This window comes from Cedecea sp. P7760 (genome assembly GCF_013386425.1).
In the GTDB taxonomy this organism is placed as follows: domain Bacteria; phylum Pseudomonadota; class Gammaproteobacteria; order Enterobacterales; family Enterobacteriaceae; genus Cedecea; species Cedecea selenatireducens.
In genome coordinates this window covers 1-56202 of record NZ_JACARU010000052.1, presented here as the reverse complement: position 1 = coordinate 56202, position 56202 = coordinate 1, and the positions used below count along the sequence as shown (strand labels likewise).

At 56.3% G+C, this 56202-nt stretch carries 55 protein-coding genes and 1 pseudogene; 33 read left to right on the top strand and 23 right to left on the bottom strand.

All coding sequences use genetic code 11. The annotated features are described in order from the left end of the window. Positions 1-174 precede the first annotated feature (174 nt). From HX778_RS18020 to cybB, 15 genes and pseudogenes are all read left to right on the top strand, one after another. Complete coding sequence (locus HX778_RS18020) at positions 175-438, top strand: PAAR domain-containing protein (protein WP_038472796.1); 264 nt, start codon at positions 175-177, stop codon at positions 436-438. Then, positions 438-1877, top strand: coding sequence for a hypothetical protein (locus HX778_RS18015; protein WP_038472793.1), 1440 nt, complete (start codon positions 438-440; stop codon positions 1875-1877). The genes HX778_RS18020 and HX778_RS18015 overlap by 1 nt, the downstream gene beginning before the upstream one ends. Beyond that, on the top strand, positions 1874-5275 hold the full coding sequence (locus HX778_RS18010) for an ImcF-related family protein (protein WP_176982696.1): 3402 nt from the start codon (positions 1874-1876) through the stop codon (positions 5273-5275). Before HX778_RS18015 ends, HX778_RS18010 begins: the two co-directional genes overlap by 4 nt. Beyond that, entirely contained in the window at positions 5275-6876 is a 1602-nt protein-coding gene (gene tssA / locus HX778_RS18005; RefSeq protein ID WP_038472787.1) for a type VI secretion system protein TssA, read from the top strand. The genes HX778_RS18010 and tssA overlap by 1 nt, the downstream gene beginning before the upstream one ends. 45 nt (positions 6877-6921) lie before the next feature. Then, positions 6922-8676, top strand: coding sequence for a type VI secretion system baseplate subunit TssF (gene tssF / locus HX778_RS18000; RefSeq protein WP_038472785.1), 1755 nt, complete (start codon positions 6922-6924; stop codon positions 8674-8676). Further along, a complete protein-coding gene (tssG, locus tag HX778_RS17995) occupies positions 8640-9725 on the top strand; it encodes a type VI secretion system baseplate subunit TssG (RefSeq protein WP_038472783.1) in 1086 nt (361 codons plus the stop codon). The genes tssF and tssG overlap by 37 nt, the downstream gene beginning before the upstream one ends. Further along, positions 9703-10245 (top strand): type VI secretion system lipoprotein TssJ, encoded by a 543-nt coding sequence (gene tssJ / locus HX778_RS17990; protein WP_038472779.1) that lies wholly within the window; start codon positions 9703-9705, stop codon positions 10243-10245. Before tssG ends, tssJ begins: the two co-directional genes overlap by 23 nt. A gap of 2 nt (positions 10246-10247) precedes the next feature. Continuing rightward, positions 10248-10703 carry a type VI secretion system baseplate subunit TssE gene (gene tssE / locus HX778_RS17985; RefSeq protein ID WP_038472776.1) on the top strand — a complete coding sequence of 152 codons (456 nt, stop codon included), beginning with the start codon at positions 10248-10250 and terminating at the stop codon, positions 10701-10703. A gap of 53 nt (positions 10704-10756) precedes the next feature. Then, a complete protein-coding gene (locus tag HX778_RS17980; protein WP_038472773.1) occupies positions 10757-11989 on the top strand; it encodes a VasL domain-containing protein in 1233 nt (410 codons plus the stop codon). Between the two features lie 139 nt (positions 11990-12128). Next, entirely contained in the window at positions 12129-13823 is a 1695-nt protein-coding gene (locus tag HX778_RS17975; protein ID WP_176982695.1) for a methyl-accepting chemotaxis protein, read from the top strand. 135 nt (positions 13824-13958) lie between these two features. After that, positions 13959-14249 carry a VF530 family DNA-binding protein gene (locus HX778_RS17970; RefSeq protein ID WP_144244083.1) on the top strand — a complete coding sequence of 97 codons (291 nt, stop codon included), beginning with the start codon at positions 13959-13961 and terminating at the stop codon, positions 14247-14249. Between the two features lie 2 nt (positions 14250-14251). Then, a pseudogene (gene fos / locus HX778_RS25040) lies at positions 14252-14650 on the top strand (fosfomycin resistance glutathione transferase); the annotation flags it as partial. Further along, on the top strand, positions 14642-15097 hold the full coding sequence (locus HX778_RS25035) for a GNAT family N-acetyltransferase (protein WP_218167190.1): 456 nt from the start codon (positions 14642-14644) through the stop codon (positions 15095-15097). The pseudogene fos and the gene HX778_RS25035, both read left to right, overlap by 9 nt. A gap of 86 nt (positions 15098-15183) precedes the next feature. Further along, complete coding sequence (locus HX778_RS17960) at positions 15184-15978, top strand: YdcF family protein (protein ID WP_176982693.1); 795 nt, start codon at positions 15184-15186, stop codon at positions 15976-15978. Positions 15979-16122: 144 nt separating this feature from the next. Further along, positions 16123-16659, top strand: coding sequence for a cytochrome b561 (gene cybB / locus HX778_RS17955; protein WP_038472763.1), 537 nt, complete (start codon positions 16123-16125; stop codon positions 16657-16659). A gap of 36 nt (positions 16660-16695) precedes the next feature. Here cybB and HX778_RS17950 read toward each other — a convergent pair whose 3' ends face one another. Next, positions 16696-17592, bottom strand: coding sequence for an AraC family transcriptional regulator (locus tag HX778_RS17950; RefSeq protein ID WP_176982692.1), 897 nt, complete (start codon positions 17590-17592; stop codon positions 16696-16698). A 124-nt stretch (positions 17593-17716) separates the two neighbouring features. Here HX778_RS17950 and HX778_RS17945 point away from each other — a divergent pair, with 124 nt between their 5' ends. Then, positions 17717-18604 (top strand): SDR family oxidoreductase, encoded by an 888-nt coding sequence (locus HX778_RS17945; RefSeq protein WP_176982706.1) that lies wholly within the window; start codon positions 17717-17719, stop codon positions 18602-18604. A 40-nt stretch (positions 18605-18644) separates the two neighbouring features. On the opposite strand, the gene HX778_RS17940 is transcribed toward HX778_RS17945, so the two are convergent. From HX778_RS17940 to HX778_RS17920, 5 genes are all read right to left on the bottom strand, one after another. Continuing rightward, positions 18645-20912: a TonB-dependent receptor domain-containing protein gene (locus HX778_RS17940; RefSeq protein ID WP_176982691.1), complete on the bottom strand. Its 2268-nt coding sequence runs from the start codon at positions 20910-20912 to the stop codon at positions 18645-18647. Positions 20913-21003: 91 nt separating this feature from the next. Continuing rightward, positions 21004-23112, bottom strand: coding sequence for a S9 family peptidase (locus HX778_RS17935; protein WP_176982690.1), 2109 nt, complete (start codon positions 23110-23112; stop codon positions 21004-21006). A gap of 84 nt (positions 23113-23196) precedes the next feature. Further along, a complete protein-coding gene (locus tag HX778_RS17930) occupies positions 23197-23985 on the bottom strand; it encodes a TonB family protein (RefSeq protein WP_176982689.1) in 789 nt (262 codons plus the stop codon). 7 nt (positions 23986-23992) lie between these two features. After that, the gene (locus HX778_RS17925; RefSeq protein ID WP_176982688.1) at positions 23993-24865 is read right to left on the bottom strand and encodes a ChaN family lipoprotein; all 873 of its coding nucleotides are present in this window, start codon (positions 24863-24865) and stop codon (positions 23993-23995) included. Between the two features lie 210 nt (positions 24866-25075). Further along, positions 25076-25873 carry an SDR family oxidoreductase gene (locus HX778_RS17920; protein ID WP_176982687.1) on the bottom strand — a complete coding sequence of 266 codons (798 nt, stop codon included), beginning with the start codon at positions 25871-25873 and terminating at the stop codon, positions 25076-25078. A 117-nt stretch (positions 25874-25990) separates the two neighbouring features. Here HX778_RS17920 and HX778_RS17915 point away from each other — a divergent pair, with 117 nt between their 5' ends. The 5 genes from HX778_RS17915 to HX778_RS17895 all read left to right on the top strand — a co-directional run bounded on the left by HX778_RS17915 (position 25991) and on the right by HX778_RS17895 (position 29632). Beyond that, the gene (locus HX778_RS17915; protein ID WP_176982686.1) at positions 25991-26935 is read left to right on the top strand and encodes a GlxA family transcriptional regulator; all 945 of its coding nucleotides are present in this window, start codon (positions 25991-25993) and stop codon (positions 26933-26935) included. 71 nt (positions 26936-27006) lie between these two features. Continuing rightward, positions 27007-27546, top strand: coding sequence for a dihydrofolate reductase family protein (locus HX778_RS17910; RefSeq protein WP_176982685.1), 540 nt, complete (start codon positions 27007-27009; stop codon positions 27544-27546). A gap of 112 nt (positions 27547-27658) precedes the next feature. After that, a complete protein-coding gene (locus tag HX778_RS17905; RefSeq protein WP_176982684.1) occupies positions 27659-28051 on the top strand; it encodes a tautomerase family protein in 393 nt (130 codons plus the stop codon). Positions 28052-28209: 158 nt separating this feature from the next. After that, entirely contained in the window at positions 28210-28485 is a 276-nt protein-coding gene (locus HX778_RS17900; RefSeq protein WP_038472613.1) for a metal/formaldehyde-sensitive transcriptional repressor, read from the top strand. A 28-nt stretch (positions 28486-28513) separates the two neighbouring features. Next, the gene (locus HX778_RS17895) at positions 28514-29632 is read left to right on the top strand and encodes an S-(hydroxymethyl)glutathione dehydrogenase/class III alcohol dehydrogenase (RefSeq protein ID WP_176982683.1); all 1119 of its coding nucleotides are present in this window, start codon (positions 28514-28516) and stop codon (positions 29630-29632) included. An 83-nt stretch (positions 29633-29715) separates the two neighbouring features. Here HX778_RS17895 and katG read toward each other — a convergent pair whose 3' ends face one another. The 3 genes from katG to HX778_RS17880 form a co-directional block, all read right to left on the bottom strand. Further along, the gene (gene katG / locus HX778_RS17890) at positions 29716-31890 is read right to left on the bottom strand and encodes a catalase/peroxidase HPI (RefSeq protein WP_176982682.1); all 2175 of its coding nucleotides are present in this window, start codon (positions 31888-31890) and stop codon (positions 29716-29718) included. A gap of 262 nt (positions 31891-32152) precedes the next feature. Continuing rightward, positions 32153-32710, bottom strand: coding sequence for a spermidine N1-acetyltransferase (gene speG / locus HX778_RS17885; RefSeq protein ID WP_038472605.1), 558 nt, complete (start codon positions 32708-32710; stop codon positions 32153-32155). A gap of 64 nt (positions 32711-32774) precedes the next feature. Next, entirely contained in the window at positions 32775-33173 is a 399-nt protein-coding gene (locus HX778_RS17880; RefSeq protein WP_038472602.1) for a DUF1283 domain-containing protein, read from the bottom strand. Between the two features lie 103 nt (positions 33174-33276). Here HX778_RS17880 and HX778_RS17875 point away from each other — a divergent pair, with 103 nt between their 5' ends. Continuing rightward, complete coding sequence (locus tag HX778_RS17875) at positions 33277-33603, top strand: YnfA family protein (protein WP_038472600.1); 327 nt, start codon at positions 33277-33279, stop codon at positions 33601-33603. Positions 33604-33682: 79 nt separating this feature from the next. Here HX778_RS17875 and ydfG read toward each other — a convergent pair whose 3' ends face one another. Then, positions 33683-34432 carry a bifunctional NADP-dependent 3-hydroxy acid dehydrogenase/3-hydroxypropionate dehydrogenase YdfG gene (gene ydfG, locus HX778_RS17870; RefSeq protein ID WP_038472597.1) on the bottom strand — a complete coding sequence of 250 codons (750 nt, stop codon included), beginning with the start codon at positions 34430-34432 and terminating at the stop codon, positions 33683-33685. Between the two features lie 134 nt (positions 34433-34566). On the opposite strand from ydfG, the gene dcp reads away from it, so the two are divergent. Continuing rightward, a complete protein-coding gene (dcp, locus tag HX778_RS17865) occupies positions 34567-36615 on the top strand; it encodes a peptidyl-dipeptidase Dcp (protein WP_176982681.1) in 2049 nt (682 codons plus the stop codon). Positions 36616-36854: 239 nt separating this feature from the next. On the opposite strand, the gene HX778_RS17860 is transcribed toward dcp, so the two are convergent. Both HX778_RS17860 and HX778_RS17855 read right to left on the bottom strand, forming a co-directional pair. Then, the gene (locus HX778_RS17860; protein WP_176982680.1) at positions 36855-37523 is read right to left on the bottom strand and encodes an epoxyqueuosine reductase QueH; all 669 of its coding nucleotides are present in this window, start codon (positions 37521-37523) and stop codon (positions 36855-36857) included. 156 nt (positions 37524-37679) lie between these two features. Further along, positions 37680-38069, bottom strand: coding sequence for a thioesterase family protein (locus HX778_RS17855; protein WP_038472589.1), 390 nt, complete (start codon positions 38067-38069; stop codon positions 37680-37682). Positions 38070-38193: 124 nt separating this feature from the next. Here HX778_RS17855 and HX778_RS17850 point away from each other — a divergent pair, with 124 nt between their 5' ends. Then, complete coding sequence (locus HX778_RS17850; RefSeq protein WP_038472586.1) at positions 38194-38382, top strand: YdiH family protein; 189 nt, start codon at positions 38194-38196, stop codon at positions 38380-38382. A gap of 56 nt (positions 38383-38438) precedes the next feature. On the opposite strand, the gene HX778_RS17845 is transcribed toward HX778_RS17850, so the two are convergent. Next, entirely contained in the window at positions 38439-39062 is a 624-nt protein-coding gene (locus tag HX778_RS17845; RefSeq protein ID WP_038472583.1) for a LysE family translocator, read from the bottom strand. Positions 39063-39142: 80 nt separating this feature from the next. Beyond that, positions 39143-40006, bottom strand: coding sequence for a LysR family transcriptional regulator (locus HX778_RS17840; protein WP_176982679.1), 864 nt, complete (start codon positions 40004-40006; stop codon positions 39143-39145). Between the two features lie 88 nt (positions 40007-40094). On the opposite strand from HX778_RS17840, the gene HX778_RS17835 reads away from it, so the two are divergent. The 3 genes from HX778_RS17835 (at position 40095) to HX778_RS17825 (ending at position 43001) form a co-directional block, all read left to right on the top strand. Beyond that, positions 40095-40550, top strand: a complete 456-nt coding sequence (locus HX778_RS17835) for a multidrug/biocide efflux PACE transporter (RefSeq protein WP_176982678.1) — start codon at positions 40095-40097, stop codon at positions 40548-40550. 101 nt (positions 40551-40651) lie between these two features. Beyond that, complete coding sequence (locus HX778_RS17830) at positions 40652-42070, top strand: aldehyde dehydrogenase family protein (protein WP_176982677.1); 1419 nt, start codon at positions 40652-40654, stop codon at positions 42068-42070. A gap of 1 nt (position 42071) precedes the next feature. Beyond that, positions 42072-43001, top strand: coding sequence for an AraC family transcriptional regulator (locus tag HX778_RS17825; protein ID WP_176982676.1), 930 nt, complete (start codon positions 42072-42074; stop codon positions 42999-43001). Here HX778_RS17825 and tam read toward each other — a convergent pair. Beyond that, positions 42998-43756, bottom strand: a complete 759-nt coding sequence (gene tam / locus HX778_RS17820; RefSeq protein ID WP_176982675.1) for a trans-aconitate 2-methyltransferase — start codon at positions 43754-43756, stop codon at positions 42998-43000. The genes HX778_RS17825 and tam overlap by 4 nt on opposite strands. A 66-nt stretch (positions 43757-43822) precedes the next feature. Here tam and HX778_RS17815 point away from each other — a divergent pair, with 66 nt between their 5' ends. From HX778_RS17815 to HX778_RS17805, 3 genes are all read left to right on the top strand, one after another. Beyond that, positions 43823-44113, top strand: a complete 291-nt coding sequence (locus HX778_RS17815) for a hypothetical protein (RefSeq protein ID WP_176982674.1) — start codon at positions 43823-43825, stop codon at positions 44111-44113. 183 nt (positions 44114-44296) lie between these two features. Continuing rightward, positions 44297-45199: an alpha/beta hydrolase gene (locus HX778_RS17810; RefSeq protein ID WP_176982673.1), complete on the top strand. Its 903-nt coding sequence runs from the start codon at positions 44297-44299 to the stop codon at positions 45197-45199. A gap of 147 nt (positions 45200-45346) precedes the next feature. Beyond that, the gene (locus HX778_RS17805; RefSeq protein WP_038472561.1) at positions 45347-45604 is read left to right on the top strand and encodes a MafI family immunity protein; all 258 of its coding nucleotides are present in this window, start codon (positions 45347-45349) and stop codon (positions 45602-45604) included. A gap of 45 nt (positions 45605-45649) precedes the next feature. Here HX778_RS17805 and HX778_RS17800 read toward each other — a convergent pair whose 3' ends face one another. The 3 genes from HX778_RS17800 to ftrA form a co-directional block, all read right to left on the bottom strand. Next, complete coding sequence (locus tag HX778_RS17800; RefSeq protein ID WP_038472558.1) at positions 45650-46009, bottom strand: RcnB family protein; 360 nt, start codon at positions 46007-46009, stop codon at positions 45650-45652. A gap of 194 nt (positions 46010-46203) precedes the next feature. Beyond that, positions 46204-46299 carry a protein MgtS gene (gene mgtS, locus HX778_RS17795; protein ID WP_008459108.1) on the bottom strand — a complete coding sequence of 32 codons (96 nt, stop codon included), beginning with the start codon at positions 46297-46299 and terminating at the stop codon, positions 46204-46206. A 121-nt stretch (positions 46300-46420) separates the two neighbouring features. Beyond that, positions 46421-47425, bottom strand: coding sequence for a transcriptional regulator FtrA (gene ftrA / locus HX778_RS17790; protein WP_052048938.1), 1005 nt, complete (start codon positions 47423-47425; stop codon positions 46421-46423). A 65-nt stretch (positions 47426-47490) separates the two neighbouring features. Between ftrA and HX778_RS17785 the strand changes: the two genes are divergently transcribed. Next, entirely contained in the window at positions 47491-47880 is a 390-nt protein-coding gene (locus HX778_RS17785) for a rhodanese-like domain-containing protein (protein ID WP_176982672.1), read from the top strand. Here HX778_RS17785 and HX778_RS17780 read toward each other — a convergent pair. Both HX778_RS17780 and HX778_RS17775 read right to left on the bottom strand, forming a co-directional pair. Continuing rightward, complete coding sequence (locus HX778_RS17780) at positions 47877-48620, bottom strand: sulfite exporter TauE/SafE family protein (protein WP_176982671.1); 744 nt, start codon at positions 48618-48620, stop codon at positions 47877-47879. The two genes, HX778_RS17785 and HX778_RS17780, sit on opposite strands and share 4 nt — an antisense overlap. Continuing rightward, positions 48613-48972 carry an antibiotic biosynthesis monooxygenase gene (locus HX778_RS17775; protein ID WP_176982670.1) on the bottom strand — a complete coding sequence of 120 codons (360 nt, stop codon included), beginning with the start codon at positions 48970-48972 and terminating at the stop codon, positions 48613-48615. Before HX778_RS17775 ends, HX778_RS17780 begins: the two co-directional genes overlap by 8 nt. 75 nt (positions 48973-49047) lie before the next feature. Here HX778_RS17775 and HX778_RS17770 point away from each other — a divergent pair, with 75 nt between their 5' ends. Beyond that, positions 49048-49728, top strand: a complete 681-nt coding sequence (locus HX778_RS17770) for a helix-turn-helix transcriptional regulator (RefSeq protein ID WP_176982669.1) — start codon at positions 49048-49050, stop codon at positions 49726-49728. Between the two features lie 64 nt (positions 49729-49792). On the opposite strand, the gene HX778_RS17765 is transcribed toward HX778_RS17770, so the two are convergent. Both HX778_RS17765 and HX778_RS17760 read right to left on the bottom strand, forming a co-directional pair. Next, complete coding sequence (locus tag HX778_RS17765) at positions 49793-50710, bottom strand: bestrophin family protein (protein ID WP_176982668.1); 918 nt, start codon at positions 50708-50710, stop codon at positions 49793-49795. Between the two features lie 127 nt (positions 50711-50837). Further along, positions 50838-52376, bottom strand: a complete 1539-nt coding sequence (locus tag HX778_RS17760; RefSeq protein ID WP_176982667.1) for a methyl-accepting chemotaxis protein — start codon at positions 52374-52376, stop codon at positions 50838-50840. A gap of 194 nt (positions 52377-52570) precedes the next feature. On the opposite strand from HX778_RS17760, the gene HX778_RS17755 reads away from it, so the two are divergent. Then, a complete protein-coding gene (locus HX778_RS17755) occupies positions 52571-53908 on the top strand; it encodes an esterase-like activity of phytase family protein (protein WP_176982666.1) in 1338 nt (445 codons plus the stop codon). 39 nt (positions 53909-53947) lie between these two features. Here HX778_RS17755 and HX778_RS17750 read toward each other — a convergent pair whose 3' ends face one another. Next, the gene (locus HX778_RS17750) at positions 53948-55678 is read right to left on the bottom strand and encodes an ABC-F family ATP-binding cassette domain-containing protein (protein WP_176982665.1); all 1731 of its coding nucleotides are present in this window, start codon (positions 55676-55678) and stop codon (positions 53948-53950) included. Between the last annotated feature and the right edge of the window lie 524 nt (positions 55679-56202).

The window sequence follows — 56202 nt, the reverse complement described above, 5'->3', positions numbered from 1 at the left end:
CTGAATATAAACCTGTTGTCTTATCAGCCGATTTATTAGCGGGAAATAATTTTTTAAGAATCATGTGAATCAATAGAGTGCACCGTGTTCGCTTTTCTTTTGGCGTCGTTAGTGTTCGTCTGTTGAAAGACAAAATAGCTTCCTGTACCAGTCGCGTTATCCAAGGAGTTAACAATGGGAAAATTCGTGGTGGTGTTGGGTGATGCCACCTCACACGGTGGAAAAGTCTCCTCCGCCTCATCCAGTTTCGACATTTCAGGGAAGAATGTAGCCTTATTAAATGACTCGGTCACCTGCCCAGAACATGGAATAAATAAAATTATTGAGTGTGATATTTCAGCCTATGAAGAAAATGGCCGTGGAATTGTCGTCCATGGCTGTAAAACATTGTGCGGATCAATTGTTATTGCAGGTTTTCAGGATATGGAAATTGATTGATGGGATGGTTACTACCGAATGTCGCGGCTAAAGAACCGGCTCGTTGCTGGTCTCCCTGGGTGTGTCTGTTCATCATATTCACCGGTGTGTTCTTTGCTCTATTTTATGTCGTCTTAAACCCACCTTCAGGTGAACTGCCATCACTGTCCAGTGGATATTGGCTGCCGCTGACGGTGACAACATTTACAGGAATTGCAGTAACAATTACATTTTATAGCCTGTGGTGGGAGATTCAGTCTGTCGTCGTCTGGAACTGGAATACATGGCGTCGAAATATGAATATTCTGTGGCGAAAAAGAGCGCATCAGCATCTATTTATTGCCCACCATCTTTTCCAGTCTGCCGACCCTCAGCAACTGACCCGCATCGCGGGAGTTGGACAAGATAATGATAATGAAAAAATGTTTTTAAATCTTCTGCCAGATAAGCCAATTACGCCTGGAATTATACGTTTTGAACAATTATGCCAGGTGATGCTGAATGAATTAAAACAGCCTTTATTGAGACAATATTCTTCAGGGAATTTAAGGGTGCTGGTTCAGTCGTCTGGGGCCGATAAGTCTGAGGAGTTACAATCCTTTAATCAGCTCTGGGCTGCCGCGAGTTTGCCCTGGAATGCAGATATTCACGTTTTATCCGCAGGGTTACCGTTTGACGACTGGAATAAAAATGTCGTAACCAGCCGTATCCCTGTTCTGGTTCTGGCCCTGCATTATCGCCAGCCTGAGGAATTACTGCCTGAGTTTGTAAGTGCATTACTGTTGATGCCTCAGGCTTTATTGCATTCTGCAAAATCTCACAAAGAAATACGTTTGTTCCGGGCTATGTCGCTGAATACAGCATCCCTGAAGTCTGAGCTGGCAGATTTAAAGACAATGGGGCAACAGCCAGTAAAAAATAAGTATGTCGTTTGGCATAGCGGCCTTGCTAATGTGCCCCGACAGATAGCCGGGAAAGTATTAAACGAGCTTTCATTTCCACTTGAAGACGATATTGGAACCGGTGGGATTATTGATTATGACCAAAAGTTTGCTGCTTATAGGGGGTTGACTGGTTGGGCCATGACTGCTGCCGCAGCGGAAATGGCGAGTTACCACTCTGAAAGCCAATTGCTACTTTGTGAAGATGAAGATGCAGCATGGGCAATCGTTTTGGGGAAAAGCTCACCGGTAGCAAGTGCTGATATTAACCCGCTTTCATCCCCTTTCCCGCTTGGATCACTGATGCTGGCATTGCTCTTTAACGCTGGCCTTTATTCTCTGATGCTTAAATTTTCACCTGTTGTTGCGCATTCATGGAGCGGGGTGATGGTTCTGATATTGTCCCTCGCAGTGACTCTGCCCGGTGTCGCTTTTTTACTGCGATATGTCATTGCACACCTGCAGCGCTCACAATTCAGAAAGGCTGCAAGTCAGTCCGGAAAGGAATCACCGGTATGAAAAAGATATTGCACAGCCTGGGTGTTGTGCTGCTTGTTGTTGCTATTGCAATCATTCTTCTTTTTGTATTTTCTCAGACAGAATCGCCACCGGCTGAAAATAGATCCTGGAACTCCGTTGTTGGCGTGGTTTTTTTAACAGGATTACTGGTCACGATACTTTTCTTTCTGCTCTCAGGGAAAAATCATAACACTCCTGTTGCCCCGGCCGATGGTCACCTGGATAATGCCGATAAAGAAACAATTACCTGTAACTATCATGAATTGCGTAACCATCTCCGCGCGCGATACACCTTCCTCTGGCGCCATAAAGTCCGCCTGCTGCTCATCACCGGCGACGAAGCCGCGATTGAACAGCTGGTTCCCGGCCTGCAGAAAAATCAATGGCTCGAAGGTAACCGTACCGTACTGATTTACGGCGGTAGTCTGACTGCTGAGCCCGGCAAGGAAAAATATACCGCGCTGCGCAAACTGCGCCGTGGCCGCCCGCTGGACGGCATTATTCGCGTGCTACCGCACTCGTCAGAACTCACGCCGCAGATAAGTGATACAGACCTGCGCGGCCTGGAAAAAATCAGTGAACTGCTGCGTTATTCCGCACCAGTCTGGCTATGGCAGCTGTGCGACAGCGCCTGGTCGCAGGCAAAGCGCACGGAGCAGGCAGTCGGGGCAAGTTTCCCGCTCCGCGCAAATCCGGATGATGTCGTTCGTCAGATGGAAAACCTGTTGCCACGCCTCACGACGCAGGGCGTTAGCCAGGTCATCGAAAATAACAGCCACGATTTTCTGTTGCGGCTGAGCCAGCACCTGAAAGAGGGCGGCATCCGCCGCTGGGTTGAGCTACTGACGCCGTGGCTGTATGCCTCGCAATCACGTATCCCCCTGCGGGGCGTGATGTTCAGCCTCCCGCCAGGCAAATCAGCACAAAACGCCGTAGCGGCGACGCATACTGGTGCGGAGAAGTTCATCCCGGAATCACAGCGCCATGCCCTGACGCTGCCTGCCATCTGGCAGGGCATTACGGCGGACTGTACCCGCGTCCGGGGCCGCCGGGTGGGTATGGCCTGGGAGCAAACGCTGGCTATAGGCATCATGGTCGTGGTGGGATTTTGGGCCGCCGGGCTGCTGCTTTCCTTTGCGCTGAACTACGGGCAGATTTCTTCTGTCGCCGGCAAATCACACGATCTTGTTAAAAATCGCGCCGTCTCTGACCGGCAGCTCACCGCCCTGCACGATCTGCGTAACGACGCCGGTCGCCTGCAGCATCATGTCCAGGACGGTTCGCCGTGGTACCAACGCTTTGGGCTTGACCACGGGCAGCAGCTGCTGAATGCGATGCTGCCCTGGTACGGTGTGGCGAACAACCGCCTGATTCGTGACCCGGCCAACGAGGCCCTGATGCAAAAACTCGCCGCGCTGGCTAACTCGGCGCCCAACAGCGACAGGCGTGCACAGCTGGCGAAACCCGGTTATGACCAGCTGAAAGCCTGGCTGATGATGTCGCGCCCGGATAAAACCGATGGCGCGTTCTACTCGCAGACCATGCAGAGCGTACAGCCCACGCGCGCAGGGATATCCCCGGGGCTGTGGCAAAGTTTATCCCCGGACCTGTGGGCGTTCTATATCACCGGGCTACCAAACCAGCCTCAGTGGAAAATTACGCCAGACGCACAGCTCGTCAGCCAGAGCCGGCAGGTGCTGCTGCAGCAGATTGGCCGCCGCAACGCGGAAAGCACGCTGTATGAAAACATGCTCAAATCCGTGCGGCGTAACTTTGCGGATGTCTCCCTGGAAGACATGACCAGCGGCACCGATGCCCGCCGCCTGTTTACCACGGATGAAGTGGTGCCGGGGATGTTCACCCGCCAGGCGTGGGAGGGCGGTATTCAACAGGCGATTGCGAAGGCGGCTAACTCTCGCCGGGAAGAGATTGACTGGGTGCTGAGCGACAGCCAACAAAGCGTGTCTGGCGAGATTTCGCCAGAGGCGCTTAAGGCGCGTCTGACCGAGCGTTACTTCACCGATTTTGCCGGCAGCTGGCTGAACTTTCTCAACAGTTTACGGCTTAATCCGGCCAGTAACATTGCCGATGTGACCGACCAGCTGACGCTCATGAGCGATGTGCGCCAGTCTCCGCTGATTGCCCTGATGAACACGCTGGCCTGGCAGGGTGAGACCGGCCAGAAAGCCGAAAAGTTTTCTGAGTCGATCATCAAATCTGCAAAAGAGCTGGTCAGCAACAAGGACAAACCGGTGATTGACCAGACGGCGGCAGGCCCTCAGGGGCCTCTCGATGACACCTTTGGGCCGTTATTGACGATGATGGGGAAAAACAAGGCCAGCAACGTGATGTCTGCAGACAGTTCGCTGAGCCTGCAAACGTACCTGACCCGCATCACTCGCGTGCGGCTGCGTTTGCAGCAGGTAGCCAGCGCGTCTGACCCGCAGGAGATGATGCAAACCCTGGCGCAGACCGTCTTCCAGGGCAAAAGCATCGATCTGACGGACACTCAGCAGTACGGTGGCCTTGTGGCGGCCAGCCTTGGGGAAGAGTGGAGCAGCTTTGGTCATACGATGTTTGTGCAGCCGCTGACGCAGGCCTGGGAAACCGTGCTCCAGCCGTCGGCCGCGAGCCTCAATGACAAGTGGCGTCGCTCGGTGGCCGCCAACTGGCACACGGCGTTCAACGGTCGCTATCCGTTTACCATCAGCAAAAGTGAAGCTTCGTTGCCGATGCTGGCTGAATTTGTGCGTAAGGACAGCGGGCGTATAGAACGCTTCCTCACCACGGAGCTGAACGGCGTGCTGCATAAAGAAGGCAGCCAGTGGGTACCAGACAAGATGCACGGCCAGGGGCTGACCTTTAATCCGGCCTTTCTCCAGGCGGTTAACCAGCTGAGCCAGCTGTCGGACATTCTGTTTACCGACGGCGGCCAGGGCATCAGCTTTGAACTGCAGGCCCGGCCTGCGCCGCAGGTGGTGGAAACGCAACTCACTATTGACGGGCAAAAACTGCATTATTTCAACCAGATGGCCGACTGGCAGGCCTTCCGCTGGCCGGGGGTAACGTATAAACCAGGCACCCAGCTGACCTGGACCTCAACCAGCGCCGGGGCACGGCTGTTTGGCGATTACAGCGGGACCTGGGGGTTCATCCGCTGGCTGGAAGAGGGCAAACGGCAACAGCTGGATAGCAGCGAGTGGATGATGAGTTTTACCGCCCCGGACGGGCGAACGCTGCAATGGGTGCTGCGCTCGCAGCTGGGTAAGGGGCCGCTGACGCTGCTGGCGCTGCGAGGTTTCACGCTGCCGGATCGGATCTTTAGCGTCGACAGCGTGGCCACGGCTCAGGCCCTGACTCCCGGAGCAGGAGATGATGACATGGATGGAACGGAATAATGAGCTCACTACAGAATCTCGTCTCTGCCTGCCTGGCGGATGAAACTTTACTGCGTCAGCAGGCGCAAGCCCGCACGGAAAACTGGGGGCAGTGGCTTATCCCAATAAGTGATGCATGCCCCACGGGGGAGGATCCCGGCTATGACGATGATTTTCAGCGTGTCCGGGAAGAAGTTAACCAGCTTTCCGGCATCGATACCGGCCTGATTTGCCAGCTCGCGGAAAAACTACTGACCACCACCGCCAAAGATATCCGGGTTGCCACCTACTATTGCTGGGCACGTTTGCATCAGGACGGAGAAGCAGGCTTTGCCGAAGGGCTTGAACTGCTGGCAGGCATGCTGCAACGCTTCGGCACTCAGCTTCACCCGCAGCGAGATCGTAGCCGAAAGGCTTCGCTGGAATGGCTGGCTGGTTCTCGGGTGCTTGCCAGCCTGTCGCTTTATCCGGAAGTGACGCGCGACGATGCACAACGCACCGTTGGAGCGTTGCTCCTCATTCGTGACGGTCTGGAAGCAGAGCCGGAGGCGTCATGGCCGGATCTGAACGCCCTTTATAGCGCGCTGGAGTCTCGTCTGGTGAAGGCCGGCGGCGTGGATGCCGTGGTACCACAAAATGCCAGTGACGCAACGCAACCTTCTCATCTCTCAGGATCGCCTGACAGCCAGGCACCGACGCTGACCCGCATCACCTCGGGGCAGGATTTGCTGGCCCAGGCCCGAACGCTGACGAGCTACCTTCGCGAACAGCCTGATGGCTGGCTGGCGGCGCATCGGCTGATGAAGAGTTTGCGCCATGACACCCTGCGAGAGATCCCGGCCCCGGACGCAGAGGGGAAAACGCGTATCGAACCCCCGCGTGCCGACCAGCGGGCCATGCTAAAACGCCTGTATCTGCAGCAGAGCTGGTCAGAAATCCTTGAGCAGGCGGACAGCGCCTTTTCACGCGGTGCCAACCACCTGTGGTTTGACCTGCAATGGTACATCCACGAAGCGTTGATGAAGCTGGGGCAGGACGTGACCGCCGACGTCATCATTGCGGATTTGAAAGGGTTTCTCCGGCGTCTCACCGGGCTTGAAACGCTGGCGTTTAATGACGGCACGCCGTTTGCCGATGAGGTGACGCTCAACTGGATTAATACGCGGGTGCTGGACGACCTGTCCGGCTGGCACGACGAGTCAAAAAGTCCCGTTGGCATGGCTGAGAACGACATTCTGGCCCTTGAACCGGAAGCGCTGGAGAAGGCGGACCGCGAAGGCCTTGATGCAACGTTCCAGTGGCTCCAGGGACGCCCGGGCGTGGGCTCAGCTAAAGATAAATGGCTGCTGCGCCTGCTGATGGCACGGGTGGCGGAGCAGAAGGGCAAGAATGAGCTGGCCCTGCACCTGCTGGGGGAGCTGGACAGCCTCGCGCGGACCATCACCCTCACGCAGTGGACGCCGTCGTTGCTGTTTGAAGTCAAATCACGGCGTCTCAGGCTGCTACGCATGAAAGCCTCACGAAGCGAAACCGACAAATCACGGCTCCAGTCGGAGATGGACCAGCTGCTGGCCGGTCTGATTGCCATCGACCCGGCCAGCAGCGCGGTACTGTGCGGGTAATTGCCTGTTACAGCCGCCACTAAAACAAAAAATAATCAGGTATTTATGGACGATTTAACCCTGCGTTATTACGACGCTGAAATGCGCTACCTGCTGGAAGCCGGTGAAGAATTTGCCCGCGCTCATCCTGACCAGGCGGCGATGCTTAATCTCGATAAAGCGGGCGCGCGCGACCCGTATGTGGAACGCCTGTTTGAAGGCTTTGCCTTCATGATGGGGCGGCTGCGTGAAAAGCTTGATGACGACCTGCCGGAGCTGACCGAAGGGCTGGTTAGCCTGCTGTGGCCGCATTATCTGCGTACCATTCCGTCGATGTCGGTGGTGGAATTCACCCCGGACTGGCTCGAAATGAAAGAGCCGATGCGCATCGTCAAAGGTTTCGAGGTTAACTCCCGGCCGATCGGCGACAAAGGCACGCGCTGCCGGTACACCACCACCCGGGAGATCCACCTTCAGCCGCTGGCGCTGGAGCATGTCCGGCTGGCAACCAACGCTGAGGGGCGCTCGGTGGTCACCCTGCGCTTTAGCTGTGGCAAACTGGCGGACTGGAGCCAGCTCGACCTCAGCGCTCTTGCGCTGTACTTCAACGCCGATGCGCCTCTGGCCTGCGCTATGCACGAAGCTTTTACCCAGAACGTGGCCCGCATGTGGCTGCGCATGCCCGGCGATGTGGACAGCAGGCCGTTCGACGGGCATTTCACTGCCCAGGGCTTTGGCGATGACGACGCCCTGTGGCCGAAGAGCAACAGCAGTTTCAGTGGTTACCAACTGCTGCTGGAGTACTTTACCTTCCGCGAGAAATTCATGTTTACCGGCCTGCGAGGGCTGGAAACCGTCGATTTTCCGGCGGCGCTGCCGTGGTTTGAAATCGACGTGGTACTGGCCGAGCGCTGGGAGCATGACTTCAGCTTTAACGAAAAACATCTGCGTCTGAACTGCGTGCCGGTGATTAACCTGTTCCCGCTGGAGTCCGACCCGCTGACCCTGGACTCCCTGCAAACGGAGTATATGCTGCGCCCGATGCGCGTCCAGGATGGTCACACCGAGATTTATGCCGTGGATTCGGTGATGTCATCGAATCAGCATGTTTATGTCCCGTTCTCCAGCTTCCGGCATAAAGGCGGCATGATGCGCCACGAAGCCCCGGAATATTACTACCATACCCGCGTGCGGCGTGGCCCGTCCGGGCTGCATAACACCTGGCTGATCCTGGGCGGTGAAGCCTTTGATAGCCACACCGTGCCGGAAGACGAAAGCCTTTCGTTGACGCTGACCGGCACTAACGGGCAGCTGCCGCGGCGGGCGCTGCAAAGCACCGTGCTGGATACGGCGGTGAAAACCCCCACGACCAGCATGACGGTACGTAATCTCTGCGCCCCGACGTTGCCTTGTTACCCCCCGGCGCAGGACCGTTTCCACTGGCGCGTGCTGAGCCACCTCGGCAGCGGGTTCCTGTCGATGATGGACAACGCCGATGTATTGCGCGGTACCCTGGCGCTGTATGAATGGACCGACAGCGAAATGAACCGCCGTCGCCTGGAAGCCATCATTGACGTGAAGCACGGCGAAACCGAGCGCTTTGAGCAGGGGTTCCTGGTGCGCGGCGTGCAGATTGAAGTCACCCTCGACGGTCACGGCTTTGCCGGACGAGGCGATGTTTGCCTGTTTGGCGAGATGCTGAGCCGCTTTTTCGCGCTTTACACCGATATCTACCTGTTTAACCGCCTGATTATCATCCTGCAACCAACCGGAGAACGCCTGGAATGGGAAGAGAAGCACAGCCGCCGTATTCCCGGCTGACACCCCGGCTGGAGGCCAGTCTCCAGCGGATTAACTTTTATCGTTTCTGCCAGTTGCTGGAAAAGCGTCACAACGATAAACCGCCGCTGGGATCGACCAGTCATCCGGCGGACGATCCCGTGCGTTTTGCGCCTCATCCGGGAATGGGGTTTCCGGCCAGCGAGCTGAAATCCGTTGAATACGACGCAGACGATGACGCTCAGCCCCCGCGTATCCGGACCACTTTTATGGGGATGTACGGGGTGGATTCCCCGCTGCCGACCGCGTATCTCGACGACATCACCCAGCGCCGGGAAGGGCACGAGGCGCTGCAGGGCTTTCTGGATATTTTTAGCCATCGCATCCTGACCCAGTTTTACCGCATCTGGCGAAAGTATTCTTACCCGGCCACCTTTGAACCTGGCGGAACAGACGGTATCTCTCAGTCCTTGCTGGGCCTGGTCGGGCTGGGGATACCCGGCACGGCAAACCATATCGCCACGCCGGTATCGCGCTTTCTGGCTTTGCTCGGCGTATTACGTCAGCCGGGAAAAACGCAGGAAGGGATACAGGCGCTGGTGAGCCTGCTGGCCCCGGAGACCACGGTGCAGGTCAGCCCGTACTGCCTGCGGCCGGTGGAAATCAGCCAGCCGCTGGGTTTTCACGGCGATCGGGATTTTTTACTGGATGGCAATATGCCGCTCGGGGATGAGGCGATGGAAGCCAACAGCCAACTGCTGATCGCCCTGTTCACGGACAACGCGCAGGAGTCGCTGGGCTGGAAGCCGGACGGTCTGCTGTATCAGGACTTTCTGGTGATGCTGCGGGTTTATCTTGGCTGGCGGTTTAAGGCCAAAATTACCCTCACCACCGATACCCGGCTGCTGGCGGCTCCCCCGCTGGGCGAGGGACCTTTCTGGCTAGGTATGAACGGTGTGCTGGGCGCCGAAGAGGAAAGGCTCCCCGACGATCTGCCCGAGCGTTTTACCACGGAATTGGGTTATTACAGCGGCCTTCAGCCCGCGAGAATACAACAAGGAAACCGACGTGTTACGTACAAGTTTAATTAAGCCCCAACGCTGGCTGCTGCCCCTGTTAGCGTTAAGCCTGGCGGGCTGTGGCCTGACGCAAAGCGTCAGCGATGGCACGAAATCGGCCTTCACCTCAGTGTTCTATAAGAAGATTAAGGTGTTGCATCTGGATTTCACCGCGCGTGAAGAGCTGAACACCGACGCACGCGAAAACCACTCATTTTCGGCGCCGGTGCTGCTGCGTATTTACCAGCTCAAAGACAATAAAACCTTCGACAAAATGGTCTATCAGCAGCTGCTAAAGGACGGAGAAAGCCTGCTTGGCGCCGATCTGCTGGCCAGCCGTGATGTGGTACTCAAGCCGGGCGGGGACGTCAGCCTTGATATGCCGATGGAGGCAGATACCCGTTTTGTCGCCGTTGTTGGGCTGTTCCGCGCCCCGGATAGCGAGAAGGAAACGTGGAAGCTAACCCTCGATCGTGAGGCGCTGGACCCGGATAAGCCCCGCGTGATTGAAGCCGGGAAAAACCGCCTGACGCTGATCCCCGTGAAGGAGTAACCATGCCACAGTCGCATCACACCCCGTCGCTGTATGACATGCTGCTCGGTAATTTCTCCGGGGAGCTCGCGCTGCATCAGGTCAGTGAAGAAAATCAGGTCATTCTTTCCGTGCTGGATAACATGCAGCGTATTCTCAACTGCCGCGCCGGGACGCTGGCGCACCTGCCGGATTACGGCCTGCCGGACATGACCAAAATCCTGCAGGGAATGCCGGGCACGGCCCATCAGTTGAAAGGCGCCCTGAGCAGCGTATTGCTGAAATATGAACCACGCCTGAAGAGCATTAACGTGCTGTTGCTCGAACAAACGCAGCCCGGCGAGCTGCGTTACGCGATTGACGCCGAGCTTAAAGGCCTTGGCCTGGTCCGATACGGCACCGAATTTATGCCCGAAGGCAGAGTCTTGCTGCGCCATCTAAAACAGCAGCAATATCTCGATACCCAAACCAGAATTTAAAACGCTAACCGTCTTCATTCTTACTCCCACACTCTAACTGACGGAAAATCTCCGTGAATAACGCTAATCAAATTAAAACCGGCAGCGACCCGCGCGCGTTGCCGGAATATGCTTCCCTGCGTGATGAGCTCGCTAAGTTGAACCATCCGGCGCGCCCGGATGTGAACTGGGCGCTTGTAGAGCAGCTAAGCCTGTCGCTGTTTCGCCAGAATGGCGTGGAGCTTCAAACGCTTTGCTGGTATACGCTGGCCCGAACGCGACTTGCCGGCATGGCTGGCCTTAATGAAGGGCTGGCGATAATGGAAGTTCTGCTGAGCCGGCAGTGGGGCATTATGTGGCCGCAGCCGGTGCATGCCCGCATGGAAATTATGGCCGGGTTTAGCCATCGTCTACAGTCAACGCTGCGCACGCTCACCCTTAATTACGCTGATTTACCGCTGGTCTATCAGGCAGAACAGCACCTGAATACGCTGCGCGATGTGCTGCAGCAGCTGGAGCTAAAAAATGCCAGCCAGATGGGCGAGCTCTGCACCTTTATGCACAATGCTGCAATCAGGTTGGAGAATATGGACGCAGGCTCTGGCGCTGCCGTTGTCGTGCCTTTTTCTTCTCCGATCCTGGAAAATCAAATACCTTCCGGCAGCGAGCAGCTGATCTATGTCGCACGTGAAGACCCGGCCACGCCCGGCGTTGTGAACTTTGTGCCTAAGCCTTCATCGGCGCCGCTCTGGCGAAGCTTTGCGGCAGGGATGTTGGTTATGCTGGCCGTGGGGAGTGCAGGCTTTTGGGGCTGGCAAAAAATTTACCCGCAGCCGACAAGTCCGCTGCCGGTGGCGGCAAGTGAGGCATCTCTCGTTGAGCTTGGCCGACTGCCGCCGTTGCTGCTGCAGGATTATGGCTATGAGCTGGCCGGGCGCGCCAGGCCGGAGCAGGTTGAAGGCCTGAAGGCGCAATGGGCACGTTACCTGACCGGCAACGCTTTGCCGCCTGAGCAGCTTTCAGGCTGGCATCAGGGCATGGCGGGCCTGAGCGACCTGACCCGTCGGCTCAACGCGCTGGACGAACGTAAAGGCAAATACCTGACCGGCTCTGAGCTTAAATCTATGGTCTTTACCATCACCCAACATTTCTCACGCAGCACGCCTCTGGAAGAGCGCCTGTATTCACTGAGCCTGTCCCCGGCAGGCACGCCGCTACCCGACGCGCAGCTGACGCAAACCAACATGCAAATCAGGCAGTTGCTGAACCGCTATGCGCTGATAAAGCAGCAGGCGGAGCAGCGCTAAGCCAAACCTGTGATCCACTTAACTTTTTGTCATATCTTTAGCGTCGTTAACGCAAATTTGTGACATGGCGCGTAATGTTTTTACGCGCCGGGGCCGATGACTTCTGAAGGGAATTCCCCATACAAAGAGAGTCACGGACATGTCGATAAAAACTCTGACCCCACAAAACGGCGTGCGCTTCTGGCATCACATCAGGCTGGTGCCGCTGTTTTCCTCCATTCTCGGCGGCATTCTGCTGCTGTTTGCGCTCTGCATCGGTTTTGCCAGCTACTTTCTTATCCAGAGCGACCGCGCGCTTCAGGACGTCACGGAAGAAATTCAGGTGCGTATGGGGCTGGCGGACAGCGCCAACCATTTGCGTACCGCACGTATCAACCTGATCAACGCCGGGGCGGCAAGCCGCGTGGCGGATATGGATCAGGTTAAACAGAACGTCGCCAATGCCGAAGGACTCATCAAGCAGGCGCAGGCTGGTTTCAACGCCTATATGGCCCGTAAGGTAAAAACGCCCGAAGACCAGGCCCTGGACAAAGGGCTGCAGGATGAGTTTGCGGCCTATCTCGAAAAAGGCATGAAGCCGATGCTGAAGTTCGCCAAAAACGGCATGTTTGAGGCGATCATCACCCATGAAAGCGAGGTCGGGCGCAAGCTGGACAGCGACTACGGCGCCAACCTGCAAAAAGCAGTCAGCATTCGAACCGAACGGGCGAATGCGCTGAGGGAGCAGGCTGATAACCGCACCAGAACCAGCGTGGCGCTGATGGCCGGGGCCTTTGCGCTGGCGCTTTTCATGACGGTATTTACCTTCATCATGCTGCGCCGCGTGGTGATTGGCCCGCTGCAGCGAGCGGCGAAGCGCATCGAACATATCTCCGAAGGGGATTTAACCCTGTCGGCGGAAGCAACCGGCAACAGCGAAATTGGCAAGCTCAGCCAGCACCTGCAGCATATGCAGCAGCAGTTGGTCAGCACCGTGAGCACCGTGCGCGAAGGGGCCGAGGCTATCTACCAGGGCTCGAGCGAAATTTCTGCCGGTAATACCGACCTCTCATCCCGAACCGAGCAGCAGGCGGCGGCCATCGAGCAAACCGCCGCCAGCATGGAGCAGCTTACCGCCACGGTGAAACAAAACGCCGACAACGCGCATCACGCGACAAAGCTTGCAGAAGATGCTTCGCAGAAGGCCAGCGACGGCGGGCGTATTGTCTCTGGCGTGGTCAGCACGATGGACAATATTTCCGCCAGCTCGAAGAAAATCTCTGAGATAACGGCGGTAATCAACAGCATTGCTTTCCAGACCAACATTCTGGCACTGAACGCTGCCGTTGAGGCCGCCAGGGCCGGGGAGCAAGGTCGAGGATTTGCGGTTGTGGCAAGCGAGGTGCGCACGCTGGCGCAGCGCAGCGCCCAGGCGGCAAAAGAGATTGAAGGGCTTATCAGCGAGTCCGTGTCGCTGATTGATTCCGGCTCCCGCCAGGTTGCTCAGGCGGGCACCACGGTGACGGGGATTGTGGACGCCGTTCGCCGCGTGACCGATATTATGCTGGAAATCGCCGCCGCGTCTGACGAGCAAAGCCGGGGCATTCAGCAAGTCGGGCAGGCTATTCACGAGATGGATAACGTTACCCAGCAGAATGCTTCGCTGGTGGAAGAGGCTTCAGCCGCCGCCGTTTCCCTGGAAGAACAGGCCGCACGGCTGACGGAGGCTGTAGGCACGTTCCGCCTGAAAGCCGGCTCTTCCGCAGCACCGAAAAGTCGTTATGTCGTTCCTTCTCCTGCGTCCACATCGGCGCGGCCGGTTGCGGTTTCTGCCGATAACTGGGAAACCTTCTGATTTAACCCCTTCTGCGGCTCAGCGATGGGCCGCCTCTCACTTCTTTTCACTTCTTCGGGATCGCCGCCCGCACCTTGTTGCGCCTCGCTGGCAGAATCAGTAAGGTGTGCGCAAATTATCAAAATATCCGGAATAATCATGAGTTCAAAAGATCCGCTGCACGGCATTACGCTTGAGGCGCTGCTGACCGCGCTGGTTGAGCGCTATGGCTGGGCGGAAATGGCGCGGCAGGTGAACATTAACTGCTTTAAAAGCGACCCCAGCGTTAAGTCCAGCCTGAAGTTTTTACGCCGCACGCCGTGGGCGCGTAAAGAAGTGGAAGAGATGTATATCGCCTCACTCGACGAGCCTGATGAAAGTGACGCGCAGGCAGAAAGCCCGTGGGCCAACTGGCAGGCTAAGAATCAGGCTAAGAATAAGGAATAATCATGCTAACCGGCCTGAACCACCTGACGCTTGCGGTGTGCGACCTGGCGCGGAGCCTGGCGTTTTACCAAAGCCTGCCTGGCGTCAGGCTGCACGCGCGTTGGGAGTCCGGGGCGTATCTTTCCTGCAGTGATTTGTGGCTTTGCCTTTCTCTGGATGCAAAGGCCGGTGAGCGCCCGGTTCATTACACTCACTATGCCTTCAGCATAAGCACAGAGGCATTTCCTCAGCTTGTTAAAGCGCTGGAGCAGCGCGGCGTTCGGATCTGGAAAGACAACCGCAGCGAAGGGCATTCCTTCTACTTTCTTGACCCGGATAACCACCAGCTTGAGCTGCACGTGGGGGATTTAGCCAGCCGCCTGGCGGCCTGCAGGGAAAAGCCTTACTCTGGGATGACGTTCCAGGAGACGGGCATTACCGTGCGGCAGGCCTCTCTGGCGGAGATCCTCGAGCTTTATCATCGTTTGCCGGAGTTTGACGACAGTCGAAGCGTCTCAGATCTTCAGGCTCGCCTGGCGACAAACCAGACCAGCCAGCTCATCGCCTGCGTGAATGGCATTCCAGCCGGGTTTAAGCTTGGCTATGCGCTGAGCGAAACAGAGTTTTACAGCTGGCTGGGCGGCGTTTTACCAGAATTCAGACGGGATGGCGTCGCGCAGGCCTTGCTGATTGCCCAGGAAAAATGGGCGATGGAACAGGGGTACCGTACGCTCAGCGTGAAAACCCGCAACAAGTTCCGTGGCATGCTAATGATGCTGCTTAAAAATGGCTACCAGCTGGTAGAGCTTGAGCCCCAGGGCGAACCAGACGAGCACCGCCTGCGGCTGCAAAAGCCGCTTTCCGTCTGATTAAACCTTTTCAGCGGCATCTGATAGGCCCGGCGGATTGACCGGGTTAGGCTAGACACTGGTTTTTAACAGGGAGGATCCCGCTAATGATGACATCCGCAACCTTGAGCCAGCCGACAGTTCAGGCTGTTAACACGCTGGGCCAGTGGCTGGCGCAAAGCGATTTTACAGGTGCGCCGCAGGCACAGGATGCCGAGCTGATTATCCTGGCCGGTAACGCCGTGATCCCCACGATTGACGCCGCCTGCGAGTTTGCCGCTAACGGCGAAAAACCGCTGTTGATCACCGGTGGAATAGGCCATTCCACGACGTATCTCTACGCCGAAATAGCCCGACATCCGCGTTATAACACCATTCCCACTACCGGGCGTTCCGAAGCGGCAATCCTGAAAGATATTGCCCATCAGTTCTGGAAAGTCCCGAACGAAAAAATCATTATCGAAGAGAAATCAACCAACTGCGGTGAAAATGCACGCTTTAGCGTGGCGAAGATGGCCGAACTGGGCCTGAGCCCAACGCGCGTATTGATTGTTCAGGACCCGACCATGCAGCGCCGAACCGTCGCGGCCTTCTCCCGAGTCTGGCAAGGTGATGCGCAGGCACCGGAATTGCTGAGCTGGCCGGGCGTAGTGCCGGAGTTAACTGCAGGCGAGCAGGGCACCGTTTTTGCCGGAGAGGAAGAGGGCCTGTGGCCGCTCGAGCGTTATGTTTCGCTGGCGCTGGGTGAAATTCCTCGCCTGCGCGACGATGCAACCGGCTATGGTCCACAGGGGCGGGACTTCATCGTTCACGTTGATATTCCGCCGCAGGTGATGGCCGCCTGGCATGCTCTCCAGCAGGATATGGCGCTGAGCGCAATGATCCGCGAACGCGGGCTGTAAACCTCGGGCTTTGCCCTGAACAACGTTAAGGCTAAAAAATTACACGCTGAAACAAATTAACGTCCATAATACGTTGATGTTAATACTCTTTTAATGTTTCTTCGGTATCCTGGCATTTAACGTTTTTTCAGGGCAGGGTCTTTCATGCGCACTAAATACACCTCGTTACAGATTTCGATCCACTGGCTGGTCTTTCTGCTGGTGGTGGGAGCCTACTGCGCCATGGAACTGCGTGGCTTTGCGCCGCGTAGCTACCGGCCGCTCATCAACTCTATCCATTTCACCTGCGGTATCTCCGTCCTGGTACTGATGGTGGCCCGCCTGCTGGTTCGTATCAGGTATCGCGCGCCGGCCATTGTGCCCAGGCCGCATCCGGCGGTGACCGGCATCTCTCATCTGGTCCACACGATTGTCTATCTGATGTTTATTGCGCTGCCGGTGCTGGGCTTCCTGGCGATGTACTATCGCGGTACTGACTGGGTGGCCTTCGGGCTACAAATGCCGGTGGCGGCGGTGCCGGACGAAGACCTGGAGTTCAGCCTCAAGTCCTGGCACGAGCTTATCGCCAATACCGGCTATTTCGTTATCGGTCTTCACGCCTTTGGTGCGCTGTTCCATCATTACGTCTGGAAAGACAATACGCTGCTGCGAATGATGCCGGGCAAACGAGAACAAGAATAATCGCTTAGCGGCGGTGGCCTCCGTGCCGCGCAGCCGCTAGCTTTTTGAATACTGCCGGGGCGAGCAGCCCATTACCCGCTTGAACGCTTTCCCGAACGCACTTTCCGACTCATAGCCCAAATCCGCTGCAATACGCGCCAGTGAATCCCCTGGCTGGCGCAGCCTGTCGCAGGCGAGCATCATTCGCCAGCGCGTCAGATAGTCGATAGCCGAAGCGCCCGTTATCGCCTTAAACCGTGCTGCAAACGTCGAACGTGACATCCCCACGCGCTCCGCCAGTTTTTCCAGCGTCCAGCCAAACGCGGGATCTTTATGCATGCAGGTCAGGGCGAGGCTCAGCTGCTTGTCTGCCAGCGCATAAAGCCAGCCCACGGCGGGCTGATGGGCTAAGTGCAGCCTCAGCGCCTGAATGAGCATCATCCACGCCAGCTGCTGGATAATCAGCGCGCCGCCGGGGCGAGGCTGGCGCACTTCGTCGGTCATTTGATCCAGCGCCCAGCGCATCGCCGCTTTACTGTCCGGCTGCTGAATGCAGACCACAGGCGGCAGAGAGCTCAGCAGCAGGTCGGCCGCTTCCCCGCTCAGCACAAAATGGCCGCCGACCAGGAAGCAGCTTTCCTGCTGGCCAGGGACAACATCGGGCCCGAGCTTGCCCGCCTCGCGCAGGGTGTAGAAGTCCACCGGCGTGGCGTCAGGTTCAGTCGCCAGGCAAAACGGTGGCCCAGGCGGCAGAAGATAGCAGTCGCCGGCCTGCAGCAGCAGCGGCTCGTTCACCCCTTCAACGGAGAGCCAGCAGCGCCCGGACACCACGGCATAGCACTTAATTCCGGCGTGTTCTGGCCACTGAATCGCCATCGTTTCGTGCAGGGCAACGCCGCCCGAGGCATAGCTCTGGGGTTTAAGCAGGGAAAGCAGCTCTGAAAGCGGATCCATATCAACTCCGGACGATGAGACCAAAAATGGCGACTTTTGAACATTGTTCGTATAACTCTTCCTGTTTACAGTAAATCCCGTCGGGCGGCAACTCAGTCCTTGGTTACGGTTTGGGATAATGACTATGCGTATTTTTGTGACCGGTGCGACCGGTTTTCTTGGCTCGGCTATCGTGCAACAGCTGCTGGCGGCGGGGCATCAGGTGCTGGGGCTAACGCGCTCCGATCGCGGGGCCACAGCTCTGGAGTCCTGGGGAGCGAAAGCACATTTTGGCGATCTGGATGATTTTGCCAGCCTGCAGCATGGGGCGGATCTTGCGGACGCGGTGATCCACACGGCTTTCAATCATGACTTTTCTACCTTTGTCGCCAACTGCGAGGCTGACGGCAAAGTGATTGGTGCGATGGGGGAAGCGCTTGCAGGCTCATCCCGGCCAATGGTTATCACCTCTTTTGTTGCCATGGGGACAACGGAGCCGGGCAAACCAGCCACGGAGGCGGGCTATAACGTCCTGACGCCGAACCCGCGTAAAGCCACGGAAATCGCCGGAGTAAGCCTGCTTGAGCGGGGCGTTAACGCCTCGTTTGTTCGCCTGCCGCAGGTGCATGACACCGTCAGGCAAGGGCTTATCACTCCGCTGATTGAACTGGCGAGGGAGAAGGGCGTGGCGGCTTATATCGGCGAAGGCAAAAACCGCTGGTCGGCGGTGCACGTGAGCGACGCGGTGCGTCTTTATGTTCTGGCGGTAGAAAGAGGGATTGCCGGAGCGCGCTATAACGCTGTTGCCGAAGAAGGTATCACCACTAAAGATATCGCCGACGTGATTGGCCAGGGGCTTGGTGTACCTGTGCGCAGCATTGACGCCGACAAAGCCAGCGACCACTTTGGCTGGCTCGGTAACTTTGCCGCGCATGATATGTCGGCCTCAAGCCTTGAGACGCAGCAGAAAACGGGCTGGCGGCCCGTTGGCCCAGGGCTGATTGAGGATTTGCGGCACATGCAGTACCGCTAGACGTACATCGCCCGGATGCTTCCGGGCGATTCGGTGACGATCAGAAGCGAACTTCGCCGCCAAAGATCCAGGTTCTGCCGCGCGCGGTATTGGCCCGGCTAGCATCATCGCCCGGCCCAGGCATCATATTGAGCTTGTTCAGCGCCTCTGAGTAATCCCGGTTCATCAGGTTTTGCACCGTCAGCTTCAGCATCAGATTGCGGTTCACCTCGTATGTGCCGTAGAGATCGATAATCGTCGGGATCTGCGGCAAATCCTCTTTAATGATGGCGCCCGTATGCTCATCGGTTTCAAAATCAGGCGACAGCCGGCGGGCTTTCCCGGTGTATTTGACGATCGTCCCGAGGGTCAGCGATTCATCGAAGAAACGCACCCCGGCATCCAGCGTCATATATTTTCTTGGCAGCTCGGTCATATCCCCGGCGCCGAAGTAGGTGCTGGCGATGGACGTTGGCTGGTCGGTTAGCTGCTGGCTGAAGGAGAGGCGGGTGAAGGCGAACCCGGCGTCGTAGTCCATCTCCAGCTCAACGCCCTGGGCGGTGACGCCGGTAGCAGAGTTCACGTAGATGTACATATTGTCGCTGTAGTCGTCGCTCATGTCCGCCCAGTCGTTGCCAATGACCTCGGACATGCTGCATTTTCTCCCGCTGGAGCAGACCTGGTAAGATTCGCTGAAAATATAGTTCTGGATCCTGCTGCGGTAGCCCAGCATTTTAAAGCGCAACGAATCTTGCTTAGCGATAAGGTCTTTGGTGTCGATATTAAAACCGACCTGCCAGGTTTCGGCGAGTTCAGGCTTTAAGAAGGGGTTCATGGAAGCTCCGCCGGAGTTGGAGAAAAACATCTCCTGAATATTTGGCGCACGCATCGACCTACTGTAGCCGACAAACGGCTGAAGCCAGGGGGTGACCTGAGCCGACAGCTGGGCCGACGGGTTAAAGCCGCTTTCTCGCTCATCGACGTCGTAACTTCCCTGCGGGACGCAGATAACGCGCTCGTCGCAGGGCGGCTTGTGACCGGTGATTCTGTTTTGCGTGTAGTTGAGGTTCAAGTCTGCCTGCCAGATACCGCGCTTCACCTGCAGCCCGGTATATAACGCCGAAATATCCTGCCGCCCGGAAGGGGCGAACGGATTGTTTTCGATCGACTCCTGGTTGGTTTTCTCATCGCCTGCGGCGGAATTAATGAGCTTGGTGTAGCGGGTGCGCATCAGCTTGCCGCCCAGCGTAAACGCCAGGTCATTATCACCCAGGCTGAAACGGCTGACGTTACTCATGTCCAGGGCATCGGAACGGTTTTGCGCGGAGGTACTGTAAAAGGTGTACAGCGACTCATCGCGGTATTTCTGATTGCCACGGCTGGTGCTGGCCGTGACGTTAAAATCAATCAGCTCAGAGAACGGGGCGTAGTGGTATTTAATATAATAATCGTCGCTGGTGATGTCGCGGCGCGAAAACTTATTTTCATAAGTTCGGGCAGACAGCTCAAAGCTATTAAATTCATCGGGCTTGATGTCCATTTTATAAAGCTGGGACTTCGGGTTCTGCTTCATGAATTTATCATAACCAAACTCTTCGCTATTAATGCCGGAGCCGTTGGAGAAATTCGAATAAATAGAGCTGCCGCTGATGGCGGCCATGGCGCCAAAGCTCCCGGTATCGGTGAAGGCGTCGGTTTTCCCTGCGGCGGCAATCATCCCGCTGCGCCCGATACCGTTGCTGCCTACCGAGAATCGCGATCTCAGTCCGTAATCATTGCCCTTAAAAATAACGTCATCCACGCCAAGGGTACGCATATTTGCGCTTCCCGCCAGGGCGTTAATCCCCGCAGAGCCGCTGCTGTCGCCGCGCGTGACGTCCACACCGACTAAAAAGTTAGGGTCGATGAGCACGCCAGCCTGGTTGTTGGTGGAGCCGTGAACGGTCGTGCCTGACGTGGTGGTGCCGTAAAAGCTTTGGGTAATTCCGTCTACCATGGTGTTAACCCGGCCAAAGCCGCTCATGCCACGAATATTGACGCTCACCGTGCCCTGACCGGGATCGATTTGGGTATAGGTGCCGGGCATGCTCCGCAGCGTGGCGTCCAGGGACTGCAGGTTTTTTCCCGTGGAGCGAGAGCTGGTGGCGCCTGGTTTTTCCAGCGCTTCTTGTTCGCTGGTGATGTTCCCGGCGGAAACGTTAAGCGGGCTAAATACCGCCGAGCCTTTTTTATCTCCGCTGCTTTTATCATTATTTTCTTGTGCCGCTCCGCTGGCGCTGAGCAATAGCATGCCCGAGCCGAGGGCAACGGCCAGTTTATTTACGTTCATACGTGTCCTTGAAGTATCGTAATAAAATAAAAGTTATTTTTATAATTATGTCGCTTTAACGAACCCTCCCCGATAAGGGAGGGGTTTCCGGTTAGCGCTGTTTATCTGCCTCCAGAATAAAACTGTATTCCAGCGCGGTATTTTCCAGGCGTTTTATTCGGCCTGATTTACCGCCATGCCCGGCCTGCATATCGGTCAGCAGAAGTATTTTGCCGGGGCCTTGCTGGTTTTCCCGCAGCTTAGCGACCCATTTGGCGGGTTCCCAATACTGCACCTGCGAGTCATTGAGGCCGCTGGTCACAAGCAGATTAGGGTAGTGCGAAGGCTTCACGTTGTCGTACGGGCTCCAGGATTTGAGTCGCAGATAGTCTGCTTTCCGGTGTGGATTACCCCATTCATCATATTCGCCCACCGTGAGCGGCAGTGATTCATCCAGCATAGTTGTCACCACATCCACAAACGGCACCTGCGCGACCACGGCGTTAAAGAGGGCCGGCTGCTGGTTGATGACGTTGCCAACCAGCAGGCCGCCCGCGCTTCCGCCCATGGCATAGAGCCTGCCGGCCTGGCCGAAGCCCTGTTTAACCAGGCTATGCGTGGCATCAAGAAAATCGTTGAAGCTGTTCTGCTTGTTCTCCAGTTTCCCCTGCTGATACCACTGCTGGCCCAGCTCGCCGCCGCCGCGCACGTGAACGATAGCAAAGACAAACCCGCGATCCAGCAGGCTCAGGCGGTTGGCGCTGAAGGCCGGATCCATGCTCATTCCGTAAGCGCCGTAGCCATATACCAGCAGCGGGCTGTGGCCCGGTTTGAACATTTTTTTGTTATAGACCAGCGAAACGGGCACCTTCACGCCGTCGCGTGCCGTGGTCCAAATCCGTTCGCTATGGTAGTCCTGCGGGTCTGTGTTATTCACCTCCTGCCGTTTAAGCAGGGTACGTTCCCCGCTGGCTAAATCCCATTCGTAAGTGCTGGTTGGGGTCGTCATCGAGGAGTAACCGTAGCGCAGCTTGCCGGACTGTGGGTCCGGGTTGTAGCCGAGCCAGGCCATATAGCTGGCATCATCGAATTTCAGCGTCTGCTCACCGTGGTTCAGCCAGTTAATCTTGCGGATCTGGCTCAGCCCGTCCTGGCGTTCAGCCACCACCAGCCAGTCTTTAAACAGGGTGAATCCTTCCACCATTTTTCCCGGTTGAGGCGCGACAACGGGCCGCCATTTGTCACCCGGAGCGTGGCTTTTATACAGCCCGAAATTGGCACTTTCCTGATTCGCGCGCAGGTAGAAGTCGTCGCCAAAATGGTCGAGATAATACTCAATTCCGGGGGTGCGAACGGCGAACAGCACCGGCGGCGCTTCCGGCCTGTCGGCATCCAGCAGGCGTACTTCTGACGAGGTGCTGGCGCTGAGCGTGATAATCAAATAACGATCGGACGAGGAGCGGGAGAGACCGAGATAAAAGCCGCCATCTTTCTCCTGATAGACTAATTTATCTTCTGTCACCGGCGTTCCTGGCCGGTGCCGCCAGACCTGCGAGGGCACCAGCGTTTGCGGATCGTTGCGCACGTAGAACAGAGAGTGACCATCGTTTGACCAGACCATATTCCCGGAGGTGTTGTCGATAGTTTCGGCGAGCCATTTTCCGCTTTGTAAATCACGCAGCGAGAGGCGGTATTGGCGGCGACCGGCGGTGTCTTCCGCGATAGCCATCATCTGGTTATCCTGGCTGACCACCAGGCCGCTTAGCTGATAATAGGCCTGACCTTTGGCGCGTTGATTCCCGTCAACCAGCGTCTGCCATTCGTTTTTACTTCCTGCTGGCTGGCGCTGGCTGACGGCATAATCCTGTCCGGCCAGATAAACGTCCTGATAAAGGTAGCCATTGCGCTGGAAGGGGACCGAGCGATTTTCCGGGCTCATCCGCGCGACCATCTCCTGGTACAACTTCTCCGTTAATTCAGCGGCGGGCTGGAGAGCCTGACGGGCATAGTTATTTTCATCTTCCAGGTGACGCAGTACCTTTGCGTCACTGCGGCTGTCGTCCCTGAGCCAAAAATAGTTATCCACGCGGATATCGCCATGTTCAATCAGCTGGTGGGGGATTTTTTCCGTAGCGGGTGGCCGGGGCATGTCGGCGGCAGCGCAGCTCGCGTAAAGCGAACAGGCGATGAACAGCGGCGTAGCTTTCCATAGTTTTTCCATAATACGTCCTTAGCGTCAGGCGACAGGGCGCCCTGCCGAAATAGTCAGCATAAAAATAAAATTCAGGTAGCGGGGAGCGTAGCGCTAGCTTCGGCTCAGCTCCGTCAGGTCAAAGCTTATTGGCATCATCACGCTATAAACGCCTCCCTTTAAGCGTTCGGTGGGTGGTTTGGGCAGCGGCCGGGCGCGCTCTAAAACCTCAATCGCTTCGCGGTCAAGCGAGCGTGTTCCCGACGAGCTGCTCAGCGAACTTCCAATAACCTCTCCCGCAGCGTTCACGGTAAACGTCACGACCGAGATGCCCGTGCGGGCGCGCTTGCGGGCGTCAGCAGGGTAGCGTTTAAAGCGGTTAAGATGGCCTTTTACGCGGCTCTCCCAGGAGTCTTCAAGGCTGTTTTGTTTCGCGGCATCGCTGTTGTACGGCGCGGCAATGCGGGATGAAACAACGCTGGCCTGAGGCGCGGCATTGGTCGAGACGGACGCCTGGCTGCTGTCGCTGGTTTGCTCCCTGACGTTGCGCGGCGGACGCGGTTTTTTCTTCTCGCCTTCGGCAGCTTTTTTCTGCCGGGTGACTTCAATCACCGCGTTTTTATCCTCCGGCAGCGGCCTCTGCTGCTTGTCTTCGGCCTGCTGTTTTTCCTCTGCGGCCGCAGACTCCTGCTGTGCAATCCCCACGGGCAGCGGCTGCGGAGATGCCGGTGCTTCGATGTTATCCGACCACTGCAGCATCACGGCGGGTGCAGGCTGTAAGGCAGGCTGCACCTCCGTTGCCTGCCAAATCAGGGCTAAAAAAAGCAGGCCGTGCAGGAGCAAAGAAACGGTAAACCACACGCCTTTTCCGCTTGTCGGATGCGCATAAAATGTATCTGTCATTCCCGGCTTACCGTTTTGCTGCGGCCGGGGCGACAAACCAGACGTAATCAGCCTGAGCCTCGGTGACGTTCATGCCTTTTTCCGCCAGCATCAGCACAACCGGCCGTGATGAAGGGGAGAGATCTTCCATATGCAGCGGAACGCCGAAGCTTTTAGACGCGTGGTAGCCGCCGGCAATCAACAGCGCCGGAGCGGGGGCATTCAGCAATTGTTGCGCCATATAGCGGTCACGCTGCTGCTGAATCGCCAGCATTGACGTCAGTTGTGGGCCTTCAATATTCCCCTCGTGCATGGCAATAATGGTTTCCTTCAGCGCGGCCTGCACGGCAGGGGCCGTCGAAAGTTTGCCTTCAGGGAAACGCGGCTCTTTATAAAGACGCATTATCTCGTCGCGGTTGATATTCGCATTGAGCAGAGGGTAAGGGGCACGAAGCGCCTCGGTGACAACGCCGCCGTACATCTCCCACGGCCAGCCTTTTTGCCAGCTAAGCAGTTCCTGGATACGGCCATCCCGCACCAGCGGGTCTTCCTTCAGCCAGCTTTTAACACTGGTGACGCGCGGCTGCTGGCCTGCCGTCAGCATCTCCAGCAGCACGCTGCCCTGCGGACGTTCCCGAGCCAGGTTTTGCATCAGCCAGAGCTCAATCTGATGATGTTCGGCGTTATCGTGTTTTTCGCCGACGATAAGCCGTTGAGCGCCAGCGAGCTTAACCAGCAGCTGCCGATCGGTTAGGGTTTCGCCGCTGTGCAAATCAATGATTTGCCCGCGAGCAATGGCGGCCTGGCTGGCCGCTGGAGGAGTGTGAGTGGTTTGGCTGCAGGCGCTGAGGCCCAGGCTGGCTAACGCTATCAAAGACGCAAGGATCAATTTTTTACGCATATCTTTTGCCCGGAGGTAGCCTTCACTGGCTGTTTATATTGATATCGATGATGTATAGCGGGCGGGATGTTAACAAACAATGCGATCAAATGATACTCATTATCATTTGCATTTAATTAGTAAGGGTATGATATGCGCTGCCGATCTCATTAATCGTAGCGATAATGCCGCCAGAAGGCGGCATCTTGCGGGATAAAATAGCGAGAAAGACTATCTGACGTAACGCGGGGCTGGTTGGGCCGCGCTCAGGCGGGTGCTAATCGCCCGGCGTTCAGCTTCCCAGTTATCCCAGTCGCTGCCTTCCTGCAGCGCAGGTATCGTCACTTTCTCGTCAGCGTCCAGGCCGACCAGTGAGGCATCGACCATATCTTCGGTGCTCATCACCCAGCTTTGCGGCAGGTTTTCATGGCCGCCGACGCCGGTGATGTTCCAGAAGTTCGTGGCGGTTGCGCCCGGCAGCACGGCCTGAACACGCACGCCTGAACCCGCCAGTTCATGCTGCAAAGAGTGGCTCAATGCCAGCACAAAAGCTTTGCTGGCGCCGTAAACGCCGTTCAGCAATTCAGGCGCGATGGCCACAATCGAGGCGATATTGATGATGGTGCCGTGCTTCCGGGCTGCCATTGCCGGGGCAGCGGCATAGGTCAGACGAGTAAGCGCCGTCACGTTCAGGTCGATCATCGCCGTCATTTCATCCACGTTGGCTTCCAGAATGCTTTCCTTCGAGCCAAAACCGGCGTTGTTAACCAGCAGCGAAATCGACTCATCGTCTTTGAGCCGCGTTTCCAGCTGCAGCAGCTCCGTCGCGTTGCCGAGATCGGCGGTAACTATCTGGACTGACCGGCCGCTTTCCTGGCGGAGACGTTCGGCAACCTGGTTCAGGCGGTCAGTATTACGGGCGACCAGAATCAGATCATAGCCGCGTTTAGCGAGACGGTCCGCATAGACTGCGCCGATGCCGCCGGATGCGCCTGTGACCAGGGCGGTGCCTTTAGATGCGTTGCTCATTGTGTGACTCCTGAAGAAGGGATGGGTTAACGAACGCAACATTAACACTGGCTTTTTACGTCTCAAATGTCATATAACCGTCTTTTTATGACATTATTAAATGCGGCGGTGCTCATCATGCAGAAAGTAGGTTTTGTCGTGACTCCCGGTTATTCCACCATGGGCTTTGCCGTCATTACGGCGTTTGAAGTCGCTAACCTGATGGCGGAAGCACCGGTTTATGAGCTGCATTTGCTGTCAGAGCACGGCGGCAGGGTGCAAACGTCGGCTGGGTTTGACGTAATGACCGAGTCAATGGCCGATACGCAGTACGATCTCCTGCTGTTTGGCGCCACTATGGAGCAGGCTTCTGCCGCGACCATCGAGTTTGTGCGCCAGGCTGCGGCCTATGCTCGCCGCGTGGCCGCCGCCTGCCTGGGGACATTTTTATTGGCGGAAGCCGGGTTGCTGGAGGGCAGGCGAGCTACCACGCACTGGATGTATGCGCGCTATCTACAGCAGCGTTTTCCCGGAATAAGCGTGGAAGAAGACAAGATTTTTATTTGCGACGGGCCTTACTGGACTTCGGCAGGCATGACGGCGGCTATCGATCTGGCTTTGGCGCTGATTGAGGACGATCTTGGGCCTGACATCGCCCGCACCATTGCCCGTAAACTGGTGCTCTACCATCGCCGTTCCGGCGGCCAGTCACAGTTTTCCTCGCTGCTTGAGCTGGAGCCTAAATCGGACCGCATTCAGAAAGTGATGACTTACGCCCGTGCCCATCTGGAAAACGCGCTCAGCGTTGAGGAACTGGCCGCGGTGGCAAATTTATCACCCCGGCAGTTTAGCCGCAGTTTTCAGGCAGAAACCGGGCAGTCGCCCGCCCGTGCGATAGAGTATTTGCGCCTGGAGTCCGCCCGCATGCTGCTTGAAACCAGTGCCCGCTCCATAGACGAAGTTGCCCGGCAAACCGGGTTTGGCGAGCGGGACAGAATGCGCCGGGCGTTTCTTCGTGCCTACGGCCAGCCGCCGCAGGTTATCCGCCGCCAGGCACGGGGTGATGAAGAACTGCAAGCCTAAAACTGGCAGTGGCGAGGTATTTTTATCCCTGTATTATCAGGCGCATAATTGTCTGACTGAGAGGGAAAAGGATGGCGAACATCGTTTATTACGTGGCGGCCACGCTGGATGGTTACATTGCCGACAGCCACCACAAGCTCGACTGGCTCATGACCTTCCAGCTGGGGGATGACGCAACGCCATACGATGAGTTTTATCAGACAGTCGGCGCGGTGATTATGGGGGCGGAAACCTACAGCTGGATCCTGAAGAACTCACCAGAGGCCTGGCCCTATGCCGATGTTCCGGCATTTATCGTCACGCATCGTTCGCTCTCCGTTCCCGAGGGGCAAAATGTCACGCTGGTGCAGGGCGAAGCCGCCGACATTGCGGCGCAGGCCCGCGCCGTGGCCAAAGGCAAAGATGTCTGGCTGGTTGGCGGAGGCAAAACCGCCGCCCTGTTTGCAGCAGCCGGCGAGCTGCAGCGTCTGTTTATCACTCAAATCCCGGTGGTTATCGGTTCAGGGATCCCGCTTTTGCCGGTGAGTAAACCGTTGAGCCTCAGGCCAGTCACGCAGAAGGTGCTTAAAAGCGGGGCCGTTGAGATGGTTTGTGATGTGGTGGTGGGATAAAAAAGCGATGTATGCGCAAGTCATCATTTTGGTTACAGCACGAAACAGTTTTCAGGCTATCTATTAGAATGGAAGACAGTAGACTCCTTTGACTATCCTCAGGAGTCTGACCATGCCCGTATTTACTGTTACGCTGCGAAGCACCGGTACTTTAGATAAAAAAAGAATTTCGGCCGCCATTCACGCCGCCACGATTACCACCGGCTACCCCCATAACGATCTGTTCCAGCGCTTTATAAGCCTCGACGATGACTCGCTTTATGTGGACCCAAATTATCCTGACCTGGAATCCCCGCGTAGTGCTAACTTCGTGCTGATTGAGGCGGTACTCTCCTCTGGTTCTCCTGATGCCCGTAAGCATCTGCTCCTTGAGTCTCTGGTTCACGAACTTGGCCTGATCGGAGTGGACAGCAACGATCTGATGGTGCTTTTCAGTGAGGTCGATCGCCTGAACAGTTCATTCGGCGGGGGCAGAAGAGCCTCACCTGTCTCTATGTCACAATAAGGCCGGGCGAGTACATCAACGCCCTCGTGATTCGGGGGCGTTTATCGTTGCGCAGGCATTCTTTTATCTCAATTCATTGATAATTATATAAAACATTAAAATATCAATAACCTAAAAATTACGGTACTATACCCCCCTACAGTACCAAAGGGGCGGTTATGCCACACTCTCCGGAAGACAAAAAACGCATTTTGACCCGCGTCAGGCGCATTCGCGGCCAGGCGGAGGCGCTTGAGCGCGCGCTGGAAAACGGCGATCCGTGCCTCGCCATTTTGCAGCAGATCGCCGCCGTTCGCGGCGCGGCCAACGGCCTGATGGGCGAAATGATGGAAATTCACCTTAAAGATGAGCTGGTCAGCGGCGACACGTCAGAAGAGCAGCGCGCGCTGCGGATGGCGGAAGTCGGGAATTTGCTGCGCTCTTATCTAAAATAAAAACACCCTCACCAAAAGGAATAAAACGATGAAATCACGTGCTGCGGTGGCCTTTGGGCCGGGTAAACCTTTAGAAATTGTTGAAATCGACGTCGCGCCACCGCAAAAAGGTGAAGTGCTGGTGAAAATCACCCATACCGGCGTTTGCCATACCGATGCTTTTACGCTGTCCGGCGATGATCCGGAAGGCGTGTTCCCGGCGGTGCTGGGCCACGAAGGCGGCGGCATCGTGGTTGAAGTGGGCGAGGGCGTGACCAGCCTGAAGCCGGGCGACCACGTCATTCCGCTTTATACCGCAGAATGCCGCGAGTGTAAGTTCTGTAAGTCCGGCAAAACCAACCTTTGCCAGGCCGTGCGCGCCACCCAGGGGAAAGGGCTGATGCCGGATGGCACGACCCGCTTCTCCTACAAGGGCGAGCCAATTTATCACTACATGGGCACCAGCACCTTCAGCGAATACACCGTGGTGGCGGAGATCTCTCTGGCGAAGGTAAACCCTCAGGCGCCGCTGGATAAAGTGTGTCTGCTTGGCTGCGGCGTAACTACCGGCATTGGCGCGGTGCACAATACGGCGAAAGTGAAAGAGGGGGATACCGTCGCGGTATTTGGCCTCGGCGGGATCGGCCTGGCGGTGATTCAGGGCGCGGTGCAGGCAAAGGCCGGGCGCATTATTGCCATTGATACCAACCCGGAGAAATTTACTCTCGCCCGCGAAATGGGCGCGACCGACTGCATTAACCCGAAAGATCACGAGAAGCCAATTCAGGATGTGATAGTCGAGCTGACCGACGGCGGGGTTGATTACAGCTTCGAATGCATCGGCAACGTGAACGTGATGCGTGCTGCGCTGGAATGCTGCCATAAAGGCTGGGGTGAGAGCGTAATTATCGGTGTGGCTGGCGCAGGTCAGGAAATTAAAACCCGTCCATTCCAGCTGGTGACCGGCCGCGTATGGCGTGGCTCGGCGTTCGGTGGCGTTAAAGGCCGTACTCAGCTGCCGGGAATGGTGGAAGACGCCATGGTGGGTAAAATCAATCTCGATCCGTTCATCACTCACCGTATGCCGCTGGATAAGATCAATGAAGCGTTTGATCTGATGCACGAAGGCAAATCTATTCGCACCGTGATCCACTTCGGCGAAGAATAAGCCGTAAAAGCAGTAAAAAGGGAAGGCGTAATGCCTTCCCTTATTGAGCGACAACATTGGGAGGCTAAAAGCCTCCCTTTTGTTTATTGCTGCAGGTCGAAACGGTCAAGATTCATGACTTTCGTCCACGCGGCGATAAAGTCTTTGGTGAATTTCTCTTCCGCATCCTGGCTGGCATAAACTTCGGCCAGCGAGCGCAGCACGGCGTTAGAGCCAAAGACCAGATCGGCACGGGTGCCGGTGTATTTCACTTCCCCGCTGAGGCGGTCGCGGCCCTCAAACAGTTCAGAACTTGCGTCGGTGGCTTTCCACTCGGTGCGCATATCCAGCAGATTGACGAAGAAATCGTTGGTCAGCTCGCCCGGACGAGAAGTTAGCCCGCCGGGCTGGCTTTCATCGTAGTTAACCCCCAGCGCACGCAAACCACCAATCAGCACCGTCAGCTCAGGCGCGGTCAGCGTCAGCTGCTGTGCTTTGTCGATCAGCAGCGCTTCGGTTGACGTAGCGTTGGCGACGCGCCGATAGTTTCTGAAGCCATCGGCGGCCGGTTTCAGCAGCTCAAAGGATTCGATGTCGGTCTGCTCCTGAGTGGCGTCAACGCGACCCGGCGTAAACGGCACTTTGCTGTGGCTGGCCTTCTCAATACCCACCACGCCGGCCAGCACGATAACATCGGCCAGAGACGCTTTACCGGAGGCCTTTTGAATCGCTTCCAGCACCGGCAGGGCGCGAGCCGCAACGGCGTTTACTTCCCAACCACGCTGTGGAGCCAGAGCCAGTCGGGCACCGTTCGCGCCACCGCGTTTGTCGCCGCCACGGAAGGTTGAGGCTGAAGCCCACGCGACAGACACCAGTTCGCTGACGGACAGGCCTGAATCAGCAATAGCGTTCTTCAGCGAGTCAATGTCTGCGCTGGACGGTGCGTGGGTGGCTTGCGGTAACGGATCCTGCCAAATCAGATCTTCTTTTGGTACTTCCGGCCCGATGTAACGTGCTTTTGGCCCCATATCGCGGTGCGTCAGTTTATACCAGGCGCGGGCGAAGGCTTCGTTGAAGGCCTGTGGGTCGTTCAGGAAGCGGCGAGAAATTTTCTCGAACTCCGGATCGAAGCGTAGCGTAAGGTCGGTCACCAGCATCGTTGGTTTACGTTTTTTAGCCGGGTCAAACGGATCGGGAATGATATCCGGGCCGTTGGTCGCCTCAAACTGAATGGCGCCTGCCGGGCTGCGGGTTTGCACCCAGTCATAGCCGAACAGGTTTTCAAAGAAGTAGTTGCTCCACTGGGTTGGCGTTTGCGTCCAGACCACTTCCAGGCCGGAAGTGATGGCATCTGCGCCGACGCCGCTGTTGTAGCTGCTTGCCCAGCCAAGACCCTGCGATTCGAGCGGGGAAGCTTCCGGATCTGCGCCCACGTGGGTGGCGGCGGCAGAGCCGTGCGTTTTACCTAAAGTATGGCCGCCGGCAATCAGCGCGACGATCTCTTCGTCGTCCATGCCCATGTTGCCAAAGGTGGCGCGGATAGCAGGCGCCGCAGAAAGCGGATCGCCGCTGTGCTCAGGGCCCTCCGGGTTCACGTAAATCAGGCCCATTTCGGTGGCGCCCAGCGGGGCCTGAGCCAGAGATTCCGGGTGGCGGTGCTCCAGCCACTCTTTCTCGCTACCCCAGTTCACGTCGAGGTCTGGTTCCCACACGTCTTCACGACCGGCACCGAAGCCAAAGGTACGGAAGCCCGCGTTTTCCAGCGCCACGTTACCGGCAAGAATAATCAGGTCAGCCCAGGAAATTTTCTGGCCGTATTTTTGTTTAACAGGCCACAGCAGGCGGCGGGATTTATCGAGGCTGACGTTATCTGGCCAGGAGTTCAGCGGAGCAAAACGCTGTTGACCGCGGCCGGAACCACCGCGGCCGTCGCGGGAGCGATAGGTGCCCGCGCTGTGCCACGCCATACGGATAAAGAGACCGATATAGCTGCCCCAGTCGGCAGGCCACCACGACTGAGAATCTGTCAACACTGCTTTGATGTCGCCTTTCAGGGCGTAGTAATCGAGTTTGCTAAATTCTTTGCGGTAGCTGAAGTTGCCGTCCAGCGGGTTAGAGCGGTTGGAATGTTGGTTCAACAGGTCGACGCGCAGCTGATGCGGCCACCAGTCCTGATTGCTGGTCCCTTCGCCGGCGATATCCGTGCTCTGGCCGTGGTGAAATGGGCACTTTCCTGCGCCCGCTGAGGAAGCGTCGTGTAAGTCAGTAGAATTGCTCATTTTGCTCTCCGTTATATGTATGCCCGCTAACGATAGTCTGTACGATCGATAATTAATATCTGGATGGGCCTACGAATTTGATAGCCATTACCTTTTAAACGCAAAATTTTACGACCCTATAATTTTAGTTCTGATTGGTTGATTTGCAGGAAAAACCCGTCTGATTGTCTGGAAAATAAACGAAGCGGAAGCGTGCTGGCTGGAGAGGCAAGAGGGGACAGATGAACGCACACCCAGGGTGGCGCTCATCCGTGGAGAGCGGTTACTGAGCCGTCGGTTTCAGCAGGGTGTTCTCCGGGGTTTTCTGCGCCAGGAATTGCTGCTGGAAAATGCACATCCGAATGGCATCGCGGTACTGACCGTTGATAAAGAATTCGTGGATCAGCTCGCCTTCGACGATAAAGCCCAGCTTTTTGTAGATATGGACCGCTTTCTCGTTCTCTTTGTCGACAATCAGGTACAGCTTGTAGAGGTTGAGCACGGTAAAGCCGTAGTCCATCGCCAGCCTGGCGGCGCGAGAGGCGAGCCCTTTGCCCTGAAACTCCGGGGTGATGATTATCTGAAACTCAGCCCGGCGGTGAATATGGTCGATTTCTACCAGCTCAACCAGGCCCGCGTTCACGCCGTTGCAGTCGATAACAAAGCGACGTTCGCTCTGATCGTGGATGTGTTTATCATACAGGTCCGAAAGCTCAACGAATGCTTCGTAAGGCTCTTCAAACCAGTAGCGCATGACGCTGGCGTTATTGTCTAACTGATGGACGAAACGAAGATCTTCGCGCTCAAGGGGGCGAAGTCGGATAGGCGGTGGGTTACTCATAGCAAATCCTTGCGCAGATGGTGGCGAGGCTTCTTAAGCAGAAGCCTCGTGGAGGTAGGGATGATTATGGATTAACGGCGCGGCCGGTGCGACGATCCAGGCAGCGCAGGGTGTTCGGCTCCCAGTAGGCGTTCACGTTGGCGCTCTGCTGGCATTTGTCGAAGGTATCCTGCGCGGCATCCTGTTTATCCCAGTTTTTATCGCCACGTGCAGATTCACGGTCAAAGACCTTTTCGTTATGGCGATTGATTTTCTGGCGCAGGCCGCGGGTGTCGTTCCACTGCTCTTTTTCTTCCGCCGCACGCTGGCGGGTCAGAGAGTTCTCTTGTCCCCCGACGCCGTTCCCGGCCCCCTGAACAACGACAACGTTGGTGTCTGCCTGAACCGGTACGGAAACAATGAATGCGGCACCCAGCAAGGCTAACGGCATCCATGACAGAGACTTACGAAGGATTGAGTTCATTAAGATTTCCTTTTAGGTTTAACGCTACTAATCATATCATTGGGCTTGATTAGCGCCTAATTGCGCCTTTCATGGACACCATTATTACTGAAGAAAACACAATATGATCAAAACAACGCTGCTATTTTTTGCCACCGCGCTGGCGGAGATTATTGGCTGCTTCCTGCCGTGGCTATGGCTAAAGCGTAACGGCTCGCCGCTGTTATTGCTGCCGGCAGCGCTGTCGCTGGCGATGTTTGTCTGGCTGCTGACGCTGCATCCTGCCGCCAGCGGGCGGGTCTATGCTGCCTATGGCGGAGTATATGTTGTCACCGCGCTGCTTTGGCTGCGCGTTGTGGACGGCGTGAAGCTGAGTATTTATGACTGGACCGGAGCCGCAATTGCCTTCTGCGGCATGCTTATCATCGTTGCGGGCTGGGGCCGGGCCTGAATTTATTCGCCGCGAATAGCAAAAAAGAGAATAAAAAAACGGAGCTGCAACGGCTCCGTTTCTATTTATACCGCAAGAATTATCCTTCGCGGTGCACGCTCAATCCGGCAAACGACTGGCTAACCGGCATCATTTCCAGGGTATTAATATTGACGTGTTTCGGTAATGTTGCCACCCACCAGACCGCCTCGGTAACGTCTTCCGGCGTCAGCGCGTTGGCGTTCTCGTAGGTTTTCCCGGCTTTGTCATCGTCGCCTTTAAAGCGCACGTTGGAAAACTCGGTGCCGCCGACCATGCCCGGTTCAATATCGGTCACGCGAACGGCGGTTTTGTGCAGGTCGGTACGCAGGTTAAGGCTGAACTGACGCACAAAGGCTTTGGTTGCTCCGTACACGTTGCCGCCAGCGTAAGGCCAGCTTCCCGCCGTAGAACCGATGTTAATAATATGGCCGCGATTACGCTCGACCATCCCCGGCAACACGGCGCGGGTCATGTAGACCAGGCCCTTGTTGTTGGTATCGATCATGTTTTCCCAGTCGTCGACGTTGGCTTTATGCGCAGGCTCCATGCCCAACGCCAGCCCGGCGTTATTGACCAGAATATCAATCTGCTGCCATTGGGCAGGCAGGCTAGCCAGCGCTTCTTCTATAGCGGCGCGGTTGCGTACATCCAGCTGCAGCGTAAGCAGGTTGTCGCCCAGCTCTTCTTTAAGCTCAAGCAGGCGTTCCTGACGGCGGCCGGTGGCAATAACCTTGTGGCCATTTTTAACGAAACGGCGGGTAATGCTTTCGCCAAAGCCCGCGGTAGCACCCGTAACCAGTACAATCATCTCTCTGTTCCTCAACGCTTTTGTCCTGCACTACCTTAGCACGCTAACGGGCCACGGTAATCTTAGTTTTCTTTTAAGAAACGTGTCGAAATACGCTATAACTAACCCACATTTCAGGTTACCGGGAGTAGAGGATGTTGCACAGCAACCCGTTTTTCCAGCCAAGCTTATTGCCTTATCAGGCGCCGCATTTCGATGAGATCACCCACGAGCATTACCGCCCGGCCTTCGACGAAGGTAAGCGAGTCAAGCGTGAAGAAGTTGCCGCCATCGCCGGTAACCCGGCAGCCCCGACGTTTGACAATACTTACCTGGCTCTGGAGAAAACCGGCGCGATGCTCGGGCGTGTCACCACCGTTTTCTACGCGATGACTTCGGCGCACACCAATGATTTCCTCCAGCAGCTGGACGAAGAATTCTCCACCGAACTGGCCGAGCTGGCGGATGAAATTCGCCTGAACGACGTCTTATTCTCTCGTCTTAATAGCGTTTATGAGCAGCGCCACGATCTTAATCTTGAGGCAGAATCCCTGCGGCTGGTGGAAGTTACCTGGCAATATTTCAAGCTGGCGGGCGCTACGCTCGGCGAGCAGGACAAAACCCGCCTGAAAGCGCTGAATAAAGAGAGCGCACAGCTGACAAGCCAGTTCAATAACCGTTTGCATGCGGCAGATAAAGCCGGTGGGCTGGTAGTTGAAAGCGTTGAGGCGCTTGAAGGCTTAAGCAGCGCGGAAATTGCGGCGGCGGCGCAGGCTGCTGCCGACAAAGGTCTCGAGGGGAAATGGTTACTTCCATTGCTCAACTTTACCCAGCAGCCGGCGCTGCAAAGCCTGAGCAATCGGGCAACGCGACAGGCGCTTTTTGAGGCTGGCTGGACGCGTTCCCAGCGTAATGATGCCCACGATACTCGCGCTATTGTCGCCCGGCTGGCCACGCTGCGAGCCGCTCAGGCAAACCTCTTAGGCTTTGAAAACTATGCCGCATGGAAAATGGCCGACCAGATGGCGAAAACACCTGACGCGGCTTTACGCTTTATGCGGAACATCGTGCCTGCCGCAACCGGGCGCGCTCGCCGCGAGCTGAAAGACATTCAGGACGTGATTGACGCTCAAAAAGGGGGCTTCCAGGCTGCGACATGGGACTGGCAGTTCTATGCCGAACAGGTGCGTAGCGCGAAGTACGATCTCGACGAAGGGCAAATCAAACCCTACTTTGAACTTAACGGCGTGCTGACCAACGGCGTCTTCTGGGCCGCCAGTAAGCTCTTCGGGCTGCGTTTTGTGGAGCGCTTTGATATCCCGACTTATCACCCGGATGTGCGTACCTGGGAAATATTCGACAAAGACGGCCGTGGTATGGCGCTGTTTTACGGTGATTTCTTTGCCCGCGACAGCAAAGGCGGCGGGGCGTGGATGGGGAATTTTGTTGAACAGTCCACGCTGTTTGACGCGATGCCGGTTATCTACAACGTCTGCAACTATACGAAACCCGCTTCCGGCGAGGCCGCGCTGATTTCCTGGGATGACGTAGTGACGCTGTTCCACGAGTTCGGCCATACGCTGCACGGCCTGTTTGCTACGCAGCGTTATGCGAGTCTTTCAGGCACCAACACGCCGCGTGATTTTGTGGAGTTCCCGTCGCAAATCAACGAGCACTGGGCGAGTCATCCAGAGGTCTTTGCTAACTATGCCCGTCATTACCAGACCGGCGAACCGATGCCCGAGTCGCTGCGCGGCAAGCTGTTCCGCTCCGCGCAGTTCAACAAAGGCTACGACATGACCGAACTGCTGGCGGCGGCGCTGCTGGACATGAACTGGCACAGCCTGGCGCCAGATGCGGATATTGACGACGTGACGCGTTTTGAAGCCGAAGCGCTGGAAAAAGAACATATTAATCTGGCAGAAGTCCCGCCACGCTACCGCAGCAGCTATTTTGCCCACATTTTTGGCGGCGGCTACGCGGCGGGTTATTACGCCTATATCTGGACGCAAATGCTGGCGGATGACGGCTATCGGTGGTTTGTGGAGCAGGGCGGACTCACGGCAGAAAACGGCCAGCGCTTCCGCGAAGCGATTCTCTCACGCGGCAACAGTAGCGATCTGGAAGCGTTATACCGTGACTGGCGAGGACACGATCCGCGCAGCGAACCAATGCTGAAAAATCGAGGTCTGGCCGAGGAATAATGTCGAAGAAAGCGCTCTCACTAGTGTAGCCACAGTGAAATCGCACTTAACGCAAACTGCAAAGCCCTGATTTGCGTTAAGTGCCTTAAAAATCAAACAGAATATATCCGTGCATTGTGCAGGGTTGATGGCTATAAATTTCTAACCTGCTCGGGAAAACGCAGGGTGCTTCTGGGTTACTTTGAATAATTACGGGGCCTGATCGATGTCGGCAGGCTCCCGGATTTTCACCTTCCGCGTTACGCTTCCGTTGACTCGTCGTCTTTGCCGTAGAAAAGCTTGCCAATTTTGATCAGCGGGCGATCATTCGCTTTTCTGTGCAGGTTGGTGTCGCGCAGGGAATAGACGCAGCCGCAGTACTCCTGCTGGTAAAACTGTTCGCGCTTGCTGATTTCTATCATCCGCGAGGAGCCGCCCTGTTTACGCCAGTTATAATCCCAGTAGCTCATGCCTTCATAAGGCGCCGCGGCGCGATGCCCGCAGTCGTTAATCTGCTGCATGTTCTTCCAGCGCGAAATACCCAGCGAGCTGCTGATGACGTTAAACCCGTTTTCGTGCGCGTACAGCGCGGTGCGTTCGAAGCGCATATCGAAGCACATCGTGCATCTGACGCCGCGCTCCGGTTCCCACTCCATGCCTTTCGCCCGCTCGAACCAGTTGTCGGTGTCGTAATCTGCGTCGATAAACGGCACGCCGTGCTGTTCCGCAAAACGAATGTTTTCATCCTTGCGCAGCAGGTACTCTTTCTGAGGATGAATATTAGGGTTGTAAAAGAATACGGTGTATTCGATACCGGACGCGTGTATGGCTTCCATGACTTCGCCCGAGCAGGGGGCGCAGCAGGAGTGCAGCAGGAGTTTCTTTTCGTTATTAGGCAGTTGTAAAACTGGCCGGATAAATTCTTGCATAGCGATATTCCTGAAACGTACTTATTTTTTGCCAAAGGGTAGCAGGATTAAGGGCGCGGAATCACCATAAATAAGTAAAGATACTGATGTTTGGGAGGGCGAAGCAGGGCGTGGGAAGGAGTAGCGAAGAGCCGGTTTGCCCTTCGCTAATGGAATTTAGAGTTTTTCCAGCTCGTTCAGCACGGCTTCCGGCATGGAAGGGCGGCCGTTAGCCAGGCAGGTTGCCACAAACGTTGCTTCGGCATAAACCACGCCGTCGACCTTGATCTGCTGGGCGAAGTTTACGCGATTGCGTTTTTCGTTGCGCTCAAGCTGGCAGGTGACCTCAACGTTGTCGCCCTTTTGCAGGCTTTTACGAAAGCGCAGGGAGTACTCCAGCACCATATAAAGCTTGCCCTGGCGGAACTCTTCCTCGATATCAATACCCAGCGCCTCACGCATGTAGGCGTGGCGAGTCCACTCCATGTAAAACGGATAGTACAGGCCGTCTACCACGCCCTGAAAATCGATATGGCTTTCATCAACTTCATAATGCTTAGAAAACATATAGCTGTCCTGATGTTATGTAGGTAAAAAGTTTTGCCAGCCAGAAAACGCTGCTCTGGCTGTTTTTTGCACAGTGCGTTAGTGGTACAATAGCCCTGATTTCACAACCAAACAGAGGAATACCATGGATACCGAGATAACCCCAGCCACCTTAGCGTTTGAATTTCTCCGCCGCGAACAAGAGCAGTTAACCCCCGCACAATTCCTGATCCGCCTGCAGCAGTTAAAGCTGGAGTTTGCCGATCTGCTGGGTTTAACCCACCTTGAGCTGCGTGAAGAAATCTCCCATGCGCACCGGTTGGGGATTCACTGATCCCTCTCTGTCAGCAGTGCTGCTTAAGAGCCACCCTTCGCGGTGGCTTTCTGTTTTTAGCGTGAAAAGAAAATCAGCTTTAGCCCCAAAATCCCCATCACGCCGCCCGCTAAGCGGTCAATCACGGTTTTAAAGCGCAGGTAGGCGTTGCGCGGTCTTTCCGAAGAAAGAACCAGCGTCACAATCGAATACCATCCCGCATCAATCACAAAGCACAGCACCGGCAGCACGACGTAATAAAACGCCGGGATTTCGCGCGGCAGCAGTGCGGTAAAAATACTGGCAAACACCACGGCGGTTTTCGGGTTGCTTAGCTGGGTGAACAGCCCGTCGCGGAACGTCGCCATCATGCTTTTATCGCTTTTCCCCACCGCGCCTACGTGCAGCGGCTCGCGCGAGTGCTTGATTATCTTATAAGCCAGCCACAGCAGATAAAGCCCCCCGGCTATCTTGATCCCGGTATACGCCACCGGCACCGCCAGCAAAAAGGCCTGTAGCCCTAGCAGCGCCATCAGTGAGAAAGCGGCCGCACCTACGCCGGTGCCCAGCGCGGTCACCAGCCCGTGCGCCCGGGAGCGTGCCACGGCATTTTGGGCGACATAAACAAAACTTGGGCCGGGGCTCATTGCGCCCAGGGTAACGGTGGCGGTGATAGCGAAAAGGGTGGTGATGGCGCTCATCTACGGGATCCTGTTGGTTGGAAAACAATTTTTTAACCTGAAAGCGCACAGGGTGACAACCGCAAGTGTGTGCCGATTTATTACCGCCGCTCTCGCAGCCTGTCGATCATCCATCGGCCCGCTGGCCCTGGCGGCGTTTTGTTCGACCACGCCACGTCCACCTCAAGCATTTGCGGCCAGCCGTCTACATTCAGCGGCTTAAGCATGCCGTGCCCGAACTGTTCAACCAGCCAGCTCGGTAAAATGCCCCAGCCAAATCCCTGCTCCGCCATCTCAAGCAGCAGCAGTAAAGAAGGGGACGACCAGACGGGGCCGTGTGCCGCCACGTTGCCAGGGCGGACAAAGGTTTTAAGCACCAGCTGGCGCACGGTATGCAGCTCATCCATGCGGACCTCTTTTTGTTTTGCAAGCCTATGGTCGCGATGGATGAATATCGTCATTTCTGCGCCAACCTGGAGGCGGGCGACGGTGATATCCGGCGGATAACTCTCCTGAACCCGCAGCACGCCGACGTGGGCACGACCAATCTGCAGGCTATCAATCACGTCTTCATCTTCGGCGATGATGCACTCGAACTCAATATCCGGGTAGCGCTCGGAAAACTGCTTCAGGATGGATTCGTGATGGGCGGTTTGCCACATGTCAGACAAGACAAAAGTCAGCAGAGGCTCGACGTTGTCCGCCAGCCTGACGGAAACTTCATCCAGCCGCTCGCTGGCGGCAAAAATTGCCTGCACGTAGGGCAAAACTCGCTGTCCGTGTGGGGTCAGCGTCGGCTGCCGCGCGTGGCGGTCAAACAGCGTCACGCCAAGATCTGCCTCCAGATTGGCAATGGCGCTGCTGATGGTTGACTGGCTCTTTTTCAGCTTGCGCGCGGCGGCGGAAAAAGAGCCCGTTTCAACGGCCTGCAAAAAGGCTTCCAGTGATTCCGGAGAGTAACGCATGAACTATCGCTTTTATCGATGGCTGTTAGCTATATTATATCAATAATTGCGATGATAATGGCGACCTTGTGAAAAAGGAGTCATCAAAATGAAATCGCAAAACAACAGAAGCCTGTCTGAGCGCATCGTGCATGCCGTCGGCTTCGAAGTCATCGCCATTGGTATCTGTGCGCCAACCGCCGCCTGGCTGATGAACAAACCGCTGTTCCAGATGGGCGCTCTGGCCATCATGCTGTCCACCGTCGCGATGGTCTGGAACATTATTTATAACACCGGGTTTGATAAATTTTACCCGCCGTCACGCAAGCGCACGATGCCGCTGCGTATGGCTCACGCGCTGGGCTTCGAAGGCGGCTTTATTCTGATTGGCCTGCCGCTCGCTGCGTGGATGCTGAACGTCACGCTGCTGCAGGCGCTGATGGTAGAGATTGGCTTCTTCCTGTTCTTCCTGCCGTACACCGTGGTTTATAACTGGTGCTACGACTGGCTGCGCGCCAAACGCTTTCAAAGCGCAACCAGCAGAGAGATGAAAAAACAGTCCTGATTTGCAGGATTGTGCAAGCATCAAACAGGATTGCGCTACAGGAAACCGGGCGTGTTCGCCGACACTTTAAGCGTCAGACACAACCCCCTGGAGCGCAAAAAATGAAAACCCTCGACACGCTTTATATTAACGGTCAGCACGTCACGCCGCACGGCACCGAGGTGCTGACCTTAATTCATCCGATCAGCGAGCAGCCCGTCGCACAGGTTCGCCTGGCGGACGAAGAAGACACCCGCCTCGCCATTGCCGCCGCCAAAACGGCTTTCCCGCAAATGCGTCTTTCCAGCCGCGAGCAAAGGATTCTCTGGCTACAACACCTGCACGATGCCGTCAAAGCACGCGAAGAAGAGCTGGTTGAAACCATGGTGGACGAATACGGCTGCCCGCTGGCTTTTGCCCGGAGCACCGTGACTCGCGCCTACAACAGCTTCCTGCAGGCGATCGATCTGCTAAAGGACTACTCGTTTGAAACCCAGGTGGGGATGGCGAAAGTGGTCATGGAGCCGCTGGGCGTGGTCGGCCTGATTACGCCGTGGAACGCCAACTATGGCTTCATCGCCGGTAAGCTGTCGATGGTGATTGCCTCCGGCAGTACCGCAGTTATCAAACCAAGCGAACTGAGTGCGCGCCAGACGGCTATCATTACCGAATGCCTGCACGATGCCGGTCTGCCAAACGGGGTTATTAACATTGTCACCGGCCTCGGTAACGTAGTTGGGGCAGAAATCACCCGCCACCCGGACGTGGCTAAAATCTCTTTCACAGGCTCAACGGCGGTGGGCAAAACTATCGCTCGCGACGGGGCGGCAACCATGAAGCGCGTAACCCTTGAACTTGGCGGCAAGTCTGCCAACGTGCTGCTCGATGATGTCGATCTCGAGACCGCCATTCCGCTGGCGCTGCAGGTGATGAGCTGGAACAGCGGCCAGGCTTGTATAGCCGGTACGCGCCTGTTAGTGCAGGCAGACAAGCTGGAGGCCGTGAAAGCGCAGATCCTTAAACACCTGGCTATTCTGGTCCCGGGCAACCCGCGAGACGCAAAAACGACGATTGGGGCGGCTGTGACAGCGCGTCAGTACGAGCGAGTGCAGGATTATATTCGTACCGGGGTTGCCGAAGGCGCGGAGCTGCTGTGCGGTGGTGAAGGGCGTCCTGAAGGGCTTGAAAGCGGCTACTTTGTTAAACCGACGGTGTTTGTTAACGTTCGCAATGAGATGACCATCGCCCAGCAGGAAATCTTTGGCCCGGTGCTGTCGGTGATTACCTACCGCGATGATGCCGAAGCGGTCCAGATTGCCAACGATACGGTTTACGGGCTACAGGCCTACGTCAGCGGTAAAAACGCCGAGCGAACCGCCGCCGTTGCCCGTCAGCTTATTGCCGGGCGCGTGTTTGTGAACGGCGTTTACGATGAGCCGCTCGCGCCGTTTGGCGGTTTTAAACAGTCCGGTCTTGGCCGTGAATTTGGCACCTACGGGCTGGAAGCGTATCTTGAACCCAAAGCCATTATGGGACTGTAATATGCAACCACCTGAGCGGCCTGCGGGCCGCATTATCGAAGAGCTGTGCCAGCGCGTGGCCCGTCGCTACACGGCGGGCGGCAGCGGCGTGAAAGAGCTCAGCTGCGCTTTGCCGTGGCTCAGCTTTATCCGCATAGACCAGCCGACGCTGCTGAACCGGGGCATACTTTCACCGTCGATGTGCATGGTGCTGCAGGGCAGCAAAAAGATGCTGATAGGTGACAATGTCACGGAATACGGACCGGGCAGCTATTCGCTGGCGGCCGTGGATATGCCCGTTTCCGGCCAGGTTACTCAGGCCTGCGAAGAACAACCTTACTACGGGGTGCGCATCGATCTCGACGGCAAAGAAATAGCCGACCTGGTAGTGAACATGAACGTCGTGCTGCCGGACGGCAACGGCGAGAAAACCGGGGCCTGGGTGGCCGCCGCCGAAGAAGAACTCCAGGCCGCGTTCCTGCGCCTGGTCACGCTGCTGGACAGCCCGCAGCATCTGCATGCCCTCGCGCCGCTGATCAAACAAGAAATTCTCTACCGGCTGGTTATTGCCCCCGCCGGGGTATCTTTCTGGAAACAGGCATTAGGCTGGGCGCAGGGCAAAGGCGTGGGGGAAGCCATCAGTTGGATAAAAGAAAACTACGCCGAGCCGCTGGTCATCGACGAGCTGGCAAAACGAGTTGGCATGAGCGCATCCAGCCTGCATCACCGCTTTAAAGCCCTGACTATCATGAGCCCGCTGCAGTACCAAAAACAAATTCGCCTGCTGGAGGCACGCCGTCGCTTATTAAGCCGTGAAGGGGATGTGGCAAGCGTTGCCTGGAAGGTGGGCTATGATTCCCCCTCCCAGTTTAATCGGGAGTACCGCCGCGCGTTTGGTGCTTCTCCGCTGCAGGACATTGACGCCCTGCGCCAGCAGGGCACTTCGCTTTAGGCCGTTTTCCGCGCCACGATAAACAGGCGTGGGAACGGCATCAATACGTTACCGTCATGCTGCTTGCGGTAGGCGCGTTGCAGCAGCTGGTGATAGCGCTCAATAAACGCCTCATGCTGAACTGTGTCGAGCCCGTTCAGGTAAGGACGAAGGCCGGTTGAGCTTAGCCATTCGATAATCGCGCGGGCAGACGGCATGACGTGGAAATAGGTTGTGCGCCAGATATCGACCGTACAGCCGCTTTCGGCCAGCAGATCGTAATACTCCTGGGCCGTCAACAAGGCTTCGCGGCTTGAGCGCGAGATCCCCAGTTCGTCTGCAACCTGGCGCATCAAAGTATGCGTGGGTTCCTGCCAGTTGTCGGGCATTTGCACCGCGAGCACGCCGCCATCGGCCAGCTGCGCGGCGAGATGCGGGAAGACCTGCTTATGGTTAGCAATCCACTGCAGGGAAGCGTTAGCAAAAATCACGTCCTGCCTGACCTCGGGTTGCCATGTGGCGATATCCGCCTCTTCAAAACGGCAGTCGGGTAGCGCGGTGCTGGCTTTTTGCAGCATAGCAGGAGAATTATCAAGCCCGGTAATGGTGGCTTTCGGCGCCAGATTACGCAGCAGGGCCGTGGAGTTGCCGGGGCCGCAGCCTAAATCGGTAAAGGTCGTTGCGCCGGGGTGGTTGATTCGGGCAACCAATTCGGCGGCCGGGCGGGTACGTTCAGCTTCAAACTGCAAATAGAGAGCGGGGTTCCAGTCCTGCATCGTTTTATCCTCGTTGCTTTGCTAACATTGCCGACAAATTATTTTATACGCTATTGAAGGTAACGCATGGCTAAACATCCGGTTGGCAAATATTTGAGACTAGAGCTCACCCATAATGACAATGACCTGCTGATTTACGTGGTTAAAGGTAGCCGCATTGAAGATATGCCGCCTGACGAAGACGAGGATTATCCGGGTGAAATGCACCTTGCGATGCCGAAGATGAACCGAGAGCTGGACTCGGAGCTGGCGCGTTTGCTGGAGGAAGCGTCCGGGGGCGACGTTATCGTCATTATCTGTGCCGCAGATAGCGTGTTTGAGCACGGTTTTTCACAGGTCAGAGCGCGGCGTAAATAACATCAGTTACCCGGCACCAGGCCGGGTAATTTTTTCACGACGCTGCTTCAATCTTCCCACTCCGCTATTTCTCTCCATAATTATCAGAAGCGAAACGGTTAGTTACGCTCTGGGTGAGCTGGACGACTAGTTTAGACACACTCTTTTGGCATATTGATTAGCCTGTGCTGTCAGGAGTTTACTATGGATCGTCGCCATTTTATTACCTGTGTTACCGCCGGGCTACTTGCCGCGAAGGCGGGCGTTTCTTTTGCTTCCGCAGGCGTTAAGCGTTCGGTTATTCCGCTGTGGAAAGGCACGCCTCCCGGCGGCGGTGGGCCAGCCGGGAGTATTCAGACCTCGGCCCGAGGGGCGCAAAGCAATATTGCGTTTCCCATTCTGACCGTGATTGAACCCGAGTCACCTAATGGCCACGCCGTGCTGGTGGCCGCGGGCGGCGGCTATAAGCGCATTGAAATGGGGTCAGAGGCGTGGCCGGCGGCAGAATGGCTGGTGGAGAGAGGTTATACCGCGTATGTGCTGAGTTACCGTTTGCCGTCGGAAGGATGGGTTGACGGTAATCTGGTTGCATTCCAGGATGCGCAACGCGCGTTGAGACTTGTTCGTGAACGAGCAAACAACGTCAGCGTGCTGGGGTTTTCCGCCGGGGGGCATCTGCTTGGCCTGGCCGCCACGCGTACCGACTATCGTTCCTATCCAAAGCAGGATCGTTTAGACGACAAACCGGCATTCGCTGACCGCGCCGCGCTAATTTATCCGGTCATTACGCTGGAAAAACCTTACGAGCATACCTCCACCCATAAGATTCTTGTCGGCAAAGACGCTTCGTCTGCCGAAAACGCCGCATGGTCGGTGCAGAATTACCTCACGCCGCATTCGCCGCCGTTCTTCCTGGTTCAGGCGGAAGACGATCCGGTTTCTGACCCTCAAAACACGCTGATTATGGCGGCAGCCTGCGAACAGCAGCATGTTCCGGTAGAAATGCACCGCTACAGCAGCGGCGGCCACGGTTTCGGCATGGGTAAACCGGGGACACCCACGGTGAAATGGCCCGAGCATTACGCGAAATGGCTGGCAAAAAGTTAGCGCCAGGTAGCCATTTAAAATAACTATTACGCTTACCCCTCAAGAAATTTCCTCGCAATCCGATATCCAAAGGGATGTATTTCGGCAGGATGCCGACTCTATACGCAATGATGGCACGCAAATAACAATTAACTTTACGTGGTCAACATGGATATCAACGAAAAAATTAAAACCTTTGGTGAGGCTCTTAAAAACCGGCTCGATTCATCGCTTATTGACTTCGCGCTGGAATATATCGACTTTTCAGAGAACGTACTGGCTTTTGAAACGCTGTGTGGACATATCGCAAATTATCAGGTGCGCATTAGCCCTGAAGAGTACAGGCAGGTATTGGATATTGCAGGGCAACTGGAGATCGATAATCACTATGCCGAAATCGATCCCCTGAGAAACTTATTAAATTAAACCCTGAAGGTCTTAAGGAAATCCAGCCTCAGGGTTGGATTATCCTTAGTGCTGATAAAATATATCGCCGGCCAGTGCCTGAAGAATTTTTCCTTCGGCGTCGGTAATTAATACGTAATTGCCGCCCATATAGGTCCAGTGGCTGCCGGCCTGTGGCGCAGGAAGATGGCGAAGCTGCCAGCTTTTGATGTTATAGGGTTCCGTGCGGTAGATGTCCGGCGCGATGTCGCCGATTTTGTACATTTTGAAATCTGAGGAGAATTCTTTTAGTTCATAGGACTGCGTAGACGTGCCGGGCGCAGTCGCTTTCAGCTGCTTATCCCCTGAATAGGCAAAGGCCAGAGAGGGCAGCGCGCCCGCGAGCCATACCGCCATTAATACCGCTACTTTTGTTGACTTGCGCATAAATTCTCCAGAGTGAATCCAGTCTGCTTTTGTTGGTCCCGAATAGGAAGACAACAAATTGTGCCGATTTACTCATTTCGCGCTGTATTTTTTTGTTAGCAAATCCTCCACCGTAACCGGCGGCAGAAAAGAAAACGCCTCCCGGAAAGTGTATTTCGCGAGAGGCGTGGTAGGTGGGGGAAGGTCACCGTTCATTAGTCATCCCATTTGTGGCTAAACCAGGCGGCAAGAAAACCGGAAAACAAGATGAATCCGAGTACTGCCATAAATACGTTCATGTTCCCTAACATAGTTAATCCTCCAGATTACTGCATTTCTATAGAAATACCTCGCGTGATAAAAAAGGGTTTACTCAGATGAGTGACGCCATCATACCGTACACAACTTAAACAATGACTAACCGCAGGTAAATTATTCGTTTTGTGAAGTAAATGAATTTCGATAAGCGCCGGGAGAAGTACGCAGGTGTTTCCGAAAGTGATGCCGCAGCGTTGCCGCTGAACCAAATCCCGTTTGTTCGGCAATAAGCTCTACCGACAACGCGCTGTTTTCCAGCAGTTCCCGGCAGCGCTTGAGGCGCGTTTGTAGCAGCCAGCGGGCAGGCGTAACGCCCGTTGCGGCCTCAAAGCGGCGTAAAAAAGTCCTCGGGCTCATGCCGACAAAAGCGGCGAGGCTTGCCACGGAATGCTGGCCGCTAAGCGTGCGCTGAAGATAATCAAACAGCGGCGCAAATCGTTCGCCTTCGTATTCTACGGGGACGGCCTGTTCAATAAACTGAGCCTGCCCGCCGTCGCGATGCGGCTGTACGACCAATCGGCGCGCAACGCTGTTCGCTGCCGCTGCGCCGAAATCACGGCGCACCAGATGCAGGCAGAGGTCGATGCCCGCGGCGCTGCCTGCAGAGGTTAAAACGTCACCGTTGTCGAGGTAAAGCACGTCCGGAATAACGTCGATGTCCGGATAACGCGCCTGCAGCGCAGCCGTGTAGCGCCAGTGGGTGGTTGCCCGTTTGCCATTAAGCAAGCCAGCCGCGGCCAGAACAAATACGCCAGAACAGATGGACATAATGCGGGCACCGCGCATGTGCGCTGCCCTCAGGGCTTCGATCAGCGCCTCCGGGACAGGTGCATCAATACCGCGCCAGCCGGGGATGACAATCAGGCTGGCTTCAGCCAGCAAATCCAGCCCGCCGTCAACGGCCAGCCGAATACCGCCCATCGCCCGAAGCTCGCCGGACTCGATACCGGCCACGGCAAACCGGTACCAATTTTCGCCCATCTCCGGGCGCGGCAGGCCAAAAACCTCGACGGCCACGCCGAATTCAAACGTACAAAGGCCGTCGTAGGCGAGTGCCACAACGAGCGGAGAATCAGAGGTAACGGATAATTTTGTCATAATCTTTACGCTAATCGTCATTTGTGCCAGCTGTCAAGCCGCCTCGGCTGCTTCAGAATCAAAGCTCAAACCAAAAGGAGAAGCGTATGAGCTATGTCACTGATTACCAGGCTGCTACCCCAGAAATCGTCGCGGCGCATTACCTGCAAAAACTGTCGCTTGAAACCGACTGTGCAGACGTCAACGCGGCGATTCACAGCGGTGATATCGACTTTGTCCTGCTGCACGTGGTGGGGTCTGACGAGGCATTTGCTCGTCGGCACCTGCCGGGCGCTATTCATTTACCGCACCGGATTATCACCGAAGCCCGCATGGCCGAATGGCCCGCAGACACGCTGTTTGTGGTGTACTGCGCAGGGCCACACTGCAACGGTGCCGACCGCGCAGCATTGAAACTTGCGCAGCTCGGCAGGTTAGTGAAGGTTATGCCCGGTGGCATTACCGGCTGGGCAGATGAAGGCCTGGCGTTCGGCTAAATCAGCGCCCGGATAACCATATCGCCGCCGAGCAGAACCAGGCAAACCAGGAAGCCGCGTTTGAAGGCTAATGGGCTGATGCATTTGCGGATACGCTGGCCTGCAAACAGGCCGATAAGCGCGGCGACCACCGCCATGACTGACGTGCTGATAGCGATTTCCTGCAGCGCGCCGTGCCACCAAAGACCGGCCGCCAGCGCCAGGGTAGAAAAGGTGAAGGAAAGCCCGAGCGCCTGAACCAGTTCATCGCGCTCGAGGCCAAGCGACTGAATATACGGCACGGCGGGGATCACAAACACGCCGGTCCCGCCGGTCAACAACCCGGTGAGCAAGCCTGTCAGCGGTGAAAGCCAGCGTTCATGGCGGGCAGGCACGTGCAGCGGTCTGGCAAAAAGCGTCCATAACGCATAGATAATCAGCGCGATGCCCAGCGCAATTGTGGTCGCGTGGCTGCTGCCCGAAGCTAACAGGCTGCTGCTGGCGATGGTACCCAGCACGATGGTCAGCATCATCGGCCACAGGCGTTTGAGCAATGTGGGCAGGTTACCGCCTTCATAGAGCTGGAAAATATTGGTCAGGAAAGAGGGCAGAAGCAGCATGCCGGCCGCCGCAACCGGGGAAATCAGCGATCCTAAAATGCCCATCGCCACGGTGGGTAAACCCATCCCGGTGACGCCCTTTACGGTTCCTGCGAGAACAAACGTGGCGGCAATCGCCAGGCTTAGCGTGATATCACTCATCAGCGTTTTCCTTGTGCGCGTCACGGCTGTCCTGCGGCGCTTGTTCACGGTCGAACATGCCATAATCCCGAATCACGCATGCGACCCTAAGCCGGTAATCGGTAAAGACCGCGCTGCGGCCCTGTTGCTGGACGCTGCGATGCAGTTCCTGGGTGCGCCATTGCTGCACGGCGGCCTCATCGCGCCAGAACGAAAGCGAGAGGATTTTCCCCGGCTCGCTAAGGCTCTGAAAACGCTCGATGGAGATAAACCCCTCAATTTCTGCCAGCAGCGGCTTAAGCTCTGCCGCCAGCTCAAGATAGCGGCTATAGTGACCTTCTGCAGGCAGGACTTCAAAGATTACGGCGATCATCAGGTTGCTCCTTATGGTTATCTCCTGCTAACCCTAATTCATCGTCAGACAGGACGCTTCGCTGAGCATCGAAATATGGAAACACATTTTCTGGAATCCCGCCTTGCCGGCGTTGCCGCCGCCATTGCAGATAAAACCCGCGCCAGCATGCTTTGTGCACTCATGGATGGCCGGGCATGGACCGCAACCGAATTAAGCATTATGGCTGATGTGGCGCCATCGACCGCCAGTAGCCATCTGGCAAAGCTGATGGAGCAATCGCTTATTGCCTGCGTACAGCAGGGGCGGCACCGCTACTATCGGCTTTATAGCAGCCAAATCGCCAGCGCGCTGGAGGGATTAATGGGGCTGGTTGGCCGCGATGACGCCGCATTACGCACTAAAACGCCCAGCAACCTTCGCTACGCCAGAACCTGCTACGACCATATGGCGGGTGAAATTGCGGTGGCGCTGCACGACGCGCTGTTTCGTCTTAACTGGCTGGAAGGTGAAGAGTACGCGGTCACCGCTCACGGTAAAGAGCAGCTGTTGCTTCTTGGGGTGAGCGCGGAGGCCGGTTCGTCCCGCCGTCGCTATGCCTGCGGCTGTCTGGACTGGAGCGAAAGGCGTGAACACCTGGGCGGGCAGTTAGGGAAAGCGTTGCTGCACGCCTGCGAAGAGAAAGGGTGGATGCGGCGGGATTTAGTCAGCCGCGAGCTGCACGTGTCGGCGAGCGGTAAGCGCAGGCTGGCGACAACGTTTGGTGTGGCGCTTTGACAGACTGTCTGGCACTTGGTTGTTTCCCTCTCCCTTCCAGGGAGAGGGTTAGGGTGAGGGTAATCTAGCTCAACCGATAATGCCTGTTAGGCTTCAGCGCCTCGGGTTTTTCCGCCTCGTCGTTCATATCCCGCAAATCACGCTCAATTGCCACGCAAATTGCATCCAGCGGCAGGTCGTTATCCTCGGTACCAAACGGATCTTCCAGCTCTTCGGCGAGCGAGTCGAGAGAGATAAAGGTGTAGGAAACAAACACCGAAACAAACGGCGTCATGTAGTGCAGGTCGGTCACCAGGGCAAACGGCAGCATGATGCAGAAGATATACACCGTGCGGTGCTGGATAAGGCTGTAGGCGAACGGCATCGGGGTAGAAATAATACGTTCGCAGCCGCCGGAAACCGCCGACAGTTCGTTCAGGTGGTTGTCCAGACTGCGCCACAGCACGTCAGAAATAACGCCTCGTTCGCGCTGCTGGTTCAGCCAACTGCCCATCAGCATCAGAATGCGGTTGCACGGGGCGTGGCTTTCGCTGACCCAGGCCAGATCTTGCGGGCGCAGGTAGCGGCTAAGCGTTTCCTGCTGCGGCTTTTTGCGCAACGTCATGCGCAGGCTGTGGCAGAAGGCCACCTGCAAATTCACAAAATGCTGCACGGCTTCAGGCTGGTCGCCCGTCAGCGTTTTCACCTCACGCAGCAAAGAGCGGGAGGTGATAGCCAGTTGCCCCCACAGCAAACGCGCTTCGTTAAAACGCGCGTAACAGGCGCTGTTGCGGAACCCGAGGAAAATAGCGATGGCCACGCCGAGGATGCTAAACGGCGCGATGGTGAGCTTTATCCCGAGGGTTTCATACCACGGCAGAAAGAAAATAACGCTAATCGAAAGAGCAAGATTCAGCAGCAGGCGGGAATAAATTTTTTCCAGTACCGAGCCGTGCCAGACGAACAGGCGAGCCAACCAGTGTTGATGCGGGCGAACGATCATGATGAGTAACAGAATAGTAACAAGAGCCTGTATTTAACGGCAGACCGTGACGCAGATCAACATTTATCACTACAGAATATTAACAACAGGCCACCCCAGAACGGCAGAAGGTGGCCTGAAGAGGCTATCAGGCGAGTTTGAACACCGAGACGGCTTCGTTGAGCCGCTGAGACTGATCCTTCAGAGAAAGCGCAGCGGCAGAAGCTTGCTCAACCAGCGCGGCGTTTTGCTGCGTAACCACATCCATTTGCAGCACGGCCTGGTTAATTTGCTCGATGCCGCGGCTTTGCTCGTCGGTAGACACGGCAATTTCCGCCATTAGCGTGGTGACTTGCGTTATGGAAGATGAGATGCGCTTCATGCTTTCCCCCGCGCGGTTAACCAGCTCGCTGCCGTTGATAACCTGCTGGCCGGACAGCTCAATCAGATCTTTAATCTCTTTTGCCGCCACGGAAGAGCGCTGGGCAAGGTTGCGCACCTCGGAGGCGACCACCGCAAAACCACGGCCTTGTTCACCCGCTCGTGCGGCTTCTACCGCTGCATTAAGGGCAAGAATATTGGTCTGGAAAGCAATGTCTTCAATGATGGAGATAATGCTGTCGATTTTGCCGGAACTGGTTTCGATATTGCGCATGGAGCCTATCACCTGGTCGACGATTTGCTGACCTTCGCTCGCCGCCGCGCGCATACCGTTAGCCAGCGTATTGGCCTGATGCGAGCTTTCCGACGTCCGTTTAACCGTGACGGTAAGCTGTTCCATACTGGCCGCCGTTTCGCCCAGAGAGGCCGCTTGTTCTTCGGTGCGGGCAGACAGGTCGGTATTGCCTGCCGCTATCTCTTCTGCGGCATAAGCCACGGTGGTACTGGAGTCACGCACCTGGCCAATGATGTCGGTCAGCGACAGGCGCATTTGCTCAAGGCTGTGCATCATCTGGCCGATTTCATCATTGGATTTGATATCAATCGAGTGATGCAGCAGGCCGTTGGCGATTTCAGCGCAGTGCGACTTCGCGGTATCCAGCTCTTTAAGAACGCGAACCTTCAGCAAAATAAACACGGCGGCGAGGATCGCGATAAACAGCGCGGCAAACAGGCCGATGGCAACAAAGCTGGAGTGGAAGCCCGCCTGCGCATCTTCATTTAGCTGACGCGCGTGCTGTTCTCTGAACGCCAGCAGCTTATCCAGCGTGATTTCGAACCCGCGATCGAGCGCAGGGATGGTGGTCGTGACCAGTTCAGCGCTGCGGGTTTTGTCATTGGCTTTGGCGGCGTCCAGCAGGAGCTGCAGGCCACCGTCACGATAGGCAAGCCAGGCAGCTTTATACTCATCCGCCAGCGCCTGTTCTCCGGGCTGCTTCACCGCCGCCTGGTAACCCTGGAAACTTGAGTCAGCTTTGCCCAGCGCTTCCTTTGCACCTTCCAGACTCTGGCTTGCCCCTGTGGCGTTGCCTGAATCCATCTCCTGAATCGCCTGCATGGCGCGAACGCGCATCGTGCGGCTGTGGTTAATCGGGTCAATTACGGATAGCACGACGCGGATTTCACTGTTTACGTCATTGAGGGCGTGATTGCTGCGGGTAAGGGACCAAATGTTGGACGCCGTACTGGCGAGAAAAATAAACAATAGCGTGCTGAAAACCAAAATCGAAAAACGCCTGACTGACATAGTACATCCTTAATTCGGTAAAATATTCTCATCCCAGCCAGCCGCTAAGAAGTTCAACACTGCTGGCTGTAAGGTTATCGGCAGCGCGAAGGGGATATTTACCGAACGGCGAATATAGAGCACAAAGTGTAATCTTACTGTCATCTGGCTATTTTATAACTCCGGTACCTCAACCACCGATATGTATAAAAACCATGAAATTAAAAACACTTGCCTTACTTTGCAGTACCGTTTTCCCTCTGGCTGTTCACGCTGCGGATGCGCAGGTAGAACGTTACATTGTCACGTTCCCTCAAGGGGATAGCGTGGCCTACAAAGGAGAATACGCCGCTAACTTCCCTCATGGATTGCCGGTAGGCGTAGGTTCCGGCCTGACCTTTATGGGCAAGCAGGGCGACGACCTGATCTTTACCACCGTGACGGATCGCGGGCCAAACGCCGATTCGCCGAAAGCCGGGAAAAAAGAGTCCAAGATTTTTGCAAACCCTGATTTCACGCCGCTGCTGATGACCCTCCGCGTTGGCAAAGGCAAGGCCGAAGCTATAGACGCGAAGCCGCTGCATGATGAGCAAGGGCCAGTTAGCGGGCTGCCGCTGCCGGAAGGGTTGATTGGTGCTACCAATGAAATTGCCCTGAGCGATACGCTCCAGCAGTTGAAGAGCGACAAGCGCGGGCTGGATACCGAAGGCGTAACGCCGGACGGCAAAGGCGGTTACTGGCTGTGCGACGAGTACGGTCCGTTCGTTATCCATGTGGATGCTGACGGCAAAATCCTGAAAAAATATGGTCCGCAGGCTGAGCAAGGTGAACAGGGCGTGGCGGGCGGATTGCCAAATATTGTCAAATGGCGCCAGCCTAACCGTGGGTTCGAAGGCATAACCCGTATGCCGGATGGCCGTATTATTGCAGCGGTGCAAAGCACGCTGGATATTGACGGCAAAACCAAAAACAGCGCGCAGTTTACCCGCCTGGTGAGTCTCGACCCGGCGACCGGTAAAACAGAAATGTACGGCTACCCGATAGACGTGGGCGTCTATAAAAAAGCCAAAGATGCCAAAATTGGCGACATCGTGGCGCTGGATAACCACCGGCTGTTGCTGATTGAGCAAGGCGGCGACAAGAACAAGCAGATGCGCAACCTGGTGTATGTGGTCGATCTGAACGGCGCGTCCGACCTGGCTGGGTTCGATAAAGAAAAAGCCCCTGAGTTTGATGATGCTGAGCAACTGAAGGCGCGCGGCATCAAGCTGGCGAGCAAAAAAGAGGTCGTCGACCTGCGCAAGCTGGGCTGGCAGCAGGAAAAAGCCGAAGGTATGGCGCTGATTGATAACCAGACGATTGCCGTGATCAACGACAACGACTTTGGCCTGCAGGCTGTGCTGCAAAACGCCGATGACTACCAGGTTGACGGGAAAGGTCATCTGTTGAAAGACGGCACGGAAGTGGCGACCAAAATCGAGCTGAAACCGCTGGAAAAACCTGAATCGCAGAACGATTTCTGGGTAATTAAGCTGCCCGAACCCCTGAAGTAATCTCTATCCAAAAAGCCATCCCGAAGGATGGCTTTAGGTTTAAATCGCTAACTGTTTATTTAGCGCCTCTATCTCTGCCCGCCACTGTTTTTGCAGCGCCGGTTTCTGGTGCTTCTGCTTGCGGGCTGTGTCCTCCGCCAGCTTTTCCTCCAGATCGATAAGCCGCTCCAGTAGCACATCACTTTCACCCGAGGGCTGAGCTACGGTTTGCTCGGGCTTTGGCTTCGCGTCGGCAGCCGGTAGCCCGGCTTCCTCTGCGGTCAACAAAGCGTACAGCGCGTCCAGGTCGTGCCATTCGCTTAACACGCCGTTATCTACCAGCCAGAAGCGGTTACAGCTTTTGGCTATCAGCTCACGATCGTGGGTCACCAGCAGCACGCCGCCTTCAAAGGTTTGCAACGTTTCCGCCAGCGCCTCTTTGCCTTCCATGTCCAGGTGGTTGGTCGGTTCGTCCAGCATCAGCAGGGAATACCGGGCCAGCGTCAGCCCCACAAACAATAGCCGTGAACGTTCACCGCCGCTCAGCGTACTGACGGCTTGTTGATGCCGCAGCCACGGGAATCCGGCGCTGATTAACGCCATTTTCCTGTCCTGCTCGCTGAGCGGGGCAAAAGGCTCCAGCGCCGCCAGCAGCGAGTCGCCGTCGTGAAGCTGATGCAGCGTCTGGTCGTAATATCCCAGATGCACACGAGGATGCAGGTGAATGCCTTCCTCGCGTTCTGGCTGCTGATATTGCTGCCAAAGCAGGCGCAGCAGAGATGACTTGCCGCAGCCGTTACGGCCTATCACCGCCACGCGGTCTCCGCTTTTCACTCTCTGCAAAGGCAGAGTGAACAGAGGCTCACACTCCGGCGCAGGCCGAACCTTCAGCGCTTCCAGCTCCAGCAGCCTGTCGGCAATCAGCGCTTCGCCTTTCAGCTTAAGCTGCCACTGGCTGCCGGCCGTGAGCTCGGTTTGCTCGTCCTTCAGCCGGTCGATGCGCTTCTCCATCTGCTTGGCCTTTCGGGAAAGGTCTTCGTTGTCGTAGACCCGGCCCCAAATGGCCAGGCGTTTGGCGCTGGCGGTAATGCGGTCAATTTCCTTTTGCTCCGCCTGATGGCGGTGGGCATCGGTCCTGTCGCGCTCTTCCAGCGCGCTGCGTGCCTGAGTACACGGCAGCGCAAAGAAATGCAGTGAACGATCGCGCAAAATCCAGCTGCCGTTGGTGACGTTATCCAGCAGGCTGCGGTCATGAGAAACCAGCACAAAGCTGCCGCTCCAGCCGCGCAGGAACTGCTCCAGCCACAGCAGCGTTGGCAGGTCGAGGTGGTTGCTGGGTTCATCCAGTAACAGCAGGTCAGGCTCGCTTATCAGCGCTCGCGCCAGCAGCAGGCGGGTATGCTGCCCGCCGCTCAGCGTGCCGGAGGTCAGCTGCCAGTCCGTTTCGCTAAAGCCCATGCTCGCCAGCAGTGCTTCCGCACGCCAGCGTTCGCTATCTCGCAGGTTATCCTCAATTTGCGCCAGTACCGCATCTAGCATGGTCATCGCGTTAAGGCTTTCCGGCAGATGCTGCTCAACCCTTGCCATCAGGCAGGTGGCCGCGCGCGTAACCGAGCCGCTGGTGGGCGAAAGGGTGCCGTCCAGCAGTTTCAGCAGGGTGCTTTTGCCACAGCCGTTATGACCAATCAGGCCAATGCGGTCGCCTTTTTTCAGGGTAAAAGTGATGGACTCCAGCAGCGAACCGAAAGCGGTGTCGAGGTGCAGAGATTGGGCGGTTAATAAAGTGCTCATAGGTGCTTACTCAAGAGTTATGGCGTGCAAACGCCTCGTCGTATAACGCTGACGATAACCCGGTAAACCCGAGGGAAGGGATTCAGTAAGTTTCTTCGCTCAAGCCGAAGTTATCGCAGCACGGAACCGATAACGCTTGAGCAGAGACGATCGCCAAAAGTATGCGAACGGTTAAAGCGCTCACAAGACATCATGGGGATCCTCCTTATATTCGTTGAGTGAATGGGTAGGCGGATTGTAGCGGGAAAGTTAACGGGTTGCCACCTGCCAGAAATTGTTGTGATTGCCTGCTTGCTAGCTGTAGATCCGTTTACGAAGGTATGGCGAATATCCCGTTCACTTCAAATGCTGATTTATATGTAGCCACTGCACCGGTGAACGTGTCCGGGGGATAACGCCATCCCCCGAACAGCCCCGGCGCCCGGCGAGCTCATCGCCGCTGAAGCGGTAAACCCACCGGCTATCACCCAAACATTCGGGGTCGATGAGAGCCGGGAACAAATCTTCCCCTCACCCCGGCCCTC

Bases quoted from the DNA above. Each gene is read 5' to 3' on its own strand.
- HX778_RS18020 (WP_038472796.1), top strand. From the start codon at position 175: ATGGGAAAATTCGTGGTGGTGTTGGGTGATGCCACCTCACACGGTGGA.
- HX778_RS18015 (WP_038472793.1), top strand. From the start codon at position 438: ATGGGATGGTTACTACCGAATGTCGCGGCTAAAGAACCGGCTCGTTGC.
- HX778_RS18010 (WP_176982696.1), top strand. From the start codon at position 1,874: ATGAAAAAGATATTGCACAGCCTGGGTGTTGTGCTGCTTGTTGTTGCT.
- tssA (WP_038472787.1), top strand. From the start codon at position 5,275: ATGAGCTCACTACAGAATCTCGTCTCTGCCTGCCTGGCGGATGAAACT.
- tssF (WP_038472785.1), top strand. From the start codon at position 6,922: ATGGACGATTTAACCCTGCGTTATTACGACGCTGAAATGCGCTACCTG.
- tssG (WP_038472783.1), top strand. From the start codon at position 8,640: ATGGGAAGAGAAGCACAGCCGCCGTATTCCCGGCTGACACCCCGGCTG.
- tssE (WP_038472776.1), top strand. From the start codon at position 10,248: ATGCCACAGTCGCATCACACCCCGTCGCTGTATGACATGCTGCTCGGT.
- HX778_RS17975 (WP_176982695.1), top strand. From the start codon at position 12,129: ATGTCGATAAAAACTCTGACCCCACAAAACGGCGTGCGCTTCTGGCAT.
- HX778_RS25035 (WP_218167190.1), top strand. From the start codon at position 14,642: ATGACGTTCCAGGAGACGGGCATTACCGTGCGGCAGGCCTCTCTGGCG.
- HX778_RS17960 (WP_176982693.1), top strand. From the start codon at position 15,184: ATGATGACATCCGCAACCTTGAGCCAGCCGACAGTTCAGGCTGTTAAC.
- cybB (WP_038472763.1), top strand. From the start codon at position 16,123: ATGCGCACTAAATACACCTCGTTACAGATTTCGATCCACTGGCTGGTC.
- HX778_RS17950 (WP_176982692.1), bottom strand. From the start codon at position 17,592: ATGGATCCGCTTTCAGAGCTGCTTTCCCTGCTTAAACCCCAGAGCTAT.
- HX778_RS17945 (WP_176982706.1), top strand. From the start codon at position 17,717: ATGCGTATTTTTGTGACCGGTGCGACCGGTTTTCTTGGCTCGGCTATC.
- HX778_RS17940 (WP_176982691.1), bottom strand. From the start codon at position 20,912: ATGAACGTAAATAAACTGGCCGTTGCCCTCGGCTCGGGCATGCTATTG.
- HX778_RS17935 (WP_176982690.1), bottom strand. From the start codon at position 23,112: ATGGAAAAACTATGGAAAGCTACGCCGCTGTTCATCGCCTGTTCGCTT.
- HX778_RS17930 (WP_176982689.1), bottom strand. From the start codon at position 23,985: ATGACAGATACATTTTATGCGCATCCGACAAGCGGAAAAGGCGTGTGG.
- HX778_RS17925 (WP_176982688.1), bottom strand. From the start codon at position 24,865: ATGCGTAAAAAATTGATCCTTGCGTCTTTGATAGCGTTAGCCAGCCTG.
- HX778_RS17920 (WP_176982687.1), bottom strand. From the start codon at position 25,873: ATGAGCAACGCATCTAAAGGCACCGCCCTGGTCACAGGCGCATCCGGC.
- HX778_RS17915 (WP_176982686.1), top strand. From the start codon at position 25,991: ATGCAGAAAGTAGGTTTTGTCGTGACTCCCGGTTATTCCACCATGGGC.
- HX778_RS17910 (WP_176982685.1), top strand. From the start codon at position 27,007: ATGGCGAACATCGTTTATTACGTGGCGGCCACGCTGGATGGTTACATT.
- HX778_RS17905 (WP_176982684.1), top strand. From the start codon at position 27,659: ATGCCCGTATTTACTGTTACGCTGCGAAGCACCGGTACTTTAGATAAA.
- HX778_RS17900 (WP_038472613.1), top strand. From the start codon at position 28,210: ATGCCACACTCTCCGGAAGACAAAAAACGCATTTTGACCCGCGTCAGG.
- HX778_RS17895 (WP_176982683.1), top strand. From the start codon at position 28,514: ATGAAATCACGTGCTGCGGTGGCCTTTGGGCCGGGTAAACCTTTAGAA.
- katG (WP_176982682.1), bottom strand. From the start codon at position 31,890: ATGAGCAATTCTACTGACTTACACGACGCTTCCTCAGCGGGCGCAGGA.
- speG (WP_038472605.1), bottom strand. From the start codon at position 32,710: ATGAGTAACCCACCGCCTATCCGACTTCGCCCCCTTGAGCGCGAAGAT.
- HX778_RS17880 (WP_038472602.1), bottom strand. From the start codon at position 33,173: ATGAACTCAATCCTTCGTAAGTCTCTGTCATGGATGCCGTTAGCCTTG.
- HX778_RS17875 (WP_038472600.1), top strand. From the start codon at position 33,277: ATGATCAAAACAACGCTGCTATTTTTTGCCACCGCGCTGGCGGAGATT.
- ydfG (WP_038472597.1), bottom strand. From the start codon at position 34,432: ATGATTGTACTGGTTACGGGTGCTACCGCGGGCTTTGGCGAAAGCATT.
- dcp (WP_176982681.1), top strand. From the start codon at position 34,567: ATGTTGCACAGCAACCCGTTTTTCCAGCCAAGCTTATTGCCTTATCAG.
- HX778_RS17860 (WP_176982680.1), bottom strand. From the start codon at position 37,523: ATGCAAGAATTTATCCGGCCAGTTTTACAACTGCCTAATAACGAAAAG.
- HX778_RS17855 (WP_038472589.1), bottom strand. From the start codon at position 38,069: ATGTTTTCTAAGCATTATGAAGTTGATGAAAGCCATATCGATTTTCAG.
- HX778_RS17850 (WP_038472586.1), top strand. From the start codon at position 38,194: ATGGATACCGAGATAACCCCAGCCACCTTAGCGTTTGAATTTCTCCGC.
- HX778_RS17845 (WP_038472583.1), bottom strand. From the start codon at position 39,062: ATGAGCGCCATCACCACCCTTTTCGCTATCACCGCCACCGTTACCCTG.
- HX778_RS17840 (WP_176982679.1), bottom strand. From the start codon at position 40,006: ATGCGTTACTCTCCGGAATCACTGGAAGCCTTTTTGCAGGCCGTTGAA.
- HX778_RS17835 (WP_176982678.1), top strand. From the start codon at position 40,095: ATGAAATCGCAAAACAACAGAAGCCTGTCTGAGCGCATCGTGCATGCC.
- HX778_RS17830 (WP_176982677.1), top strand. From the start codon at position 40,652: ATGAAAACCCTCGACACGCTTTATATTAACGGTCAGCACGTCACGCCG.
- HX778_RS17825 (WP_176982676.1), top strand. From the start codon at position 42,072: ATGCAACCACCTGAGCGGCCTGCGGGCCGCATTATCGAAGAGCTGTGC.
- tam (WP_176982675.1), bottom strand. From the start codon at position 43,756: ATGCAGGACTGGAACCCCGCTCTCTATTTGCAGTTTGAAGCTGAACGT.
- HX778_RS17815 (WP_176982674.1), top strand. From the start codon at position 43,823: ATGGCTAAACATCCGGTTGGCAAATATTTGAGACTAGAGCTCACCCAT.
- HX778_RS17810 (WP_176982673.1), top strand. From the start codon at position 44,297: ATGGATCGTCGCCATTTTATTACCTGTGTTACCGCCGGGCTACTTGCC.
- HX778_RS17805 (WP_038472561.1), top strand. From the start codon at position 45,347: ATGGATATCAACGAAAAAATTAAAACCTTTGGTGAGGCTCTTAAAAAC.
- HX778_RS17800 (WP_038472558.1), bottom strand. From the start codon at position 46,009: ATGCGCAAGTCAACAAAAGTAGCGGTATTAATGGCGGTATGGCTCGCG.
- mgtS (WP_008459108.1), bottom strand. From the start codon at position 46,299: ATGTTAGGGAACATGAACGTATTTATGGCAGTACTCGGATTCATCTTG.
- ftrA (WP_052048938.1), bottom strand. From the start codon at position 47,425: ATGACGATTAGCGTAAAGATTATGACAAAATTATCCGTTACCTCTGAT.
- HX778_RS17785 (WP_176982672.1), top strand. From the start codon at position 47,491: ATGAGCTATGTCACTGATTACCAGGCTGCTACCCCAGAAATCGTCGCG.
- HX778_RS17780 (WP_176982671.1), bottom strand. From the start codon at position 48,620: ATGAGTGATATCACGCTAAGCCTGGCGATTGCCGCCACGTTTGTTCTC.
- HX778_RS17775 (WP_176982670.1), bottom strand. From the start codon at position 48,972: ATGATCGCCGTAATCTTTGAAGTCCTGCCTGCAGAAGGTCACTATAGC.
- HX778_RS17770 (WP_176982669.1), top strand. From the start codon at position 49,048: ATGGAAACACATTTTCTGGAATCCCGCCTTGCCGGCGTTGCCGCCGCC.
- HX778_RS17765 (WP_176982668.1), bottom strand. From the start codon at position 50,710: ATGATCGTTCGCCCGCATCAACACTGGTTGGCTCGCCTGTTCGTCTGG.
- HX778_RS17760 (WP_176982667.1), bottom strand. From the start codon at position 52,376: ATGTCAGTCAGGCGTTTTTCGATTTTGGTTTTCAGCACGCTATTGTTT.
- HX778_RS17755 (WP_176982666.1), top strand. From the start codon at position 52,571: ATGAAATTAAAAACACTTGCCTTACTTTGCAGTACCGTTTTCCCTCTG.
- HX778_RS17750 (WP_176982665.1), bottom strand. From the start codon at position 55,678: ATGAGCACTTTATTAACCGCCCAATCTCTGCACCTCGACACCGCTTTC.